41 protein-coding genes, 1 other RNA gene and 1 pseudogene (1 of these 43 running past the window's edge) are annotated in these 46583 nt (G+C 55.1%); 11 read left to right on the top strand and 32 right to left on the bottom strand.

Annotated features, from left to right (window positions below):
- Positions 1 to 329 precede the first annotated feature (329 nt).
- Entirely contained in the window at positions 330 to 1634 is a 1305-nt protein-coding gene (locus FS690_RS14925) for an MFS family transporter (protein WP_108570368.1), read from the top strand.
- On the opposite strand, the gene FS690_RS14920 is transcribed toward FS690_RS14925, so the two are convergent.
- The 5 genes from FS690_RS14920 to trxC form a co-directional block, all read right to left on the bottom strand.
- Positions 1635 to 1955: a YfiM family lipoprotein gene (locus FS690_RS14920; RefSeq protein ID WP_108570367.1), complete on the bottom strand. Its 321-nt coding sequence runs from the start codon at positions 1953 to 1955 to the stop codon at positions 1635 to 1637.
- Positions 1956 to 1959: 4 nt separating this feature from the next.
- Entirely contained in the window at positions 1960 to 3315 is a 1356-nt protein-coding gene (gene pssA / locus FS690_RS14915; RefSeq protein WP_145339848.1) for a CDP-diacylglycerol--serine O-phosphatidyltransferase, read from the bottom strand.
- Between the two features lie 75 nt (positions 3316 to 3390).
- Positions 3391 to 6093 carry a bifunctional acetate--CoA ligase family protein/GNAT family N-acetyltransferase gene (locus FS690_RS14910; protein WP_039379780.1) on the bottom strand — a complete coding sequence of 901 codons (2703 nt, stop codon included), beginning with the start codon at positions 6091 to 6093 and terminating at the stop codon, positions 3391 to 3393.
- Positions 6094 to 6179: 86 nt separating this feature from the next.
- On the bottom strand, positions 6180 to 6884 hold the full coding sequence (locus FS690_RS14905; RefSeq protein WP_104085322.1) for a tRNA-uridine aminocarboxypropyltransferase: 705 nt from the start codon (positions 6882 to 6884) through the stop codon (positions 6180 to 6182).
- A gap of 76 nt (positions 6885 to 6960) precedes the next feature.
- Positions 6961 to 7380 carry a thioredoxin TrxC gene (gene trxC, locus FS690_RS14900; RefSeq protein WP_039385620.1) on the bottom strand — a complete coding sequence of 140 codons (420 nt, stop codon included), beginning with the start codon at positions 7378 to 7380 and terminating at the stop codon, positions 6961 to 6963.
- A gap of 156 nt (positions 7381 to 7536) precedes the next feature.
- Between trxC and FS690_RS14895 the strand changes: the two genes are divergently transcribed.
- Positions 7537 to 8730, top strand: a complete 1194-nt coding sequence (locus FS690_RS14895) for a tRNA/rRNA methyltransferase (RefSeq protein WP_145339846.1) — start codon at positions 7537 to 7539, stop codon at positions 8728 to 8730.
- Positions 8731 to 8769: 39 nt separating this feature from the next.
- Here FS690_RS14895 and emrB read toward each other — a convergent pair whose 3' ends face one another.
- The 12 genes from emrB to FS690_RS14835 all read right to left on the bottom strand — a co-directional run bounded on the left by emrB (position 8770) and on the right by FS690_RS14835 (position 21907).
- Positions 8770 to 10305 carry a multidrug efflux MFS transporter permease subunit EmrB gene (gene emrB / locus FS690_RS14890; RefSeq protein ID WP_039379775.1) on the bottom strand — a complete coding sequence of 512 codons (1536 nt, stop codon included), beginning with the start codon at positions 10303 to 10305 and terminating at the stop codon, positions 8770 to 8772.
- Positions 10306 to 10321: 16 nt separating this feature from the next.
- Positions 10322 to 11494 carry a multidrug efflux MFS transporter periplasmic adaptor subunit EmrA gene (emrA, locus tag FS690_RS14885; RefSeq protein WP_094111738.1) on the bottom strand — a complete coding sequence of 391 codons (1173 nt, stop codon included), beginning with the start codon at positions 11492 to 11494 and terminating at the stop codon, positions 10322 to 10324.
- 148 nt (positions 11495 to 11642) lie between these two features.
- Positions 11643 to 12173 (bottom strand): transcriptional repressor MprA, encoded by a 531-nt coding sequence (mprA, locus tag FS690_RS14880; protein ID WP_039379772.1) that lies wholly within the window; start codon positions 12171 to 12173, stop codon positions 11643 to 11645.
- A 174-nt stretch (positions 12174 to 12347) separates the two neighbouring features.
- The gene (locus FS690_RS14875) at positions 12348 to 13526 is read right to left on the bottom strand and encodes an MFS transporter (protein WP_094111737.1); all 1179 of its coding nucleotides are present in this window, start codon (positions 13524 to 13526) and stop codon (positions 12348 to 12350) included.
- A 176-nt stretch (positions 13527 to 13702) separates the two neighbouring features.
- Positions 13703 to 14698, bottom strand: a complete 996-nt coding sequence (gene proX, locus FS690_RS14870) for a glycine betaine/L-proline ABC transporter substrate-binding protein ProX (protein WP_094111736.1) — start codon at positions 14696 to 14698, stop codon at positions 13703 to 13705.
- Positions 14699 to 14761: 63 nt separating this feature from the next.
- Positions 14762 to 15928 (bottom strand): glycine betaine/L-proline ABC transporter permease ProW, encoded by a 1167-nt coding sequence (gene proW / locus FS690_RS14865; RefSeq protein WP_108570364.1) that lies wholly within the window; start codon positions 15926 to 15928, stop codon positions 14762 to 14764.
- Positions 15925 to 17121 (bottom strand): glycine betaine/L-proline ABC transporter ATP-binding protein ProV, encoded by a 1197-nt coding sequence (proV, locus tag FS690_RS14860; RefSeq protein WP_094111735.1) that lies wholly within the window; start codon positions 17119 to 17121, stop codon positions 15925 to 15927. Before proV ends, proW begins: the two co-directional genes overlap by 4 nt.
- A gap of 473 nt (positions 17122 to 17594) precedes the next feature.
- Positions 17595 to 18554, bottom strand: a complete 960-nt coding sequence (nrdF, locus tag FS690_RS14855) for a class 1b ribonucleoside-diphosphate reductase subunit beta (RefSeq protein ID WP_370512310.1) — start codon at positions 18552 to 18554, stop codon at positions 17595 to 17597.
- Between the two features lie 7 nt (positions 18555 to 18561).
- The gene (gene nrdE, locus FS690_RS14850; protein WP_145339844.1) at positions 18562 to 20700 is read right to left on the bottom strand and encodes a class 1b ribonucleoside-diphosphate reductase subunit alpha; all 2139 of its coding nucleotides are present in this window, start codon (positions 20698 to 20700) and stop codon (positions 18562 to 18564) included.
- The gene (gene nrdI, locus FS690_RS14845) at positions 20679 to 21083 is read right to left on the bottom strand and encodes a class Ib ribonucleoside-diphosphate reductase assembly flavoprotein NrdI (RefSeq protein WP_039379768.1); all 405 of its coding nucleotides are present in this window, start codon (positions 21081 to 21083) and stop codon (positions 20679 to 20681) included. Before nrdI ends, nrdE begins: the two co-directional genes overlap by 22 nt.
- Positions 21084 to 21087: 4 nt before the next feature.
- Positions 21088 to 21330 (bottom strand): glutaredoxin-like protein NrdH, encoded by a 243-nt coding sequence (gene nrdH / locus FS690_RS14840; RefSeq protein WP_094111733.1) that lies wholly within the window; start codon positions 21328 to 21330, stop codon positions 21088 to 21090.
- 262 nt (positions 21331 to 21592) lie between these two features.
- Entirely contained in the window at positions 21593 to 21907 is a 315-nt protein-coding gene (locus FS690_RS14835) for a DUF883 family protein (protein ID WP_145339843.1), read from the bottom strand.
- Between the two features lie 148 nt (positions 21908 to 22055).
- Between FS690_RS14835 and FS690_RS14830 the strand changes: the two genes are divergently transcribed.
- The 4 genes from FS690_RS14830 to FS690_RS14815 all read left to right on the top strand — a co-directional run bounded on the left by FS690_RS14830 (position 22056) and on the right by FS690_RS14815 (position 25383).
- Positions 22056 to 22394 (top strand): DUF2002 family protein, encoded by a 339-nt coding sequence (locus FS690_RS14830; RefSeq protein WP_039379762.1) that lies wholly within the window; start codon positions 22056 to 22058, stop codon positions 22392 to 22394.
- Positions 22395 to 22526: 132 nt separating this feature from the next.
- Positions 22527 to 23939 carry an S-methylmethionine permease gene (gene mmuP / locus FS690_RS14825; RefSeq protein ID WP_039379760.1) on the top strand — a complete coding sequence of 471 codons (1413 nt, stop codon included), beginning with the start codon at positions 22527 to 22529 and terminating at the stop codon, positions 23937 to 23939.
- Positions 23929 to 24861 (top strand): homocysteine S-methyltransferase, encoded by a 933-nt coding sequence (gene mmuM, locus FS690_RS14820; RefSeq protein ID WP_104085319.1) that lies wholly within the window; start codon positions 23929 to 23931, stop codon positions 24859 to 24861. The genes mmuP and mmuM overlap by 11 nt, the downstream gene beginning before the upstream one ends.
- A 99-nt stretch (positions 24862 to 24960) precedes the next feature.
- Positions 24961 to 25383: a hypothetical protein gene (locus FS690_RS14815; protein ID WP_094111732.1), complete on the top strand. Its 423-nt coding sequence runs from the start codon at positions 24961 to 24963 to the stop codon at positions 25381 to 25383.
- Between the two features lie 205 nt (positions 25384 to 25588).
- On the opposite strand, the gene speG is transcribed toward FS690_RS14815, so the two are convergent.
- The 6 genes from speG to FS690_RS14785 form a co-directional block, all read right to left on the bottom strand.
- Entirely contained in the window at positions 25589 to 26134 is a 546-nt protein-coding gene (speG, locus tag FS690_RS14810) for a spermidine N1-acetyltransferase (RefSeq protein ID WP_039379754.1), read from the bottom strand.
- A 105-nt stretch (positions 26135 to 26239) separates the two neighbouring features.
- A complete protein-coding gene (locus tag FS690_RS14805) occupies positions 26240 to 26905 on the bottom strand; it encodes an ABC transporter ATP-binding protein (protein WP_039379752.1) in 666 nt (221 codons plus the stop codon).
- Positions 26898 to 27731, bottom strand: a complete 834-nt coding sequence (locus tag FS690_RS14800; protein WP_145339842.1) for an ABC transporter ATP-binding protein — start codon at positions 27729 to 27731, stop codon at positions 26898 to 26900. Before FS690_RS14800 ends, FS690_RS14805 begins: the two co-directional genes overlap by 8 nt.
- Positions 27721 to 28578 carry an ABC transporter permease gene (locus FS690_RS14795; RefSeq protein WP_145339841.1) on the bottom strand — a complete coding sequence of 286 codons (858 nt, stop codon included), beginning with the start codon at positions 28576 to 28578 and terminating at the stop codon, positions 27721 to 27723. Before FS690_RS14795 ends, FS690_RS14800 begins: the two co-directional genes overlap by 11 nt.
- Positions 28575 to 29627, bottom strand: coding sequence for an ABC transporter permease (locus FS690_RS14790; RefSeq protein ID WP_065648635.1), 1053 nt, complete (start codon positions 29625 to 29627; stop codon positions 28575 to 28577). Before FS690_RS14790 ends, FS690_RS14795 begins: the two co-directional genes overlap by 4 nt.
- Positions 29627 to 31195: an ABC transporter substrate-binding protein gene (locus tag FS690_RS14785; RefSeq protein ID WP_094111730.1), complete on the bottom strand. Its 1569-nt coding sequence runs from the start codon at positions 31193 to 31195 to the stop codon at positions 29627 to 29629. Before FS690_RS14785 ends, FS690_RS14790 begins: the two co-directional genes overlap by 1 nt.
- A 799-nt stretch (positions 31196 to 31994) precedes the next feature.
- On the opposite strand from FS690_RS14785, the gene mgtA reads away from it, so the two are divergent.
- Positions 31995 to 34706, top strand: a complete 2712-nt coding sequence (gene mgtA / locus FS690_RS14780; RefSeq protein ID WP_145339840.1) for a magnesium-translocating P-type ATPase — start codon at positions 31995 to 31997, stop codon at positions 34704 to 34706.
- 155 nt (positions 34707 to 34861) lie between these two features.
- The gene (locus tag FS690_RS14775) at positions 34862 to 35539 is read left to right on the top strand and encodes an SDR family oxidoreductase (protein WP_145339839.1); all 678 of its coding nucleotides are present in this window, start codon (positions 34862 to 34864) and stop codon (positions 35537 to 35539) included.
- Positions 35540 to 35553: 14 nt separating this feature from the next.
- Here the strand turns inward: FS690_RS14775 and FS690_RS14770 are convergent, their stop codons facing one another.
- The 3 genes from FS690_RS14770 to drt2 form a co-directional block, all read right to left on the bottom strand.
- Positions 35554 to 36213 (bottom strand): epoxyqueuosine reductase QueH, encoded by a 660-nt coding sequence (locus FS690_RS14770; RefSeq protein ID WP_065648639.1) that lies wholly within the window; start codon positions 36211 to 36213, stop codon positions 35554 to 35556.
- 121 nt (positions 36214 to 36334) lie between these two features.
- The gene (locus tag FS690_RS14765) at positions 36335 to 36691 is read right to left on the bottom strand and encodes a hypothetical protein (protein ID WP_039379739.1); all 357 of its coding nucleotides are present in this window, start codon (positions 36689 to 36691) and stop codon (positions 36335 to 36337) included.
- Between the two features lie 865 nt (positions 36692 to 37556).
- A complete protein-coding gene (gene drt2, locus FS690_RS14760; RefSeq protein WP_145339838.1) occupies positions 37557 to 38852 on the bottom strand; it encodes an antiviral reverse transcriptase Drt2 in 1296 nt (431 codons plus the stop codon).
- Positions 38853 to 39532: 680 nt separating this feature from the next.
- Between drt2 and FS690_RS14755 the strand changes: the two genes are divergently transcribed.
- Positions 39533 to 40591, top strand: coding sequence for a GTP pyrophosphokinase family protein (locus tag FS690_RS14755; protein WP_145339837.1), 1059 nt, complete (start codon positions 39533 to 39535; stop codon positions 40589 to 40591).
- Positions 40592 to 40754: 163 nt separating this feature from the next.
- Here the strand turns inward: FS690_RS14755 and FS690_RS14750 are convergent.
- From FS690_RS14750 to smpB, 3 genes and pseudogenes are all read right to left on the bottom strand, one after another.
- Positions 40755 to 41442 (bottom strand): annotated as a pseudogene (locus FS690_RS14750) (primase-like DNA-binding domain-containing protein); the annotation flags it as partial.
- Positions 41443 to 41697: 255 nt separating this feature from the next.
- Positions 41698 to 42060, bottom strand: a transfer-messenger RNA (tmRNA) gene (gene ssrA, locus FS690_RS14745).
- A gap of 43 nt (positions 42061 to 42103) precedes the next feature.
- Complete coding sequence (gene smpB, locus FS690_RS14740) at positions 42104 to 42586, bottom strand: SsrA-binding protein SmpB (protein ID WP_065648644.1); 483 nt, start codon at positions 42584 to 42586, stop codon at positions 42104 to 42106.
- Positions 42587 to 42746: 160 nt separating this feature from the next.
- Here smpB and FS690_RS14735 point away from each other — a divergent pair, with 160 nt between their 5' ends.
- Together FS690_RS14735 and FS690_RS14730 are read left to right on the top strand one after the other, a co-directional pair.
- Positions 42747 to 43181, top strand: a complete 435-nt coding sequence (locus FS690_RS14735; RefSeq protein WP_039379733.1) for a type II toxin-antitoxin system RatA family toxin — start codon at positions 42747 to 42749, stop codon at positions 43179 to 43181.
- Positions 43171 to 43464, top strand: a complete 294-nt coding sequence (locus tag FS690_RS14730) for an RnfH family protein (RefSeq protein WP_186368994.1) — start codon at positions 43171 to 43173, stop codon at positions 43462 to 43464. Before FS690_RS14735 ends, FS690_RS14730 begins: the two co-directional genes overlap by 11 nt.
- 54 nt (positions 43465 to 43518) lie before the next feature.
- Here the strand turns inward: FS690_RS14730 and bamE are convergent, their stop codons facing one another.
- The 3 genes from bamE to nadK all read right to left on the bottom strand — a co-directional run.
- Positions 43519 to 43869, bottom strand: a complete 351-nt coding sequence (gene bamE / locus FS690_RS14725) for an outer membrane protein assembly factor BamE (protein WP_094111713.1) — start codon at positions 43867 to 43869, stop codon at positions 43519 to 43521.
- A 185-nt stretch (positions 43870 to 44054) separates the two neighbouring features.
- On the bottom strand, positions 44055 to 45716 hold the full coding sequence (gene recN / locus FS690_RS14720; protein ID WP_108569430.1) for a DNA repair protein RecN: 1662 nt from the start codon (positions 45714 to 45716) through the stop codon (positions 44055 to 44057).
- Positions 45717 to 45801: 85 nt separating this feature from the next.
- Positions 45802 to 46583: the 3' portion of an NAD(+) kinase gene (gene nadK, locus FS690_RS14715; RefSeq protein ID WP_065648649.1), read on the bottom strand. It continues 97 nt past the right edge of the window; 782 of the gene's 879 nt are visible here — the last part of the coding sequence; its start codon lies off the right edge, out of view; the stop codon is at positions 45802 to 45804.

The following is a 46583-nucleotide window of genomic DNA, read 5'->3' as shown; positions in this document are numbered from 1 at the left end:
AAACGCCGTAGCGCCGATGGTAGTGTGGGGCCTCCCCATGCGAGAGTAGGGAACTGCCAGGCATCCATCAAGTAAAAAAGCCCTGAACAGACGTTCAGGGCTTTTTTACGTCTGCAGAAAACGCAGAAATGAGTAAAATTTAAGCTTTTTTCAGCCAGCTGGCGATAAAGTCAGCGATGCGGTCAGGCTGGTTGATATCCAGCAGCGGCACCTGTCCTCATTCTTTATTATCGCGTCTCATTCCGGAGCAGCGACAATTCCCTTACCGGGCAAACTAATGTTTTACTACCCGCTTCGCGTTCTTTCTTCGCAAGGAAATGAGGTAAAGCATGACCCATCTGGAACATCAAAACAGCCGACCGCCCGTATCAGCAGCCGAAACGCGGCAAAGGATCAGGGCAATTGTCGGTGCGTCATCCGGTAACCTGGTTGAGTGGTTTGACTTTTACGTTTACTCTTTTTTCTCCCTCTATTTTGCTCATGTCTTTTTTCCGGCAGGCGATACCACCACGCAGCTACTGCAAACAGCAGGGGTATTCGCTGCAGGTTTCCTGATGCGACCGATTGGCGGCTGGCTGTTTGGCTACATTGCCGATAAACATGGACGTAAAACCTCCATGCTGATCTCGGTCTGCATGATGTGCCTGGGCTCTCTGGTAATAGCGTGCCTGCCGGGCTATGGCGAAATTGGCATAGCAGCGCCGATCATTCTCCTGCTGGCACGTATGTTTCAGGGACTGTCAGTGGGTGGCGAGTATGGCACCAGTGCAACCTATATGAGTGAAGTCGCGCTGGAAGGGCGAAAAGGCTTTTATGCTTCTTTTCAGTATGTGACGCTGATTGGCGGTCAGCTAATGGCAGTATTAACCGTAGTCGTACTGCAACAGTTGCTGGATGATGAAGCGCTGCGCAGCTGGGGCTGGCGTATTCCGTTTTTCATCGGTGCCGGACTGGCCATCGTCGCACTCTGGCTGCGACGCTCTCTCAATGAAACCTCTGAGAAATCGCATCGTACGCATCGCGATGCGGGCAGCGTGATCGGGCTGTTGCGCAATCACTCACGCGCATTCTTTATGGTGCTGGGTTTTACCGCCGGCGGCTCGCTGAGCTTCTACACCTTTACCACCTATATGCAGAAGTATCTGGTCAATAGTGCCGGAATGGACGCGCGCAGTGCCAGCGGTCTGATGACGGGGGCGTTACTGGTCTTTATGGTGATCCAGCCTGTTGTCGGTGCGCTATCAGATAAAATCGGACGGCGTGCTTCCATGATGATATTTGGCGCGGGCGCCGCAACCTGTACCGTACCTGTTCTGCTGCTGCTGCAGCATACTGAGAGTCACTGGGTCGCATTCCTGCTGGTTATGCTGGCGCTGATTATCACCAGCTTCTATACCGCCATCAGCGGAATCCTTAAGGCTGAGATGTTTCCGCCAGAGGTGCGTGCGCTGGGCGTAGGACTCTCTTATGCGGTGGCCAACGCGATTTTTGGCGGCTCGGCTGAATATGTCGCTTTGCTGATGAAAAGAGAAGGTATCGAAACCAGCTTCTTCTGGTATGTCTCAGCCATGGGCGCGCTCTCTTTCCTGGTCTCACTTATGCTGCATCGCAAGGGAAAAGGAATTGCGCTGTAGTCAGTGACGGATATTCCAGAGCATGATGCCGCTGGCAGCGCCGGCGGCATCCCATGCCAGATCTTTCCAGCTCCAGCCGCTTCCTGCCGCACGGCTGTCATAGAGCTCTTTTGCCGCGCCAAAACTGAGTGAAAACATCAGGCCAAAACCCATATTTTGGGCGGTATCCTGCTGCTGGTGATGGGCAATTTCGCTGCCGGCGGCAGCAAGCAGCGCGGAGGCGACATAGTGCTGCGCTTTATCTTTACCGGTCCAGCTATCCTGCGCCTGATGCGCACATCCGCTACACAGCAACGCTATACAGAGGATGCACGCCCGCACGATTTTACAGCAACCTGCTGATCAGCCGGTCGATGCGGATACGTCGCAGACGACGGATAAGCTTGCGCACTTTGGCAGGGTAGTCAGAGATACTTTCCAGCTCGCGAAAGTGAGTCACCACCGTAGTATGTTCGCGGATTAGCGTCAGCTCTTTCTCGCGCTGTTCCGCCAGCTGATTAAGCGGATCGTGAATCAACACGGCATTTTCCAGATCCAGACGCCACGCGCGCGGATTAAGGTTGTTGCCGGTGATCATCATCCACTCATCATCAACCCATATGCCTTTCAGGTGATAGCTGTTTTCACCATCTTTCCACAGGCGTACCGTCAGCTGACCGTTATCAACATAGTACTGCAGGCGGCTGAGGAAGCGGCGCAGGTTGATCTCATAAAGGTAGGGCAGGGCGCCGATCACTTTGAAGGGCTCAGACGGCGGAATATAGAAATCGTTCGCCGTTTTATCACCGACAATAATCTCGACATCCTTGCCCTGACGCAGCAGATGGATCAGGTTACGCACCAGAATGGCAGGCAGATTAAAGTAAGGTGTGCAGAGCGTCAGCTTCTGCTCGGCGCAGGGCATCAGATGGAAAATAGTTTTATTAAGTAAGCTGCGCTTGCCCAGACCCACCAGCGGCGTCACCGCCAGCGTATCGTTACCGGCATCGCCGGTAAAATGATAATGAAAACTGCGCAGCTCGCTGCGAAACTGACGCGTCTCGTTTTTGATTTCCGGGCTGGAAGGACGCTCAGCCTGATCGAGGCGGTTGACCGCATCAGACTGTTTCAGGTTTTCATCGATCCACTCATACATCGCATTCGTTAACTGTGGATTATGAATCAGCTGATAGCGATCGTAGCGGTACCGTTCATGCTGATGCAGATAGACATCATTCAGGCTGGCTCCGCTGTAAAGCAGCGTATCGTCGATGATAAAACCTTTGAGATGCAGGACGCCCAGCGCTTCCCGCGTATTAACCGGAATACCATAAACCGGAATAGCAATATCCGGATGCCGGGTAGCCATCTCGCAGTACCAGTCAGCATTGGTCAGGCCACGCGCCGCACCGATACGTCCACGCTGCGCACGATGCCAGTCTACCAGAATGGCGATATCCAGTTCCGGACGAGCCTGACGCGCCGCATACAGCGCTTCCATAACACTGCGGCCGCCATCATCATTTTCCAGATAGAGCGCAGCAATACAGATGCGTTTTTCTGCCGCTGCAATTTTTGCCAGCAGCGTTTCGCGAAACTCAGCGGGCGAAAAAAGCGTGGTCACATCCGACACAGATTGTGACAGTTTAGGCAGCTGTGCGAGGTGTTGTTGGTGTTTATTGCGTTTAAATTTAGACAACATCACAGTGCACTTCTTCTCTGTTCATTTGTATGGCCTTTTGCCATCAAATCATGATCCTAACGTCAAATAATAACATTAACTCACCTGTTGAGGAGGATTTTTACCGTTCTCTACAGGCGGCGTTACGACGTCAATCAACGGTAAATTAAGCGTGACAATGCCATCATCAAGCTGAATATTCACGCGAAAGTTAAGTTTGCGCGCCAGCGTAATCATGCCGCTATTGTGCGGCATGGTTATACCGTTCAATTGTTGCAGACCGTGATCGCGGGTATAGCGAATCATCTTCTCCAGCAGCCGTCGCCCCATACCCAGCCCTTTGAGATCGGAACGAACCAGCACTGAAAACTCCGCATCGACATTATCAGCGTCAGATATCGCGCGGGTAACGCCGATAATCTCCTCTTCAGCGCCTTCCCGCTGGCGTACCGCCACAATCGCCATTTCGCGGTCGTAATCTATCTGCGTCATATTGGCTAAATCATCGTGGGTGAATTCGCTGATTTCACTGAAATAGCGGTAGTAGAGATCCTCTTTAGTCACCTGCGCAATAAAAGCGCGCAGCTGCGGCTCATCCTCAGGCAGGATTGGGCGAAACAGGCAGTGCTGGCCATCTTTCAACTCAACCTGCTCCTCCAGATGCTGTGGGTAAGGGCGGATAACCAGCCGCGCCTCGCTGTCGCCGCTAAAAGGGGCCAGCTGCAGCGTGACGTCAATAAGGGTAAAGGTTTCTGCCGATGCCAGCAGCGGATGAATATCAAGCCGCTGGATCTCCGGACAATCCACCACCAGGTTTGATACCTGCACCAGCAGCTGGCTCAGCCCGGCGATATCGAGCGGATGCAGCGCGCTGCGGCTGCGGATCTTGCCGCTTTTTATCGCCTGAATCACCAGATAGCGCGCCAGCGTCATATTCAGCGGCGGCAGCGCTACGGCGGCCTGCTTATCAGGCTGCCATTCAGCCCCCCCTTCGCCGAGCAGGATAATCGGGCCAAACAGCGGATCCTGGTCTACCACTACGCGCAGCTCCTGAGCGCCAGCCCGGCTGGCCATACTCTGTACCAGCAGGCCATCGACGCGCGCCTGTGGATGCGTGCTGCGCACGCGCTCAAAAATAGCCTGTGCGGCCTGTTTCACCTCGGCAGCGCTGCGCAGATAGAGCATCACACCCTGTACCTCAGATTTATGGGCGATATCGGGCGAGCGCAGTTTGAGGGCGACCGGATAGCCCGTCTGCTCAGCAATAGTGACCGCTTCCTGACTGTCGCTTGCGATCCAGCCGGGCAGCGTTGTCAGACCATAAGCCTGCATAACAGGCTGCACCTCATGGGTATCCAGCGTGGTCACACCGCGGTCAAGTGCCTGCTGCAGCAGCTGATGCGCTTTAGCGCTGTTTTGCTGCAGCCCCGGTGGCAGCGCCGGCGTTTCCCGCAGCTGCTTCTGGTTACGGCGATACTCGACCTGATGCATAAACGCGGTCACGGTGCCTTCCGGGGTGCGCCAGGTCGGAATGCCGGCCTGGGTAAAGGCGCGCCGCGCCGCCTGGGATGAGGATTCACCGCACCAGTTAGTCAGCAGCGTGATCTGCCTGCCGCGCGGATGACGCGCGAGTGCAGCAATAATCTGCTCCGCCGTCTCGGTCGCTGGCGCAACCGCGCTGGGGGAGTGAATAATCATCAGGGCGTCAAAATCATGACTGTCGAGCAGCAGTTCAATGCAGGCAACGTAGCGGGCAGGTGTGGCGTCATCTTTTAAATCCAGCGGGTTTCCCCGGCCAGCGCCCTCCGGCAGTAGTGAGGCTACTCTCTGTCGCATCGCCTCATCCAGCGAAGCCAGCTTACCGCTGCGCGCATAGAGCGCATCCAGCGCCAGAGCAGCCGGCGCAGCGCCGTTGCTGACGATCATCAGTCGCTCGCCGCGCAGCGGACGCATGTGGCTGAGTGATTCAACCGCAGAGAAAAGTTCATGCGTATCCTGCACGCGCAGCAGGCCGGCGCGTTGTATTGCGGCATCCCAGGCGGCATCCAGGCCGCTCAGGGTGCCAATCATCGCCTGCGCCTCCCGGCTGCGTCCGCTTTTGATGACCAGAATAGGCTTATTGCGTGAGGCGCTGCGCGAGGCGGAGACAAAACGCCGGGCATCGCTCAGGTGTTCCAGGTAGAGCAGGATAGCGCTGGTTTTCGGGTCGCGTGCCAGAAAATCGAGCACGTCATCGACATCGATATCGAGGCTGTCGCCCAGCGCGATAAACCAGGAGAAGCCGAGATTCCGCTGCTGCGCCCAGTCGAGGATGGTATTTGAGACCGCGGCAGACTGTGAAACAAAAGCAATACGCCCTTTAGCGATGGGCACCGGCGAGAAGCTGGCATTCAGCCCCTGCCACGGGGCCAGCAGTCCAAGACTGTTAGGGCCGAGCAGGCGAATCTGCCACTGGCTGGCGCAGGTTTTCAGCGTCTCAAGCTGGCTGGCGGGTGAGGAGAGAATAATGCAGGCTCTGCAGCCTTTTTCGCCCAGCTGCTGCAGCAGCTCTGGATTGCGCTTTGCATGGGTGCAGATAATGGCCAGATCGGGAGCAAAAGGCAGACTGGCGATATCGGGCCATGCCAGCACGCCCTGTACCGCCTTATATTTTGGCGTAACCGGCAGCACCGGGCCGCTAAAGCCGCCCGCCAGCAGGTTGCGCATCAGGAAATAGCCGGCACGCCCCGGCGTTACCGAGGCGCCAATTACCGCAATCGATTTAGGTCTTAACAGCGCTTCCAGTCCACGTTGACTCATCATCCACTCCTGCTGTCGGGATTGGCATGATTGTAAACGCTTTTACAGCGAAAACCGATTTGCTGCTGTCAGGCTGCGAGCCAGCTTCAGTTTTCGCTGCTGTTTATCGCCTGCTGTGTATGAACCGGATGGTGTGGTTTGCCCGCAAGGTAGGCGTGACGGAACTGTTCAAAGTGCTGCTGCAGGGCGCTGGCGGCCGCGCTGTCGCCCGCCTGAGCAAGCAGGGCCGCAGCGACCTCTGCCGTGCAGTGCTGCCCTTTGCCGTGCGCCTCCCGCAGGGTGTAGCGCGATGGGGTGCTCACGCTCAGTGACATCACCGGAAAATGGTCCAGCCACGGGCTTTTACGAAACATTTTGCGCGCCTCAGACCAGGTGCCATCCAGCATAATAAACAGTGGCGGTTTACCGCTGACCGGCGGCGCAGTCAGCACCTCACGTCCGGGATCGGCATAAGAGGCGGGGAACACCACCACCGGCTGATAGTCGCTGCTCTGCACTGCTGCCAGCAGCGCCGGGTCAGGCTCTGTTCGCGACCAGCCGAAGGCGAGGGTATCCGGCAGCACATCGGCAATCAGGCGTCCGGTATTGCTGGGCTTCATGGGTTCAGTATCGAACATCACCAGGCAGAAGCGGCTGCGCGACTGCTGCGGCTGCAGCGTGGCACACAGGCAGTGCCTGTGCGGCAACAGACAGCGCTGACAGCGCACAACGCGATTACCGCGCGCGAGAAAGGGCCGCGTAGCGCGGGCCAGACGTTGCGCCCGTAAGCGCAGAACAGCATTTTCAGACATAGACAGGCAGGGCAGGAAAAACGTCAGTGTAATAGAAGGGGGAAAGCAAGGCCAGCAATCTGCTGGCCTTCAGTGACTACAGGGTTTCGTCGAGCCACTCATTAAACGGCGTTTTCGGCATCGCGCCATTCAGCATATCGACCATTTCGCCCCGTTTAAAAATCATGATGGTCGGGATCGTGCGGATACGAAAACGCGTGCTGAGCGCCTGCTCAGCTTCCGTATTGACTTTAATAAAACGCACTTTGCCGCTGCGTTCGGCCGCAACTTCTTTAAATACGGGCGCAAAGTTCACGCAGGGGCCGCACCACGGCGCCCAGAAGTCGATCACGACCGGCAGGTCATCCTGCAGATATTTATCCAGCGTAGCGGCCGTGGCATTAACCACCTCGCCGTTGAAAAGCGCTTCGCCGCAGCGACCGCACTTTGCACCGTCGGCCAGACGCGCTTCGGGAACGCGGTTAACTGCCTGACAGCCGGCGCATACAGTATTCATTGTCATCTCAAACCGGTCCTGTAAATCTGATGATAGAGTCGTATTATGAAAAGGCTGGATGCTATGCTCAATCTGGATTACCCAATAGGTTCAATAGTTGATAGCTAAGCGCTGGCACATCAGGTAATCTTCGCGCTCTCAATGCTGGAGGAACAGATGAACGACGAATTTAAAGGCAAAAGCGGCAAGGTAAAAGTGATGTATGTACGTGAAGAGGAGGGCGGCAGTAAGCCAAATCCGCGTACCGGCAAAGGCGGCCGTTCTGCTGCGCGCCAGGAAGATAATCGTCGCTCTGCTCCCCGCAGCAATCGCAACAATGACGAAAGCGATCGCGCGCGCGCGCCACGCAGCGGTGACGATTCCGGTCGCTCACGCAGCCGTGACGACGCTGGCCGCTCACGCGCGCCGCGCAGCAGCGATGATGCCGGACGCGGCCGCCGCACGGATCGTAATGACCGTAGCGAGCGCAGCAGCCGCCCTGAGCGTAACGACCGCGACGATCGCGGCTTCAGTGATTCGCCGTGGCGCACCGTATCCCGCCCGCCAGTTGCCGCTGCTGGCAGCCCGGCGGATGACGCCGCTGACGCGAAGCCGGTAATCGATTCCGAGCAGATCCGCCGTCAGCGTCAGGAAGAGACGCGCGTCTATGGCGAAAACGCCTGTCAGGCGCTGTTCCTGAGCCGTCCGGAGAGCATCGTGCGCGCCTGGTTTGTCCAGAGCGTTACGCCGCGCTTCCGCGAAACACTGCGCTGGCTGGCCGCAAACCGCAAAGCGTATCACGTGGTTGAGGAGGCTGAGCTGGCGAAAGCGTCCGGTACTGAACATCACGGCGGCGTCTGCTTTATTATCAAAAAGCGCAGCGGCATGGCGGTATCAGAGTGGCTGAAAAAGGCAGAGCACAAAGATTGCGTGCTGGCGCTGGAAGATGTGAGCAACCCACATAACCTGGGCGGCATTATGCGCAGCTGCGCGCATTTTGGCGTGAAGGGGCTGCTGGTGAACGACGCGTCGCAGCTGGAGTCGGGCGCCGCCGTGCGTACTGCTGAAGGCGGCGCTGAGCACGTACAGGCGATCAACGGCGAAGATTTCGCTGCAAGCCTTGATGCGTTCCGCAAGGCGGGCTACACCATCGTGACCACGTCGAGCCACGAGGGCACGCCGCTGGCGCGCGCCGAACTGCCGGCGAAAATGGTACTGGTGCTGGGTCAGGAGCGGGAAGGGCTTTCAGACAGCACCTTCCGGCAGGGCGAACTCAACCTGTCGATTGGCGGAACCGGCAACGTCGAGAGCCTGAACGTCTCGGTAGCAACCGGTATTCTGCTGGCCGAATGGTGGCGTCAGAACGCATAAAAAAAACGGGCCATAGCGGCCCGTTTTGCATGGTGGCGGCTAGTGTGCGCCACCCCCTCCGCCGCCTGCACCAAATGGCGGACGGGCAAACCATACCAGCACCAGCAGAATCACAAACACCCCCGCAGACGCCCAGAAAATCTCATTGGCTGAAATAATCAGGCCCTGATTAGTGATCTCCCGCGCAATCCACGCAGACGCCTGCTGGTGGCTCATGCCCATGCCTTCCAGCTGCGCATACATCTCCTGCGAATTCTGGTTGTAAGGATTGACGGATTCGCTCAGATAGCTGTGATGCATCGACTCGCGGTTGGTCCACAGGGTCGTGGTAATAGAGGTTCCGATCGATCCTGCCAGCGTACGCACAAAGTTAGAGAGGCTGGAGGCTGCGGCGAGGCGCTCCGGCGGCAGTCCCGACAGCGTAATGGTGGTCAGCGGCATAAAGAAACAGGCCACGGCAAAGCCCTGAATAAACTGCGGCCAGGCGGATGCGCCGAAGTCCATGCCGGGTTCAAAGGTGTAGGCGCGCCAGTAGAAACAGACGGCGTACATAATAAAGCTAAAGGTCACCAGCCGGCGCATATCGAGCTTGTGGGCGAACCGGCCAATAATGGGTGAGAGGATCACCGGAATAATCCCGACCGGGGCAGATGCGAGTCCGGCCCAGGTAGCGGTATAGCCGTAGACCTCCTGCAGCAGCTGCGGCAACAGCACAATGGAGCCGAAGTAGAGCATGTAGGCCAGGCTTATCGACAGACAGCCAATGGTGAAGTTGCGCATTTTAAACAGCGACAGGTCAACGATCGGATGATCGTCCGTCAGCTCCCACACCAGCAGCACCGCCAGCGCCACCACGGCGACCACCGCCAGCACGATAATCTCTGTCGAGCTGAACCAGTCGAGCTCCTTACCACGATCCAGCATCACCTGCAGCGCGCCGATGCCCACCACCAGCAGCACCAGACCGACAATATCGATCGGGCGGATCTCGGTTTTGGTTTCACGACCGCGCAGCGTCTGCAGCGTCAGCATCACCACTACGATGCCAATCGGCACGTTGATAAAGAAGATCCAGCCCCAGTGATAGTTATCGCTGATCCAGCCGCCCAGGATCGGGCCGCAGATTGGCGCAACGATCACCGTCATCGCCCACAGCGACAGGGCAATACTGCGTTTAGCCGGAGGGTAGTTACTCAGCAGCAGGCTTTGCGACAGCGGGATCAGCGGACCGGCCACAATCCCCTGCAGAATACGGAAAAAGATCAGCATCTCCAGGCTTTCTGACATGCCACACGCCCAGGAGGCGAGCGCAAACAGAATGGTCGCCCAGGTAAAGAGCTTCACTTCACCGATGCGCTTCGCCAGCCAGCCGGTAATCGGAATCGAGATGGCGTTAGCCACCCCGAACGAGGTGATAACCCAGGTGCCCTGTGAATTCGACGCGCCCAGATTACCGGCAATGGTCGGGATCGCCACGTTGGCGATAGTTGAGTCGAGCACCTGCATAAATGTCGCCAGCGACAGGGCGATAGTCATCAGAACAAGTGGCGCGCCCTCAAGCGGTTTTTGTGCCATAACAGTCTCCGGCGGATCAGCCCGCGTTGGCACGAACGATAGCGGTAATCATCTGGTTGACCGGCGCAAGATCAATCGCCAGCGCGTTGCTCTCATAGGCGGCCTGCGGACGAACGGCGCCTGCCAGCACTGCACCCTCTTTGTTCTGCGTATCAACCTTCACCAGAGTCGAGAGTCCGATGCGCAGCGGATGCGCCGCCACTTCATCCGGGTTCAGTTCAATACGCACCGGCAGGCGCTGTACGACTTTGATCCAGTTGCCGGTAGCGTTTTGCGCGGGCAGCAGCGAGAAGGCGCTGCCGGTCCCCATATCGAGTCCCGCGACCTTGCCGTGATAGACCACATCATCGCCATAGATATCGCTGACCACGGTTGCAGACTGGCCGATGCGGACGCCGGCAAGCTGCGTCTCTTTAAAGTTGGCATCTACCCACAGATTGGTGGCGGGCACCACGGCCAGCAGCGGGGTGGTGGTGGAGATTTGCGAGCCTACCTGCACGCTGCGGCGTGAAACATAGCCATCAATCGGGCTGCGTATATCGGTACGCTGCAGATTAAGCCAGGCGTCGCGCAGGGCAGCGGCGCTCTGCTGCACCGCAGGCTGATTTTCCAGACTGGTATTCAGGATCATCGCCTGGTTAGCGTTATATTGCTGCACAGCGACGTCAAGCTGCGCTTTCGCGGTCGCCACGGCGTCACGCGCGTGCTGCAGCTCTTCACGGCCAATCAGATTTGAGGCGCCCAGCGGTTCGCGGCGCTTCAGGTCGGCTTCAGCCTGTTCCAGTGCCGTCTGCTGCAGCTTGATCGTGGCCTGATACTGCCTGCCGTTGATCATCAGCTGGTGCGTCTGGCGGACGCTGGTGGCCAGGGCGGTCTGCGCTTTTTCAAAGGCCTGCTGCGCATCGGTTTTATCCAGTGAGACCAGCACGTCGCCTTTTTTGACGCGATCGGTATCATCAAACCATACTTTGTTAACGCTGCCGGAAACCTGCGCCATCACCTGGACCTGATTGCCTGCTACATAGGCATCATCAGTCTCCTGAAAATGACGCAGTACCAGATACCAGTAAGTCAGATAGCCAATACCGGCCACAATAAACACGACAGCCAGCAGGATCAGCGCAATTTTACGCTTCTTCTTCTTGTTTGCAGGCTGTTGCGGGCTTTGAGCTTCCGCTGTCGCACTCATGTCGTTCTCCACGTTTGCCATAAGTCGGGGTGTGCTGATCCATCAACACGGTAACCCGAATCGAAAAAGCCAGCGCAAAAGGCGCTGGCCAGATAAAGGAAAATTAAAATAGCGATTTCGGCAGGGGGTTGTGTCGCACTTCTTGCTATTAGCGAGAGAGTGAGGCGATAACCTGATCTTCGTCCATTTTGTCCAGACGGTTAAGCAGCTTGCGCGTGATGGCTTCCAGCTGCTCCTGCTCGGTGGCGCTCAGTGACGACCAGAGATACTGCAGGCTCTGGTGCTGGGGCGGCAGCAGCTGACGCAGAAACTCGTTGCCTTTTTCCGTCAGATGCAGATGCAGGCAGCGGCGATCGTTGTCGCTTTCACGGCGTTCGATCCAGCCGCGCTTTTCCAGTTCATCCGCAATGCGCGTGGCGTTGGTGCGTGAAGAGCCCAGTGCCGCACTCAGTTCTGATGGCTGAATGCTCTGGTTTTCCTGCGCATCCAGCGTGATCAGCGCCATAAATAAGGTTTCGTTAATTCCCTGTGCCTTGAGCATCTTGTTGCGATTATCCAGCAGCTTGCCCTGCATATGCATACACAGGCGGGTCAGGATAATTTCCTGCAGCGGAAAATCTTTATGACGATTTGCCCGGACGTTCAGCATCTGCTCAATGGGAGTAAACGAACTTTCCATCTAAAAAAACCTCTTAATTGCAACGTAGAATTATCACATTCAGCGCGCTAACCGCTTCGCTGTGGAATAATTTCGAGAGTAAAAATAACTACAGTGAATAAGTACACTGCTAACGATATCAAACTCACCTGTTAATGGACAGCGCCGCTTACCGATTTACGCTGTTTTTCTTGCTCAGGCAGGCTCTGCGCTGGCGTTACGCCACCAGATTATCAGATTAAGTAGCGTCGCCAGGGCACCCGCCGCACAGACGCCATACCAGCCAAACAGATGAAAGGCGTTGGCCGAGATCACCGAGCCGAGCGCCCCACCGGTAAAATAGCTGGTCATATAGCCGGACGTCAGGCGATTACGCGCTTCGGGCATAGTGCGATAGATAACGCTTTGGTTGGTGATATGTACGCCCTGAACCGCCAGATCCAGCAGCACAATGCCGGCAATCAGCGCCAGCAGGCTGCTGCTGCCGAGTGCGGTAACGCCCCAGGAGATCAGCATGATCACCAGTCCGGCGCTGGTGGTGAGTTTTGCTTTGCCCCGGTCTGCCAGTCCGCCCGCCTGACGCGCCGCCAGCGCGCCTGCTGCCCCTGCCAGACCCAGCAGGCCGATCTCGCCCTCGCTGAAATTCCACGGCGGTGCAGCGAGTAAAAAGGCCATTGAAGTCCAGAGCATGCTGAAGTTTGCAAAACTCAGGCAGCCGGTCAGCGCCCGGGTACGTAACACCCGATCGGCGCTGAAAAGTGAGAAAATTGAGCGCAGCAGCTGCAGATAGTTAAGCGGCACGCGCTGCTGGTAGCGCGGCAGATAGCGCCATAGCGCCAGCGCCATCAGGATCATCAGCACGCTGGCGCACCAGTAAACGCTGCGCCATCCGGCAACCTGAGCCAGCGCGCCGGCAACGGTACGCGCCAGTAAAATGCCCAGCAGCAGGCCACTCATGACCGTGCCTACCACTTTGCCACGCTTTTCCGGAGCAGCCAGCGTGGCCGCCAGCGGCACCAGAAGCTGTGCCACCACTGAGAAGAGACCGGTTACCACCGTACCCAGCAGCATCAGCGTCAGCGAAGAGGAGAGGGCGGTCAGCATCATGCCGCCCGCCGCCAGCAGGCTCATTGAAACAATCAGAGCACGCCGTTCCAGCATATCGCCCAGCGGCACCAGCAGCAGCAATCCACAGGCGTAGCCAAGCTGCGCGGTGGTCACGATAAAGCCCGCTACGCTGACAGAGAGACCAAACTGATGCGCAATCGTATCGAGCAGCGGCTGCACGTAATAGTTACTGGCCACCGCCAGCCCTGTCGCGACTGACATCAGCGCCACTAATGGGGCACTGAGGCGTGCCGGAGATGAGCTCATGAGCGGATACACAGTGAAATAATCATATGGGGATAATAGTAACCGAAAAAATTATTTCATAGTTGTGATAATTAACAGGACGTACCAGTGCGTTATAGCGCACGCTGCGCTTATCGGCGACGGAAACAGTGCGGGCGACCCGAAGGCCGCCCGCTGACTACATAAAACGATGGCGTTTATTTCGCGGCGGCCAGAGCGTCATTGATCCACTTATCAAACTCCGCCTGATGGCCTTTAATCCAGCCATCCACATGATGGTTGATATCCGCTTCAGATGCCTGACCCGCATGCATGGCGGCATTCTCCGCGTTGATATCCTTAATCGGCAGCTTCATCTCCGCAAACAGCTTCGCGGCGGCCGGGTTTTTCTCTGCCCAGGCTCTGTTCGCCACGATATGCATGGTGTTCACCGGAAAGCCGTAATTCGCACCATTTGCCAGTTTGGTATCCACTTTGCTCTGTTCGCCAGGCAGGGAGGAGAACGGCACCTGCAGCCAGACTACGTCACGGCCCGGTTTCAGCACATCGCTCAACCAGTAAGGTGTCCAGGTGTAGTAGAGAATCGGTTTACCCTGTTTGAAGCGCGCCAGCGTATCGGCCACCATTGCCGAATAGTTACCCATATTGGCTGTAACGGTATCGGCCAGGCCAAACGCGCTGTTCTGGTGATTAATCACCGCTTCGCAGCCCCAGCCCGGCGTACAGCCGGTCATGTCCGCTTTACCATCCCCGTTACTGTCGAACAGTTTGGCAATTTTTGGATCTTTCAGCTGTTCAATATTGGTGATGTGATATTTTTCAGCGGTTTTTTTGTCAATTAAATAGCCCTGGGCAGCACCGCCAACGTAGGTGCCTTCGCGGTAAAACTTGCTGTCACCCCCAGCGGCTTTATACATATCGTCGTGCAGCGGCTGCCAGTTAGTAGCCACAAAGGTAGCGTCACCGGCAGCGATTGTGGTGTAAGCCACGTTGTAATCGACTTCGCCCGGTTTCTCCACGCTATAGCCGAGTTTCTCCAGCGCGCGGCTGACAATCAGCGTCTGGAAGGTTTCTTCAGCAATGGTGCTTTGCAGCGGTTTAACGGTAATGCCTTTACCCGGCAGGTCGGCGGCGGACACGTGCGTCGCGGCGAACGTCGTCAGGACGGCAGCGAACAGAGCTGTCTTGCGCATAGTCATTCCTTATTTTACGTGTGACGTCGGAGACGGGCGACCACGATGGACCGCCCAAAAAAATCAGGCTTTTTTACTGAACGGACGCAGTAGCAGGCCAACCGGACCGGTGCTGTACCAGTGACGACTACCCCGGCTGCGGCTATCGCGGCCAACCGACTGCGTGAGGCGATCGAGGATAATGGCGAGGATCACAATGCCGACGCCGCCAACGGTGGCCAGCCCCATATCGAGGCGGCCAATGCCGCGCAGCACCATCTGGCCCAGTCCGCCGACCGCGATCATGGAGGCGATAACCACCATTGATAGCGCCAGCATCAGCGTTTGGTTAACCCCGGCCATGATAGTTGGCATCGCCAGCGGCAGCTGGACCTTAAACAACATCTGACGCGGGCTGGCGCCGAAGGATTCGCTGGCTTCAATCAGGTCAGCAGGCACCTGTTTAATACCGAGAATTGTGAGGCGCACAATCGGCGGCAGTGCAAAGATGATGGTTACCACCACGCCTGGTACGTTGCCGATACCAAACAGCATCACAATCGGCACCAGATAAACAAAGGCGGGCGTGGTCTGCATCGCATCCAGCAGCGGACGGACGATACGCGCGGCACGCTCGCTGCGCGCCAGCCAGATACCCAGCGGCAGCCCAATGACAATACAGAACAGCAGGGCGGTGAGCACCAGCGCCAGCGTTACCATGGCCTGCGACCATGCGCCAATCGCGCCAATTACAATTAGTGAAACCAGCGTGGCAATGCCCATCGCCGGCGTCGCAATCTGCCAGGCAATCAGCGCGAACAGCACAATCGCCACCGGTGCCGGCATGCCCAGCAGCAGCTGCTGGAAGGCGCTCAGGATGTAATCCACCGGAACGCGGATACCCTGAAACAGCGGGCGGAAGTGGTTCACGACCCAGTCGATGCCCTCGGTCACCCAGCTGTCGAGCGGAATCCAGGTTTTATGGAACGGGTCCATGATAGTGAAATGTTCCGGCGCTGGTGCAGGTGCACTGTTGAGCCAGTCGCTGCCGCTGGCCGTGCCAGTGGCAGCGTCATGACCGCCGCTGGTGGCTGCGGGATCCCCCCACGCATCTGCGCCACCGGTGCTGCTCTCTGCAGGCGTGGCTGAAGCGGCACCTGACCAGGGATCGGCGGCGCTGGCATCAGGCGTGGTTGTTTGCGCTGCGCTCTGGCTGGCGCTATCCCATGGGTTGGCGGTGTGTTTACTCATGGCTGGGCTCCTTCACGGTCTAACGCACGCAATAACATGCTTTTGGAGATGATACCGACGTACTGATTATCTTCACCGACTACCGGTACGGCGCACGGCGCCTGCGCCACATGGGAAAGCAAATCATTCAGTGAGGTATCAGCAGGCACCGCCTGCGGGGCTTCCAGCAGCGCACTATCCAGCCCGGCACCGGCGGCCAGTGCCGCTTTCAGCGAATCACTGGAGACCACGCCAACAAACTTCTGTTTTTCCAGCACATAGCCAAACTCGCGGTCTTCATCCTGCAGCAGCTTAATGGCGGAGCGCGGACCGAAGCCGGGCGCTTTACGGATCAGCGCTCCGGCACTGCGGCGCGCAATATCTTTAGCGCTAAAGACATGACTAATATCCACACCGCGGAAAAAGGTGCGGACATAATCATTCGCGGGATTATTGAGGATCTCATCAGGCGTACCAACCTGAACTACTTCGCCGCCCTGCATAATGGCAATGCGATCGCCAATACGCATGGCTTCGTCAAGATCGTGAGAAATAAAGACAATGGTGCGCTGATGTTTTGCCTGCAGCTTTACCAGCTCATCCTGCATTTCGGTACGAATTAAGGGATCCAGAGCGGAGAACGCTTCATCCATCAGTAAAATATCGGGATTAATTGCCAGCGCGCGCGCTAATCCCACGCGCTGACGCATACCGCCGGAAAGTTCATCCGGATAAGCATTGGCATAATTTTCCAGCCCTACCTGACGCAATGCCTCAAGCGCTTTTTCCTGACGTTCATGAAGCGGCGTGCCAGCTAATTCCATTCCAAAGGCGGTATTATTCAGTACCGTCATATGTGGCATAAGCGCGAAGGATTGAAACACCATACTGATCTTATTTCTGCGTACTTCACGCAGTTCGCTATCTGATATTTTAGCAATATCGACACCATCGATAATCACCTGGCCCTGCGTGGGCTCTATCAGACGATTGAGAAGGCGAACCATGGTGGACTTTCCAGATCCTGACAGCCCCATGATGACGAAGATCTCGCCTTCTTCAATGGCCAGACTGGCATTTTGTACGCCTACTGAGAGACCGGTTTTCGCCAGAATTGTCTCTTTGCTTGCGCCTTGCGCAATGAGCTTAAATGCCTTTTCCGGATGATCGCCAAATACTTTATATAAATTTTTAACTTCGAGTTTAATTGCCATGCAATAATTACATTCCTGGTTAAATGTCTGACTATTTCTTGTTGTACCCTGATTAAATTTAAGCGCCCTATAACCTAACATAGTGAGAGTGTCTGACAACCCTTGCACAGAATATTTCCGGCAAATGCATCCTGACTATTGCCGCTAATTCCAGAGCCTACGAGGGATGAGCGCGGATCAATTTTTTCTGAATTTTTTGTGAAATTTGGCAGGTTTTAGTCAAATCGCTGCGTGAAATGCGGATAAATCGCGCTTTAACGGCACTGATATTAATTAAATAGCGGACGCTGAGTGTCGGAAATATTCCGGTGCGTTGATAGATAAGTAAGGCAGGATGAAACAGGAGATTGCGTTTGTCATAAGGACGTTCCGCAGGGCGCGTGAGGCCATTACGCGGAGTGGCGATCCGCAGAGCCGCCACTGCGTTGCATCAGGAGCGCCAGAGAGGACTACCCACCTGGCGCCAGAGCCGATTAGAAATCCCAGTCCTCATCTTCCGTTTCCACGGCTTTGCCCATGACATAGGAGGAGCCGGAGCCGGAGAAGAAGTCGTGGTTTTCATCTGCGTTCGGCGACAATGCCGCCAGTATTGCCGGGTTGACTGCTGCTATCTCCGCCGGAAACAGCGCTTCATAGCCCAGATTCATCAGCGCTTTATTAGCGTTGTAGTGCAGAAAGGCTTTTACCTCTTCCGCCCAGCCCGATTCCCCATACAGCGCATCGGTATAAGCCAGTTCGTTTTCATACATCTCCAGCAGCAGATCGATAGCGAACTGCTGCAGCGCTTCACGCCGCGCGGCATCGGCGTGCTGCAGCGCCTGCTGATATTTATAGCCAATATAGTAACCATGAACCGCCTCATCGCGGATGATCAGGCGGATCAGATCGGCGGTGTTAGTCAGCTTGCCCCGGCTGGACCAGTACATCGGCAACCAGAAGCCGGAATAAAACAGAAACGACTCCAGGAAAACGCTGGCGATCTTTTTCTTCAGCGGATCGTCCGCCTGATAGTGCGCCAGAATGATCTGCGCCTTTTTCTGCAGCGCGGCGTTCTCTTCGCTCCAGCGGTAGGCAGCGTCAACGTCTGCCGTGTTGCATAGCGTGGAGAAAACCGAGCTGTAGGAGCGGGCGTGTACCGCCTCCATAAAGCTGATATTTGACAGCACCGCTTCTTCGTGCGGCGTGGCGGCGTCCGGCATCAGGCCCGGTGCGCCCACGACATTCTGAATCGTATCGAGCAGCGTCAGGCCGGTAAATACGCGGATAGTCAGCTGCTGCTGCGCCGGTGCCAGCGCCTGCCACGCAGGCAGATCGTTGGAAAGCGGCACTTTTTCCGGCAGCCAGAAATTACTGGTGAGACGGTTCCAGACCTCAAGATCTTTATCATCCTGCAGGCGATTCCAGTTAATCGCCTGAATAGCATTAAGTTTCATCATAACTTTACAGGGCGCAGGAGACGCAGCCCTCAACCTCCGTGCCTTGTAGCGCCATCTGACGCAGGCGAATGTAATAGAGCGTTTTAATGCCCTTTTTCCAGGCGTAAATCTGCGCTTTGTTGATATCGCGCGTGGTAACGTCGTCGCGGAAAAACAGCGTCAGCGACAATCCCTGATCGACATGCCGGGTTGCTTCCGCATAGGTATCGATAATCGCCTCAGGGCCAATCTGGTAGGCATCCTGATAAAATGCCTGGTTTTCATTGGTCATAAACGGCGCCGGATAATAGACGCGTCCGGTTTTACCCTCTTTACGGATCTCAATGCGTGACACAATCGGATGAATACTTGAGGTGGCGTGGTTGATGTAGGAGATAGAACCGGTTGGCGGGATCGCCTGCAGGTTCTGGTTAAACAGCCCGTGCTGCATCACCGCCGACCGCAGCGCCTGCCAGTCAGCCTGCGTCGGCAGGACAAGACCGGCATCGTCAAATAGCTGCGCAATGCGCGCGGTGCGCGGCTGCCAGCTGCACGTAATATATTTATTGAAGTACTCTCCGCTGGCGTAGTGAGACTGCTCAAACCCGTCAAAGCTGCGCTGACGCTCCCGGGCCAGCTGGTTTGAGGTACGCAGTGCGTGAAACGTGACGCAGTAAAAGTAGAGGTTGGTGAAATCAAGCGCCTCTTCTGAACCGTAGGCGATACCTTCCCGCGCCAGATAGCCGTGCAGATTCATCTGCCCGAGGCCAATAGCGTGTGAACGGCGATTGCCTTCGGCGACGGACGGCACCGAAGCGATCTCACTCATCTCTGACACGGCGGTGAGCGCCCGCACGGCCACCGCCACGGTGCGGGGGAGGTCACGGGAATCCATCGCGTGTGCGATATTCAGCGAGCCGAGATTACAGGAGATATCTTTGCCCGTGCGCCGGTAGCTGAGATCCTCATTCAGTTCGCTGGCGCTGTTGACCTGCAAAATCTCTGAACAGAGGTTGCTCATATTAATGCGCCCGGCAATCGGATTACTGCGGTTAACGCTATCCTCATACATGATATAGGGGTAGCCCGACTCAAACTGGATCTCTGCCAGCGTCTGGAAAAAGTCGCGCGGGTTGATATAGGTTTTGCGGATGCGTTCGTCCGCCAGCATCGCGTCATAGTGCTCGCTGATGCTGATATCGCCGAACGCTTTGCCATAGATGCGCTCAACGTCATACGGCGAAAACAGCGCCATATCCCGGTTCTCTTTTGCCAGCTGAAAAGTGATATCCGGGATCGTTACGCCCAGCGAGAGCGTTTTAATGCGGATTTTTTCATCCGCGTTTTCACGTTTGGTATCGAGGAAGCGCAGAATATCGGGATGATGGGCGTTCAGCCAGACCGCACCGGCCCCCTGACGCGCGCCCAGCTGATTAGCGTAAGAGAACGCATCCTCCAGCATCTTCATGACCGGGATCACGCCGGATGACTGGTTTTCGATACGCTTGATCGGCGCTCCCGCTTCGCGCAGGTTAGAAAGCAGAAACGCCACGCCGCCGCCGCGTTTAGAGAGCTGCAGGGCAGAGTTCACCGCGCGGCCAATCGACTCCATATTATCTTCAATACGCAGCAGGAAGCAGGAGACCAGCTCACCGCGCTGCTGCTTGCCGCAGTTCAGAAACGTAGGTGTGGCGGGCTGGAAACGGCCGCTCAGGATCTCTGTCAGCAGCGCTCGCGCCTGCTGCTCATCGCCACGCGCCAGCGTCAGCGCCACCATGCAGGCGCGCTGGGTGAAGGTCTCCAGGTAATGTTTGCCATCAAAGGTTTTCAGCGTATAGCTGGTGTAAAACTTCCAGGCACCGAGGAAGGTGTGAAAGCGGTGATCCTGCGCATCCGCTTCATCATGCAGGGCGCAGAGAAAGCGAAAGTCATACTGATTCAGGACGCTGGCTTCGTAGTAGCCTTCCTCAACCAGATAGCGCAGCCGCTCAGCAGCGGAGCTGAAGGTCAGCGTATTGGGCTGAACGTGCTGCAGGAAAAACTGCCGCGCCGCTTCGCGATCTTTTTCAAACTGAATATGACCCGCTGTGTCATACAGATTCAGCATCGCGTTCAGCGCGTGGTAATCGAGCTGCGTGCTGTTCAGGGTGTCTGCTGTTGCCAAAATTGGGTTACTCCTGCTTTAACCTGCGCAATGTCTTCCGGCGTGCCCATCATTTCAAAGCGATAAAGGCAGGGCACCTGACATTTACGCGCAATGATGTCGCCTGCCAGGCAGAAACCGCTGCCGAAATTGCGGTTGCCGGCGGCAATGACGCCGCGGATGCCGCGACGATTTGCGCTGTCGTTAAGAAACTGAATCACCTGGCGCGGGACGGCACCCTGCACACCGCCGCCGCCATAGCTCGGCACCACCAGAATATAGGGGTGGTCAACCTGCAGCCGCTGGTTAGCCTCTGCAGGAATGCGGTGCGCCGGCAGCGCCAGGCGGGTAATAAACCTGTGGGTGTTTTCTGACCGGCTGGAAAAATAGACCAGCGGATACATGGCGCTATTCACTTACCGCAGCGGAGTGCCGCAGCGCAGCAATTTTATCCGGACGGAAACCGCTCCAGCTGTCATCCGGCGTCATAACAACCGGCACCTGGCGATATCCCAGCGCTTTAATTTCTTCGAGCGCTTCCGGCGCGGTATCAAGGTTGATGAGCTGATACGTCATGCCGCAGCGGTCCAGGGCATTTTTAGTGGTATCACACTGGACACAGTTACTCTTAGTGTAAATAATAATGCTCATGATTCGCATTTCCTTTTAGTGACAGGAAGATAGCTGCTGTTGCCAGGCGCAACCGGCCATAAATCAATATGTAGCGTCTTTTGTATAATTAGATACTAGATGTGGTATTTATGGCGGTCAACCCGATAACTGAAGGGGTATTGCTCTGACGGTACAACAACCCAGGCAGGCTGCGCTTTTTGCAATGGAAAAAATTTTTCTGGTCGCTGAAAGGCAAAAAAAAGCCCTGCATCAGCAGGGCTTTTTCAGAATCATGTGCCGGTTAGCGGCGGGCCACCAGCAGTGCACCCAGAACCAGGCCTACGGCGGCACCCAGTCCTACGCCATGCCACGGCTTATCGCGTACGTAGGCGTCAACCTGATAGCCTGCATCGCGCGCCGCCTGGGAAACTGAACTATTGCCGTTCATTTTCGCGCGGGTCTGCTTCAGCAATTTTTGCGCCTTGTCGCGCGCGCTGTCGACTTCATCTTTGGCGTCGCTGCCATAAGACTTAAGCAACGCTTCCAGCGAATCAGCCAGATCGTTTACATCCTGATTGATATCAATGTCATCGTTTTTAGTGGTTCGATTAAACATTTTTCGCTCCCTTTGATTTAAAACGTAATACTAAGTGTAGACGATACGTGATTAAACGCAGCGCTATGCCAGGCTTTAGGGAAAATCCGAATGTCTGTACCCCAGGTCTGTTGTAAGGTTGCGGGGCTGTGAGAAGAGAGGAGCAAGCATGTATTTACGTCCGGATGAGGTTGCGCGCGTACTGGAAAAAGCAGGATTCGAAATGGATGTTCTGACGCCAAAAACCTATGGTTACCGTCGTGGTGAAAACTACGTCTATGTTAACCGTGAGGCGCGTCTGGGACGCACGGCGCTGGTGATCCATCCTACGCTGAAAGAGAAAAGCCAGCACTTTGCTGAGCCCGCCTCAGAGATGAAAACCTGCGATCACTACACGCAATTCCCTCTCTACCTGATGGGTGATTCACAGGAGCATTACGGTATTCCCCACGGTTTCAGTTCCCGTGTTGCGCTGGAGCGCTATCTGCAGGGCGTGTTTGGCGCCTGATTTTTTGCCCCGTTAACGCGGGGCTCTCCTGGCCTGCACCATCCCCGGTTTCTGCCACGTTGCAAAACGCAGCGCGGATGCGTATAACTCTGTATCCATATAGAAGTTTAGACGTCCATATGGATTATCAGTATGCAAAGCGCGAATACCCCTCCGCAGGAAAGTTTCAAACGCACGATGAAAGTGCGGCACCTGGTGATGCTGTCGCTGGGTGGCGTCATCGGCACCGGCCTGTTTTTCAATACCGGCTATATCATCTCAACCACCGGTGCAGCGGGCACGCTGCTGGCCTATCTGATTGGCGCGCTGGTGGTCTGGCTGGTCATGGCCTGCCTGGGCGAGCTGGCGGTAGCGATGCCGGAAACCGGCGCGTTTCACGTCTATGCCGCACGTTATCTGAGCCCGGCCACGGGCTATACCGTCGCCTGGCTCTACTGGCTCACCTGGACCGTGGCGCTGGGGTCGAGCCTGACCGCGGCCGGTTTCTGTATGCAGTACTGGTTCCCGACGGTGCCGGTCTGGCTCTGGTGCCTGGTGTTCTGCCTGGCTATCTATCTGCTGAATATCATCTCGACGCGCTTTTTTGCCGAAGGTGAGTTCTGGTTCTCAGTCATTAAAGTGGTCACCATCATCGCCTTTATTGTGCTGGGCGGCGCCGCGATGTTTGGCTTTATCCCGCTGAAAGATGGCTCTGCCGCGCCTGGCCTGCATAACCTGACGGCGTCAGGCTGGCTACCGCACGGCACGCTGCCGATTCTGATGACCATGGTGGCGGTAAACTTTGCGTTTTCCGGTACTGAACTGATTGGGATTGCAGCAGGGGAGACCGAGGATCCGCAGAAAGCGCTGCCGCTGGCTATCCGTACTACCGTCGCGCGCCTGATTATCTTTTTTGTCGGCACGGTGTTTGTGCTGGCGGCACTTATCCCGATGGACCAGGCGGGCATCGTCAAAAGCCCGTTTGTTCTGGTGTTTGAAAAAATCGGTATTCCCTGGTCGGCTGACATCTTCAATTTTGTGATTCTCACGGCGATCCTCTCCGCCGCTAACTCCGGCCTCTATGCCTCCGGACGCATGCTCTGGTCGCTGGCGAATGAAAATACGCTGCCGCGCTGTTTTGCGCGCGTGAACCGGCGCGGTATTCCGGTGCTGGCGATCACCATCAGCATGCTGGGGGGCCTGCTGGCGCTCTTCTCCAGCGTGATCGCGCCGGATACGGTATTTGTGGCGCTGTCGGCGATCTCCGGTTTTGCCGTGGTGGCCGTCTGGCTCAGCATCTGCGCCTCGCACTACGTTTTCCGCCGGCGCTACGTGCGTGCCGGCAAAGATATCAGACAGCTCGCCTGGCGCGCGCCATTCTATCCGGTGGTGCCGGTGCTAGGGTTTGTGCTCTGCCTGCTGGCGTGCGTGGGCCTGGCCTTCGATCCGTCGCAGCGCATTGCGCTCTGGTGCGGTATTCCGTTTGTACTGCTCTGTTATGCTGCTTACTATGTTACCCGGCGACGTAAACCCCTTAAGACGCAGGAGAGCAACCATGCCGCGTAACCCGATTGCTGAAGCACTCACCCAGACCCGTCCGCTGATCCTTGATGGCGCACTGGCCACCGAGCTGGAGGCGCGCGGCTGCGATCTGGCAGATTCCCTCTGGTCAGCAAAGGTGCTGATGGAGCAGCCGGAACTGATTTATGCCGTGCACCGCGACTACTTTGCTGCCGGCGCGCAGGTAGCGATCACCGCCAGCTATCAGGCAACGCCGCGCGGTTTTGCCGCGCGCGGTCTGGAGAGCGGCAAGGCGGGCGAGCTGATTCGCCTGAGCGTGACGCTGGCGCAGCGTGCACGCGATGATTATCGCGCCGCTTCCGGCACCACGGCGCCGCTGCTGGTCGCCGGTTCAGTGGGGCCGTGGGGCGCCTATCTGGCAAACGGGGCCGAATATCGCGGCGATTACGCGCTGCCGCCGGAAGAGATGAAAGATTTCCACCGGCCGCGCGTGGCGGCGCTGCTGGAAGCGGGTGTCGACCTGCTGGCGTGTGAAACGCTGCCGTCGTTTGGTGAAGCGCAGGCGCTGATCGCGCTGCTGGCTGAATTTCCGCACAGCAGCGCGTGGTTTTCGTTTACGCTGCGTGATGCAGAGCATATCAGCGACGGCACGCCGCTTGAGAGCGTGATGAAGGTGATTAACGCGGCACCGCAGGTGGTGGCGGTGGGGATCAACTGTATCGCGCTGGAGAGCGTCACGCCGGCGCTGCGGACGCTGCAGGCGCTGACGCAGAAGCCGCTGCTGGTCTACCCTAACTCGGGCGAGCAGTATGATGCAGAGAGTAAAAGCTGGCACTCGGCACCCTCTGGCTGCACGCTGCAGGAGAAGTTTAGCGAATGGCAGCAGGCGGGTGCGCAGCTGATTGGCGGCTGCTGCCGGACGTCGCCTGAGGATATCCGGGCAATTGCTGCCTGTTGTCAACGCTGAATAAGCACAAAAAAAGCACACTGATAGCGCGATTGTCGTCAGTGAAAAGCCAGAGAGCACGGTTTACACTGTGCTCTCTGACTCTGATGCGGATCTGCTATGAACCTGCGACACACTCTTCCCGCCTGCGCGCTGCTGCTAAGCGGCTGCGCCACTATTGTCGGTACAGACACGCAGCCGGTAAAAATTGACTCCATTCCGCAAGGCGCCCGCTTTACGGTACAGGATGAGACCGGGCGCGCGGTGGCGCAGGGCTACACGCCCCAGACCGTAGACCTGGCAAAATCAAACGGCAGTTACTTCGGCAAAAAACATTATCAGGTCATGCTGGAAAGCCCGGGCTATGTCCCGCTGACGCTGCCCATTGAGGCGAGTGCCAATCTCTGGTACGTGCTGGGAAATATTCCGCTGCTCGGCTTCCCGGGCTGGCTGTTAGTCGATCCGTTCTATGGCGGGATGTATACCCTGAAGCCGGATCATCCGCAGCCGGTACTGAACGTAACAGGCGCGCGCGGCCGCTAGCCCCCGCGGGTTCGTGGGGGGCGCATTCATGCGCTCCTGGCAGATTCCCGGCAACGTCGGCCAGGGCGCCATTAATGGCGCCCCTACGAAGGGTTCAGGTGCCGTAGGGGGCGCATTAATGCGCCCCTGGCATAATGTTCAGGTGCCTCAGGATTACCGTAGGGGACGCATTCATGCGCCCCTGTAAACCTGTAAAATTCGCTGCTTACTGGGCGGTGGGCTTGACCATGGCGTTGCCGGGTTTATGCTGGGCGAGATACTGCTGCTGAAAAATACACATGCGGATGGTGTTACGGTATTCACCGTTGATAAAAAATTCATGCTTCAGCACGCCTTCGACTTCGAAGCCCAGCTTACTGTAGATATGAATCGCTTTCTCATTCTCCTGATCAACAATCAGATAGAGCTTGTAGAGATTCAGCACGGAAAAACCGTAATCCATTGCCAGCCGCGCCGCCTTGCTGGCTAAGCCTTTCCCCTGATGCCCCGGCGCGATGATGATCTGAAACTCAGCGCGGCGGTGTACATGGTTAATCTCCACCAGCTCGACCAGTCCCGCTTTTTCCTCTTCATACTCGACCACAAAGCGTCGTTCGGTCTGATCGTGAATATGCTTGTCATAGAGGTCGGAGAGCTCAACAAACGCCTCATAAGGCTCTTCAAACCAGTAGCGCATTACGCTGGCATTGTTATCCAGCTGATGAACAAAATGCAGATCTTCCCGCTCCAGAGGGCGTAATTTCACCGTCATAACAGTTCCTGAATGTTTAGTGGAGTGCGCCTGAATACGAGGTGCGCATAAATGCGCACCCTGCAGATGTGATGCAGGCATATGCGACCCGGGACCCGTGCGCCGTTATCCCACGATTCGTCCCTGCGCCATATGCGCCGCGCGGTCGCACATATGATCGATAACATCCGGATCGTGACTGACCAGCACCATGGTCAGCCCGTCGTTCTGTTTAAGATCGTTCAGCAGGTTAAGGATCTCCGCCTGAACTGACATATCCAGCGCCGATGTCGGTTCATCCAGCAGCAGGATTTTAGGTTCCAGCAGCAGCGCGCGCACAATCGCCACGCGCTGGCGCTGTCCGCCCGAGAGCTGATGCGGATAGCGGTTCGCCAGCGCCGGATCGAGACCCACGTGACGAAAGCCTGCGTCGATGCGGTCATCGATATTATCGCGCTTTAACAACTTCAGCGGCTCCGCCAGCGTGCGGCGCAGGCGATGGCGCGGATGCAGCGAGGCATACGGATCCTGAAACACCATCTGCACATCGCGTCGCAGCTGGCCGGTAAAGGCTTTGCCCGGCTGGACTGCCGTCTGCGCCAGCGTCATCTCGCCCTGCCAGTGCGGATTCAGACCGGCCAGCACCCACAGCAGCGACGATTTGCCGCAGCCGGATGGGCCAACCAGACCAAAACACTCACCGGCAGCGACCTGCAGGGAGACGTCGTGCACCACGGTACGCAGCTCATAGCCGTGCTTATGGGCAACGCTCAGGTTTGATAACTCAATCATTCTCTCTCTCCAGCGCGGCGCGATCCAGCACCGGCAGACGTTCGCCATGCGTCGCCTTACCGGGACGACAGGCCCACAGCGTGCGGGTATAGGGGTGGGTAGCATGAGAGAGCTGTGCGGCAGGCAGCGTATCAAGCAGCCGGCCCTTATACATCACCATCACCCGTTCGCAGTGCTCTGAGACCTGCTGCAGATCGTGACTGATCAGCAGCAGCCCCATATTACGCTGCTCCACCAGCCGGCGGATCAGCGCCAGCACCTGATCGCGCATGGCGTGATCGAGCGCGGAGGTTGGTTCATCAGCAATCAGCAGCTCCGGATCGGTGATCAGCGCAATCGCCAGCATCACGCGCTGACCCATGCCGCCGGAGAGCTGGTGCGGATAGCGCTTCATCAGCTGACGCGGTTCAGGCAGGCCAACGGCGGCCAGCATCTCACACACTTTCTCGCGTCGCTCAGCGCGGCTCAGCTTGCGATGCAAAATCAGCGGCTCTTCTACCTGCCAGCCGATGGTGCGCGTCGGGTTAAGCGCATATTTCGGGTCCTGCATCACCATCGCTACTTTTCCGCCGCGCAGCGTGATCCAGTCAAGCTCCTGCAGACGCTGAGCATCAGCACCGGCAATCTGCAGACGTTCAGCCTGCAGCTGCAGGGAAGGGGAGAGCAGGCCCATCAGCGAGCGTGCGGTAAGCGATTTGCCGGAGCCGGATTCACCGACCAGCGCCACGCGTTCGCGGCCAATCTGAAAGCTGATGTTATCCACCAGCAGCGCGTCGCCGCTGCGGATGCTCAGCCCGCGGGCATCAATCAATAACTCATTTGGCATGGCGGGTATCCAGTCGATCGCGCAGGCCGTCGCCTGTCAGGTTAAACGCCAGGCTGGCGAACAGAATCGCAGCGCCGGGCGCAGCCGCCACCCACCACTGATCGAAAATCACTTTACTCCCTTCGGCAACCATCGAGCCCCACTCGGCAGTAGGGGGCTGTACGCCCATACCGAGGAAGCCGAGACCGGCAGCGGAGAGAATAATACCGCCGAGGCTGAGCGCAGCACGCACAACGGCAGTTGGCAGGCAGAGCGGCAGAATATGGCCGAACATCAGCCGCAGGCCGGTGATACCCTGCATGCGCGCGGCGGCAAGATAGTCGCTGCGGCGCAGCGCCAGCGTCTCTGCACGCGCCTGGCGGGCAAACGGCGGCCAGCTGGTCAGCGCCAGCGCCAGCGCGCCGTTCATCAGGCCCGGACCGAGCATGGCGACCAGCGCCAGCGCAATCACCAGGTTCGGCAGCGACAGGAAAATATCGGTAATGCGCATCAGCACGCGCTCGGTCCAGCCGCCGACATAACCGGCGGTAATACCAATCAGTAATCCCACCGGGATCGTCAGCACCAGGATCAGCGACACCAGCAGCAGCGTCGGGCGCGCGCCGTAAATCACGCGCGACAGCAGATCGCGGCCAAAGCCGTCGGTGCCAAACCAGTGCAGCGCGGAGGGCGGCAGCAGGCGCTGGTTGATGGTCTGCACATTCGGATCAAACGGAGCCAGCCAGGGTGCCAGCAGCGCCATCGCAATCAGAATCGCCACCAGCGTCAGGCCGATGGAGAGGGAAGTCACGCGCGCCCGACGACGACGCGGACGCACGCTTTCCAGTTCGTGAAGTTGTTGAGTCATCGGGTTCTCGGATCGGTTAACCAGGTCAGGGCGTCAGCCACGGCGTTAAGCAGAATAAAGCAGCCGCCAATCAGCAGCGTGGCGCCAAGGATAGCCGGCACATCCGCTGAGAACAGAGCATTGGTCATATAGCGGCCCACGCCCGGCCATGCGAATACGGTCTCTGTCAGCACCGAGCCTTCCAGCAGCGTGGCATAGGAGAGCGCAATCACGGTGATCAGCGTACCGGTGACGTTGGGCAGAATATGACGCAGCAGGATGCGCGTGCGGCCCGCACCTTTTGCGCGTGCCAGTACCACATACTCTTTGCTGCTCTCTTCGAGCAGCGCCGCACGCAGCAGGCGGGTAATGCCCGCCATCGCCAGCAGACCGAGGATCACGACCGGCAGCCAGAGGTGCGCAATCGCGTTACGGAACATCTCCGGATCGCCGGAGAGCCAGCTGTCGATCAGCACAAAGCCGGTTTTGGGTTCCAGCGTATAGACCCAGATATCATCCAGCTGGCCCGGTCCGGCTGACCAGTGCAGCACCGCGTAGAACAGCAGCAGGCCCAGCAGCCCAAGCCAGAACACCGGCACCGAATAGCCCAGCAGCGAAATAAAACGCGCCACGTTGTCGATAACACTGCCCGGCTTCCACGCCGCCAGCAGCGCCAGCGCCACGCCAAACACGGCGGCAAAGATCATCGCGCAGGTGGCCAGCTCAATCGTGGCCGGGAAGGTACGCAGCAGGTCGGCGCTCACCGGCTGATTCGTCAGATGAGAGAGACCCAAATCGCCGCGCGCGAGGTGGCTGATATAGCGCCAGAACTGCACCAGCACCGGCTGGTCAAGTCCGAGATCGTGCCGCACCTGCGCGTAGGTCGCTTCGCTAGCGTGATCGCCGGCAATCTGCTGCACCGGATCGACCGGTGAGAGGTGCGACAGCATAAAGGTAAACGCCAGCAGCCCGAGCAGCGTCACCAGCAGCGAGAGCAGGCTGGTGACAAGGCGGCTGCCGCGCTGCCAGAGTGACCGGGCGAACCCGGTCTGTGAAGCAGATACGGACATTATTTAGAGACCTGCGCGTAATAGACCATATCGGGGTTAATACCCTGCACATAGCCTTTCAGATTGTCGCGCAGCGCAACCAGATTACGCGCCTGCAGGCCAATCACGTACGGGGAGTTTTTCAGCACTTCGCGCTGCATCGCCTGGTACAGCTCTGCGCGTTTGTTGCTGTCCGCTTCCGCTGTGGCAGCCAGCGTCTGCTTGCTCAGCTCCGGAATGTGCCAGTCAGAGCGGTAGGCGATGGTTTTGCTGCCATCTTCGGGGTTATAGGCAAATGAGGCGGCGTTGGTGTTGGGATCGAAGTAATCGGCACCCCAGGCGTTCAGCGTCGCTTCAAACTGATGCGCTTTAACGCGCGTTGAGACTTCAGAGCTGAGGCCCGGCTGCACCTCAACTTTTACGCCACCCTTCGCAAAGCTGCCCTGCAGCGCCTGAGCGATATCAAGATAAGGCGGCTGGTTGCTGGTGGAGAGCGTAAAGCTCACATTGGTCAGGCCCGCTTTCTTCAGAATCGCTTTGGCTTTTTCCGGATCGTAGCTGTATGGCGTTTCATTCAGCGCGCCTAAGAAGCCTTTCGGCAGGAAGGTCTGATGCACTTCAAACTGCCCTTTCAGCAGGTTATCGGCAATGCCTTTATAATCGAACAGGTAGCGTGCCGCTTCCCACAGCGCCGGGTTTTTCAGCACCGGATCTTTGCCGACGTTAAACTGAATGTAGTAGAGCGACGCCATCGGGATCGCGTCAGTTTTGACGCCCGCCTTGCCTTTTAGCGCGGCAATCTGGTCAGCGCCCAGGTTACGTGCGATATCCACATCACCCTGTTCCAGCAGCAGGCGGCGCGCCGCAGGCTCCGGTACGTTTTTGATCAGAATGTTCTTCAGCTTCGGCGCGCCGGCGGGAGAAGAGGGGTTTGCTGTCAGCAGAACCGCTTCATGCAGCACGACTTTGCGGATCTGATACGGGCCGCTGCCGGCAGAGTGAGTGCCCAGCCACGCATGACCGAAATCACCGTTTTTCGCATTAGCCTGCGCCGTTTTTTCATCGATGATAGAAGAGACCGGTGCCGAGAGCAGGCTCAGCACATAGGCCGGGCTGACGTTAGCGTTCCAGCTGATCTGTACGTGCTGGTCATCCACCTTTTTCAGGAAGCTATCAACGTTATCTTTATTCCAGCCGAGCTGCGTCAGGATAAAAGAGGGATCAAGATTGAGTTTAACCACGCGACCCAGCGAGAAGATCACATCTTCCGGGCGCAGCGGGTTGCCGCTGGCAAAGGTCGCATCTTTACGCAGCTCAAACGTCAGGCTGCGGTTATCGCTGCCCGGCTGCCATGAGGTCGCCAGGGTCGGTTTCAGGTCGGTCGGGTTTTGCGGATCGGACTGAACCAGGCGCTGATAGATATTAGTGAATGACTGTACCGTGGTGAGTTCAAAACCCTGCGCCGGATCGAAGCTGTCAGCATCATCGGTAGACTGTGCAATCACCAGCGTATCTTTGGGTGTGACAGCGTGCGCAGAGAAGGCGGCCACCAGCGACAGCGCCAGCAGTGAGGGAATAATTTTTTTCATGTTGTTTCCTTGCCTTAAAAAAGTAACGCGAGTTTACGAGAGCGTACCAGTGAAGAATAGTCTATTTATGGCTATGCATATGCTTTTAGGTTCTAAGCCCGGCGGTTCTGTTATAAGGGTTATGGCCGCTAATAACCAGCATAGTACGCATCAGATACGCTTTTTCAGAAATGTTTCAGCCCCGGCTTTTCTCCCGATGAATGGGGCGACTGTCGCAGATCGTTAATAGCCTGCTCAACCAAACGGCAACAAAATTTAGATAAAACGCTCATGCGCTATATTCATCTTTACTTCATTAACCGCGTAAATATAATAACGGCAATTAACTATCTGGAGGATCTCGTTGAACAGTCAACTTTATCGATGGCGATACAGGGCAAGCTGACGCACGGATCCTTTTCCTGCTGCTTGCCACTCTGGCGGGCGGCACGTTCTGTTTTCTGCAGAATGCTCCCGGACACTCAATGCTGATAACCAACACAGGTTCGCGGGAGTTATTATGTCTCTGATTTACAACGCGCTATTTCCACCGCCCCGATGCGCACGCTGATCCTCAGCGTGCACCTGTCTGCTGCGCGTTAAACCTGACTTCGCATTTTCAGTCAGACATTACGCCATACAAATTCACTGGCTCACTTTTATCTGGTGCGGGATCGTCACGCTTTTTATTAATTAAAAGCGCGTCATCTTTTTGCCCGATAATTGCGGGTTCAGCGTGCTGATTAATTATCAGGCTCTCTGTTTATTATGCGTCTGGCGCAGGATAGCGCTTGCCTGAATAACACCATCGGGGTGTCACATGAACAATATGAAATATAATCTGCAGCGGAATAACCGGAAAAAGGATCTGCAGTCGCCGCGTTACCGTATTGAACAGGAAGCAGGCTTTACTGCGGATGAAACGCTGGTACGGCTGTGCAGTCAGGCTACCGGCCTGACCGAAGAAGAAGCCGCTGCGCGCCTGCGCCGCTATGGCCCTAACGATGCCCTGCATATTGACGCGCCACCGGCGCTGCTGCAGCTGCTGCAGGCGTTCAGCAATCCATTTATCTATGTGCTGATGGCGCTGGCCGCGGTGAGTTTTTTTACTGACTACTGGATCCCGCGGCGGCAGGGCGGGGAGACCGACCTGACCGGGATCGCGATTATCATCACTATGGTAACGCTGAGCGGACTGCTGCGTTTCTGGCAGGAGTTTCGCACCAGTAAAGCAGCCCAGGCGCTGAAATCGATGGTGCGCACGACCGCAACGGTGATACGGCGTACGTCGCTGCAGGCGTCGCCGGTACGCAGGGAAGTGGATATCGCGGATCTGGTGCCGGGGGACATCATCTGCCTTTCCGCGGGCGATCTGGTGCCGGCCGATCTCCGCCTGCTGGAGTCGCGCGATCTGTTTATCAGTCAGGCGATCCTGACCGGCGAGTCGCTGCCGGTAGAAAAATATGACGTCACCGGCCATGTCACCAGTAAAGCGGCGGGCGGATGCGAACAGAGCGCGTCGCTGCTTGAGTCAGGCAGCATCTGCCTGATGGGCACCAGCGTGGCCAGCGGCTGCGCAAAAGGGGTGGTGGTCGCCACCGGCAGCGATACCTATTTCGGCAGTCTGGCAAAATCGCTTACCGGTAAACGCAGCCAGACGGCGTTCGATCGCGGGGTAAACAGCGTCAGCTGGCTGCTGATCCGCTTTATGCTGGTGATGGTGCCGGTGGTACTGCTGCTTAACGGCTTCACTAAAGGCGACTGGCTGGAAGCCTCTCTGTTTGCGCTGGCGGTCGCGGTGGGTCTGACGCCGGAGATGCTGCCGATGATTGTCAGCTCTAATCTGGCAAAAGGGGCTATCGCCATGTCGCGGCGCAAGGTGATTGTGAAACGCCTGAACGCGATTCAGAACCTGGGCGCGATGGATGTGCTGTGTACGGACAAAACCGGCACGCTGACGCAGGACAACATTACGCTGGCACAGCACGTCGACTGCGCCGGGGTGGAGAACAGCCGCGTGCTGATGCTGAGCTGGCTCAACAGCCTGTACCAGAGCAGCACCGCGAATCCGATCGATCGCGCCATTCTGCACTATGGCGGCGCGCGCCTGGGCAGTGCAGTCAGCGACGCGTGGAGCAAAATCGATGAGCTGCCGTTTGATTTTGTCCGGCGGCGCGTGTCGGTTGTGGTACACAACCGCCGGCTTAACCAGCAGCTGCTGATCTGCAAAGGTGCCGTTGAAGAGATGCTCAGCATCGCGGTGGCAGAGCGTGAAGGCAGGCTGATTCAGCCGCTGGATGAGGCCCGGCGCGCGGAGCTGCTGGCGCTGGCGCACGGGTATAATCAGCAGGGTTTTCGCGTGCTGCTGGTGGCAAGCCGCGTACTTAAAGAGCCGGGTCTGCAGCAGGCGCTGAACGTTGCGGATGAGCAGAACCTCATTATAGAAGGGCTGCTGACGTTTCTGGACCCGCCTAAAGCCAGCGCCGCGCCGGCGGTCAGCGCGCTGCGCGATAACGGCGTCGCGGTAAAAGTCCTGACCGGAGATAACCCGGTGGTGACCGCGCGCATTTGTGCAGAGGTGGGTATCGACAGCGGCGCTATCGTAACCGGTGAGCAGCTGGCGCAGATGAGCGACGAGCAGCTGGCGCAGGCTGTGCAGCAGAGTGCGGTGTTTGCCAGACTCACGCCGCTGCAGAAGGCGCGTATTGTGACGGCGCTGCAGCAGCAGGGGCATACCGTGGGCTTTCTGGGTGATGGCATCAATGACGCCCCGGCGCTGCGCGCGGCCGATGTCGGGATCTCCGTGGACAGCGCGGCGGATATCGCTAAAGAGTCCTCGGATATTATCCTGCTGGAGAAAGATCTGCGGGTGCTGGAGGAGGGGATCATCAAAGGACGTGAGACCTTTGGCAACATCATCAAGTACCTGAACATGACCGCCAGCTCTAACTTTGGCAACGTCTTTTCGGTGCTGGTCGCCAGCGCGTTTATTCCGTTTCTGCCGATGCTGGCGATTCATCTGCTGATTCAGAACCTGATGTATGACATCTCGCAGCTGGCGATGCCGTGGGACAAACTGGACAAAGAGTTTCTGCAGAAGCCGCGCAGGTGGGACGCGCGTAATATCAAACGGTTTATGCTGTGGATTGGGCCGACCTCCTCCCTGTTCGACATCACCACCTTTGCGCTGATGTGGTATGTGTTTGCTGCGAATACACCAGAGATGCAGTCGCTGTTTCAGTCGGGCTGGTTTGTCGAGGGGCTGCTGTCACAGACGCTGGTGGTGCATATGCTGCGCACCCGCAAAATCCCGTTTATTCAGAGCCGCGCCGCGCTGCCGGTGCTGCTGACCACCGCCTGCGTCATGGTCGCCGGGATCCTGCTGCCGTTCTCATCGCTGGGAGCCAGCATCGGCCTGACGCCGCTGCCGTGGTCCTACTTTCCGTGGCTGGTGGCAACCCTTTGTGGTTACTGCCTGGTGGCGCAGGGCATGAAAACCCTCTACATCAAACGTTTTGGTCAGTGGTTCTGATCTGCAGGAGGAGCGATGAAAAAGCCGGAACTGACAAAGGTGGTCTGCCACCTGGTGTTAATGATGACGGTGATTACCGTGCTAACGTTAGTGTTACGTTAGTTCATCGCGGGCAGCATACGCTGCCCGTTTCGCTATCTGTCCGGGAGAAAGGTATGAGCCAGTCACAACGCGCGTTGATTATCGGTGCTTCAAAAGGGATCGGGCTTGCGGTGGTACAGCAGTTTTTACAGGCGGGCTGGGACGTGACCGCCACCTTCCGCCGCACGGCGGTCTCATACCAGCACGAGCAGCTGCGCTGGCTGGCGCTGGATATCACCGACGGCGCGGCGCGTGCGGCGCTGCTGCAGCAGTTACAGGGTGAGCAGTTTGATGCGGTGCTGATCAACGCCGGCATTTTTGGCCCGGATGCGCAGCAGCTGCAGCAGGCAGAGGATGCGGAGCTGAGCGAGCTGTTTCTCACTAATGCGGTAGCCCCGGTGCGGCTGGCGGAGAGCCTGCTGCCGCTGCTGCGTGATAAGCAGAGCGTGATCGGGATCACCACGTCACAGCTGGCGAGCCTGAATGAAAACCGCGTCGCCGCGATGCCGCTCTATTCGGCCAGCAAGGCGGCACTCAATATGCTGAGCCGCGCGCTGGCAAAAGAGATGCGGCCGCAGGGAGCGACGCTGCTGTCGCTGCATCCGGGCTGGGTGAAAACCGATATGGGTGGCGAGAACGCCGATATCACAGCGGAAGAGAGCGCGGCAGGGCTGGTTACGCAGCTGCAGCGCTATCGCGGCAAGGGCGGTCATCACTACCTTGATTACAAAGGTGACGCGCTCGCCTGGTAATGTTTCGGGCCGGTTTACGCGTCGTCAGGCGCGTAATACTGCACCCCGATCTCAATGCGTTCGCGACCGCCGGCCACGCGGTGACGGTTAGTATCGCGCAGTGAATAGATGCAGCCGCAATACTCCTGCTGATAGAAGCGCTCGCGCTTGCTGATCTCAATCATGCGCGACGAGCCGCCGCCTTTACGCCAGTTAAACTCCCAGTAGAGCATATCCGGATAGTGCGCCGCCGCCCGCACGCCGCAGTCGTTAATCTGCTTCATATCTTTCCAGCGTGAAATCCCGAGCGAACTGGTGATCACCGGAAAGCCGTGCTCGTGCGCGTAAAGCGCGGTGCGCTCAAAGCGCATATCGAAACACATGGTGCAGCGTACGCCGCGTTCCGGCTCCCACTCCATGCCGCGCGCGCGCTCAAACCAGTTATCTTTGTCGTAATCAGCATCCACAAACGGCACGCCAAACTGCTCAGCAAAGCGGATATTCTCCTCTTTACGCAGCTCATACTCTTTCAGCGGATGAATATTCGGGTTGTAGAAGAAAATGGTGTAGTCGATGCCGGAGGCGAGCATCGCTTCCATCACTTCGCCGGAGCAGGGCGCACAGCAGGAGTGCAGCAGCACTTTATTGTGTCCGCCGGGCAGCGGCAGCGGCTGACGTGTGAAGGTTTCAGACATAAGTAACCGTTAAGCTTGCAGAGAGTGGGAATAGTGTAGGGAGTTACAGCGCCGGATGCAAAATGCGGCAGCGGAAAAACAAAAAGGCCGCAGGGCGGCCTTTTTATCACAGCTGTGCAGCTTACTCGCTGACTTTCTGTTTCAGATCGCTGGCACCTTCTTTGGTTTTGTTCCAGCCTTTCTGTGCGCCTTCTTTGGTCGCATCCCAGCCTTTCTCAGTCCCTTCTTTGGTCTTGTTCCAGGTTTTCTGGGTGCCTTCGCTGGCTTTGCTGGTCATGCTGTCGCGCTCGCCCTGTGCCGCGTGCTTCGCTTTAAGACGCTGCTCTTCGCCCTGATGCTGCGCCTGATGCAGTTTCTCTTTCGCGGTGTTAGCGCCAGCCTGAGCGTTAGCGACCGTATCGTCAGTTGCGTGTGTGGTAGCCGCAAACGCGGAAGAAGCCAGCAGGAAAGCAGATACAGCAATAATGGTCTTTTTCATCATAGTCCCTCATTTAACGTATTTGGTGATATGAGCGTAGTTAAGAGTGGCACACTGAGCAACGTTGCGCTCCAGGATAAAACTGTAAGTGAATGAAAACGCCGTGAGGGGTTAGGTCAGCTGTGAAAGTGGCTGCAGGGTATTACTACTCGGTGGCGGGTTTTGAAATGGCGAATGCAGGGTTTTGGGGGTGATTTATTGTTTGGATGGGTGGGGGGAGTCATATGGGGGGATAGGTAGGGAAGAAAATGAAAAGTGCTGTATGGTAAGCCTGGGTTGGTAAGCAGCAGGTGTAAAAGCCTGAAGGATTTAGTCGTGCAGGCTTTCTGGACTACTACAGGCTGGCGGAGTCTGAATAGAATGCACAACTTTATGAAATTAAGTGTTTTTCGCGAATTCAACTATGACTCGTGTACCTAAACGTGTACCAATTATTGGATCTCACACACGGAACGGTTACGCTGTGATAGCGAATACTCGGCGCTAAATCAAAAATAGAGTAATTTTAGATAAAAGTATTCACACTATTCACTTTTGATTTTTGTTCATTGAATTTATGGCTTTAGGTAGTGAATGGTTTGTGCCGGGATGTACACTGGTGTGAACTAAGGATGAACACTTTTACTGAGATGATGAATAGCCGGCCGAAGCCGGTAGGCTGGGATCTCAGGTACTACAGGTTACAATGATTAGTTTTGTGCTTAGAGCAAATGTTGCGGTTGCCACTTTGAGTTAATTGACACGAAGCACCTTATGCTGCTTATAAACAATGAAAACTTCTATATGTTCAACAAAGTTGAATTACAGTTACTTATTTTGTCCTCTAGCGACTTATTATTTTTATATGAATATAACTTGAAGGTAGTTATTTCTTGTTGCTTTTTATTTCTTTTTGTAATCTTTCCCATAAAGGTTTTAGCTGTTTCCTTATTGAGTTTGAATTCATAATGCGTGAAGCTCGATATCCATAAGTTAAAAAATTTCTTTTACCAACATGAGCGTAACGAGCATAGATTTTTTCTTTAAAAAGTTCTTTGCTTGGAAGGCCTTTGAGTTTTCTTATCTTATTCTTTCGCTTCATTGTTGCTTTTGCAAGTTTAACTCCACGTTTCATTCTATCGGAGTATCGTGAAAGAGATGAAGATCTTAGGAAAATACTTTCCCCATCAAAAATAAAGCCTAAGTATTGCAACGGCTTGTCACATATGGTTTTTTTTGATGTGACTTTGAATTCTCTAATCTCTGTTTTTTTAACATTCAAAGAAACTTTGAGTTGAATTAATCGCTTTTCTGCTTCGCCAGCTACGTTCTTTTTTTCGTTAGCAGGTACGATGAAAAGCATATCGTCGCAATAGCGAAAATATTCTCCACCCAAGGATGAGACATACTCGCTCATTTCTATATCAAAATTTAGCATGTAGATATTTGACAGGAGAGCGCTTATTGGAGAACCTTGCGGGATGCCAATGTTGGCTTTGTTAGGTATGATCAGCTCTGATTTTCTTACCTTATTCCTAAAATCTGCAAATGGACAAATTTGTTTTTTTGTTTTTTTAATGTGTTTTGCATTGTTCTTTGGAATGCCAATTAAATCATAAACCTTTTCTTTCTCTACTTTAGAGTACTTTGTAATAGCTTTAAAAACAGCGTAATGATCATTAGGTAACATGTCAGTAGAGAGCAATCGACACCAAGCATCTTTCAAAATAGCATGGTCAAGAGTGTCAAAGAATTTAGACAGGTCTAATGCAACTGCACTGCAATTACCTCTTTTCTTTATTTCTTGAAATGCCTCATTCGCAAAATCTATATTGCTTTTACTTAACGCTCTAAAAGCTAATACATTTTTGGATATTTTATGGATTTGCAATTGATTTTCATAAAGATAATTGAGGATCTCAGCATAGTAAGAATAAATATGACTATCGATATGTGAGGAATATGCAATAGGTCTTTCTTTGAGGGTTTTTTTTATAGAATTACTTCCTTTTTCTTTATAGGCTTTGGAAGTGGTAGACGTAAAAGTAATAAAAGGTAGAAATGAATGAGTGGCAACAGTATTAGGGTTAGTAACAATATCTAAAGCATGTTCAAGGGAGATGGGTTTGTCAAAGTGCAAATAGCCGCGCTTCCTAAACCAAGAATGTTCACGAGATTTCATTTCGTTAGTTCTCAGAATTGTGAAACCGGGGCAACTTCGAACTGCGGTCATCCAGAAAAACGTCGCCCCGGCTTAACAAAGTGGTCTTTATCCAACCTTCTCATACAATCTGATCCACAAGTGAACCAAGTATGCACTTCACCGCAAATGTTAGAAACACTGTATAATGTAATCAGCTTAATGGAGACCGTTATGAGCATCGTCCACCTGTTGGTCAGCCTCTGGTCGGTTTGCAACGAAGGTCGCTGGCCGGAAGTCGACAAACTGTACATCACCCCTAAGCCTACACTTAGGGCATGTGATTTATAACATTTACTTATGAATAATTTCAAGGTTTAAATTCTAAGTTACTGTTATTAGCTCAAAAAAAGATTTAAATGCTAAAAATTTTTTTTAAGTTATCTATTATATGGATTATAGCCATTAATAAAAAACTTAATGTTATTTTAAGTTGTTTTTTTTATGTTCAGTAAAATTGTAATAATTGCAAAGGTTGAGGGGGTATTGCAAATATCAGTACGTTAGTTGCTGAGGTGTAGGGAATCACTATCTAAGCTTTTAAAAAAGTTATTGAATTTTTCTCACATAAATGCTTTTTTAGTAATTCTTAAGAAAATAGATAAGTTTGTTAGATATTTTCGTAAAACTGTAATGAATAGGTTGAATTTCATCGGAGGAATATGAAAGATAATAATATTAACTCATGGATAGATGAGTCGTTGCCAAAATTCGAACTTTTGGGGAAGCATATAGCTTTTATTTTAGAGAATCTTCTTCAGCAAAATCAAGTTGAGTATCTTTCCGTTAGTTATAGAACCAAAACTAAGGATGGTGTATTGGAGAAAATTGGCCGGAAAAAATATAAAAATCCAACTGAAGAATTAACAGATATCTCAGGTGTTAGAGTGATATTATACTTGGATTCTGATATACCGAAAGTTAGTGATATTATCAAGTCTATCTTTAATGTTGATGCTAAAAATAGCATGGACAATGAAAAAAGATTATCCTCTGATAAAGTCGGGTACAGATCTGTGCATTATGTTTGCGATATTGGTGAGAAAAGAAATTCTTTGCAAGAATATGAATATATTTCCGGTTTGAACTGCGAAATTCAAGTCAGAACTATGTTGCAGCATGCTTGGGCAGAGTTAACTCACGATCGCAATTATAAACTTGGTGCAAACTTACCCTTGCAGATCCAAAGAAAAATAAACTTGTATTCTGGTATGCTTGAAATTGCAGATGAAGGTTTTTCCGAGATTGTTAACTCTATAGAAGAATATAAAGAATCTATTAAAGGCAATGAGTTGGAGGAGTTATTTTCCCAGGAAGTCAATTCAATAAATCTTGCTAAGTTTGTTCAGGAGCTAAGTGGTAAAATAGGTATGGCTTTAGCTCCGGTGAAAGATTGGGGTGGTTCAACAACTAGCGATGTTATAGATGAGTTGAAATTTATTGGGTTTGATGACTTTAAATTAATCGCGGATTCAATCCCCGATAATTATGTTGATGTATGTAAGGAGTACAATATAGAAAATAACATATATAGTTTTCTTCGTGATGTTATGCTGATTAATGGCTTTGATGAGTTGGCTAAGAAAAAACCTTTAAATTGGGCTTTAGTTGGTGACGAAAATGAGGAATATGCTGAGGTTATGAGAGAGTTTTATTCACACTTTATGACAAAAGAGAAAGCTTCAAAATTGGTTTATATTTTCGCTGCAAGTAATCAATAGGTTTTAATTCAAATTCCATTTGAATAATGTGGCTAAATGATCTTTGTGCCACTGATAAGTGGTTGGAGTGTTTTAAACCTATGCATCTCACTCACCTATAAAGGTATAAATAACTACTTGAAATATAAGACCGGCCTTAGCCGGTCAACGTAGAGTGGCGCTATCAGGTGCTGCATGCCGGCAACCAATCTGCTTCACTGTCCTCATGTAGCGTGAGGTTGGTTTGTATTCCGTTATTCGTCCGACGTTTCAGCAGCACACGTTCATACTCTTTCAAGGTCTGCGGGACAGCCTGGCCGAACGCCGTCAGACTAAGCGGGTGCTGATGCCCCCGCGATTCCATAAACGACAGGTAGGCATGATAGAGATAGCGCTTCGGATTCAGCGGGCGAATGTTGGCATTGCCAATAAACAGCCCGTTCGGCGTGCTCAGCGGCATCAGGTAGCCACAAAAATCGACCAGCGGATCAGCCTGTCGCTTTATCTCCAGCGCTTCGCCGGATGATTGCTGCGCCTGCAACATCTCACGCGCTTCGTTTGGTTATGAGAAACGCTACATCAGGTAACCAACAATCACGGCCAACTCGGCACTGATTTTATCCAGCAGCTGCGGGTCGCGCTCTTTCGCCGGTATTACTTCAGGGAACGTAAGGACTACCCGACGGCGCGACGCGCCGCCGCCGCTGAAACGTATGGAGGTTATTCACCGCCAGAATCACCGCCGGAATGTGCGTTGAATAGGCATCACGATATTTTGGGTCAATTGCCACCGCATCGCCACCGGTTATCGCCTTGATGCCCGCGCCATCGCCGCTCCATTTCTCCTGAGCGGGCAGAATAATCAGCGAGAACTTACGACGCGTTCCTGCCATTAGTCTGGTGTGGCGAGTATGGCGTTATCCCGGCTAGAGAGCAGGGGCGTCTCATCTGTTCTATGAGTGCGATCCGTCCACGCTTTTGACTCACACCCAGGCACGTAACTGTAATCACTCAATCCAGATACACTCAATCGGCAGATTAAAAACACAAAAAAGCCCGCAGGGCTTGCGCCGTGCGGGCTTTCAGGACTTCATCATGTGACTCTGGTAATCACCGATGGAGAATTTTGGTGGAGCTGGCGGGAGTTGAACCCGCGTCCGAAATTACTACACCGTCGGTACTACATGCTTAGTCGGTCTTTACATTCGCCTGGCAGCTGCGGACAGACACGCCACTGACAGACTAGCCTGATTAGTTTTAACGCTTCAACCCCAGGCAGGGCATCCACGCGATCTCTTTTGGGTTTGACCTCTCTTGATCCCCGTCCTAAGAGCGGAGGCTAGGGAGAGAGGGCTGCAAGCAGGTTATTAAGCTGCTACTGCGTATTCGTCGTTATTTGCGACTATTTTTTTGCGGCTTTTTACGAGGCAAACCGCCCCTCGGCATGCACCTTGGGTTTCGCGAATCCCGTCGAATCCAGAATCAGCCCCAAGTTCTAAAACTGTAGCGCAAATCTATAAAAGAATCCAGTGCTTAACGGCTGGCGCTCTTCATAATTCGTGCTTTATCCATCTTCCACTCGCGATCTTTGATATCAGAGCGCTTATCGTGCTCTTTCTTACCGCGTGCGACGCCGATTTTGAGCTTGGCCCAGGCGTTCTTCCAGTAGAGCGAAAGCGGTATGATGGTATAACCGTCGCGGTTAACGCTGCCAAACAGTGAAGCGAGCTCGCGCTCTTTCAGCAGCAGTTTGCGGGTGCGCGTAGGGTCGCATACCACGTGCGTTGAAGCACCGATCAGCGGCTGGAACGTGGCGCCGAACAGAAACGCTTCGCCGTCGCGCAGCATGATATAGCTTTCGCTGATATTGGCTTTACCGGCGCGCAGTGCTTTAACTTCCCATCCCTGTAACGACAGACCCGCTTCGAACTCCTCTTCGACGAAGTATTCGTGGCGCGCGCGTTTGTTGAGGGCAATGGTGGCTGAACCGGGTTTGTGAGCTTTTTTCTTTGTCATAGTGCGGCGTAGTCTACATTACTCAGTTTGTGGGCGCATCCCCATGTCCTGCGGGGCGGTAAAAAACATCCTATTTTAGCACAGCTGGCAAAAGCATGAATTTTTGTTTAATGGCCTAAAATGGTACAATTCAATGGTTTTGTGACCAACAGGAACCCTTATGGCTCAGATTAGCCGCTCAGCGCTGGTCCCCTATAGCGCTGCACAGATGTACCAGCTTGTGAATGACGTGGATGCCTATCCTGAATTTCTTCCTGGCTGCACCGGCAGTCGCGTGCTGGATAACAGCGGTCATCAGATGACCGCTGCGGTCGATGTCTCAAAAGCGGGCATCAGTAAAACCTTCACCACGCGCAATACGCTGACTGACAACCAGAGCATTCATATGCAGCTGGTTGACGGCCCGTTCCGTAAGCTCACCGGCGGCTGGAAATTTATCTCGCTGGGTGATGACGCCTGCAAGGTTGAGCTGAGCCTCGACTTTGAGTTCACCAATATGCTGGTTGAGATGGCATTCGGGCGCGTGTTTAAAGAGCTGGCAAACAGCATGGTGCAGGCGTTTACCCAGCGTGCCAAAGAGGTCTATCGTGACTAAGATCCGCGTGGAGGTGGTTTATGCGCTTCCGGATAAGCAGTATCTGTGTGAGGTTACGCTGGAGCAGGGCGCCACGGTAGAGCAGGCGATAGAGGCATCGGGCCTGCTGCAGCTGCGCCGCGATATCGATCTGGCAAAGAATAAAACCGGGATCTTCAGCCGGCCGGTTAAGCTTGGTGACACGGTTGAAGAGGGCGATCGGGTTGAGATCTACCGGCCGCTGATTGCCGATCCGAAAGAGCTGCGCCGCCAGCGTGCTGAGCGTGCTGCCACGAAAAAGTAGCTGACGTTGAGCATTAAAAAAGGCGCCCCGGGCGCCTTTTTTGCTGTCATCAGCTTAACTGTTTTTCTGACCCGCGAGCCGCGGCTTGTTATCAATATTCGTCAGGACACCGCTGCGATCAAACGTCAGCGTCAGCGTCTGCTGCTTCACGCGCTCGTGACCAGGCTCCTGGCGGAAAATGTAATACCAGACGTTACTGCCAAAGGGATCGTGCATCATCGGGGTGCCCAGCGTATAGGCCACCTGCTGCTGCGTCATGCCGGTGTGGATCTTGGCGACATCGTTAGCGGCCAGGTAATTCCCCTGATTGATATCCGGACGATAGACAACGCGCTCCAGCGTGGAGCATCCGGCGGTTGTCATCAACATTACCACTGCCGCAGCAGTCAGCGTCTTAAAGCGCATCTGTACATTCCTTTTTTCGGGCCAAACGCCTTTCAGCAGGCAGTTTTGTTGCCATTACATTCTGAACTCTGCACGCGGCAGGCTTTTATTATGGCGATATCACTGCCGATGATAATAGACCTTTTCCCGGTTGGGAACCTCTACAGAGCATGCATATGACCATCAGGCCGGAAAAAAGTGCGGTCTCAGGCTGCTAAAAGTTCTTTAGCGTTCGCCAGCGTATTACGCGTGACTTCACTGCCGCCCAGCAGACGTGCCAGCTCCTGCAGGCGTGACCGCTTATCCAGCGGCTGCATATGCGTTTCCGTCATCGCGCCGTCGGTCTCTTTGCTGACAAAGAAGTGCTGATGACCGCAGCCGGCAACCTGCGGCAGGTGCGTCACACACATAACCTGCGTCGACTCACCCAGCTGACGCAGCATCTTGCCGACAACAGCAGCAGTAGGCCCGCTGATACCGACATCCACTTCGTCGAAAATCATGGCCGGAGTTTCCATCTTCTGCGCGGTGATCACCTGAATAGCGAGCGCGATACGCGACAGCTCACCACCCGAGGCGACTTTACCGAGCGGCTGCAGCGGCTGGCCGGGGTTGGTTGTCACCCGGAAATCGATGCGGCTGGCACCTTCGGCCGTCAGCTGATCGGGATTAAACTCCAGCACAATCGCAAACTGCCCGTGCGGCATCGCCAGAGTACGCATACTTTGCGTAATGAGATCGCACAGCTCCTGAGCGGATTTTTCACGCTGATGATGCAGCGTTTCAGCGCAGGTAATAGCGGCTTTGTGATGCATCACCACATCGTGCTGCAGGCTCTCCTGATCGCTCTCCTGCTGCGACAGCAGCTCCGCCTCTTCCAGCAGCTGCTGATGCAGGGCCGGCAGCGCTTCAGGCGCAACGTGATGCTTGCGCGCCAGCGCAATCTGCCGCGACAGCCGCTGCTCTAGCTCGTAAAGGCGATTGGGATCAAGATCGAGACGTTCGCAGTAGTGACGCAGTTCGTCGCTGGCTTCGCTCAGCTGAATCGCCGCTTCTTCCAGCAGGTTAAATACGCCGCTGACTTTATCATCCAGCGAGACCAGCTCGCTGAGCATGTTGCGGGCGCTGTAGAGCAGGCTCTGCAGGTTGGTATCTTCACCGTCGGCTAGGATATGCAGCGCCTGCTGACTGGTAGAGAGCAGCTGTCCGCTGTTAGCGAGGCGCTTGTACTCTTCATCAATCTGCTCATATTCACCCGCCTGCGGAGCAAACTCGTTCAGCTCTTTCAGCTGATACTGCAGCAGCTCGCGGCGCGCTTCACGCTCCTGCGACTGCTGCTGATGCTGCGCCAGCACACGGCAGCTGTGATGCCAGCGCTGGTAGTGCTGACGCATCTCCGTCAGCAGCCCGTCATGCGCCGCGTAAGCATCGAGTAGATGCTTCTGATGATCGGTTTTCAGCAGCAGCTGATGCGCGTGCTGACCGTGGATCTGAATCAGCAGCTGGCCCAGCTCGCGCAGCTGTGAGAGCGGTACGGCCGTGCCGTTGATGAAGCCGCGCGAGCGACCATCCGCGCTGATAACGCGACGCAGCAGGCACTCATTACCGTCATCCAGCTGATTATCAACCAGCCAGCGCTGCGCTGACGGCGATAATTTCAGCTGAAAGCGGGCACAGATATCAGCCCGGCTTGCGCCCTGACGCACCATATCCGCTTCCGCCCGTCCGCCGAGGCAGAGGCCCAGCGCATCAATGGCAATAGATTTACCTGCGCCGGTCTCACCGGTGATCGCTGTCATACCGCGATGAAAGTCGATCTCAAGCTCACGAACGATTGCGAAGTTACTGATGGTCAGTTGTGCCAGCATACAATCACCTGTATGGAAAAACAGATATGGTTTTTCGTACAGTATAAACTGGTTTTTTAACCAGTAAAATAGCCAGCACTGATTTCTAGAACAATTTTTTTGACCAGCCGAGTTTTGAGCTTAATGTATTGAAGTAGTTATAGTTTTTAGGGTGAATGAGATTAAGGTGGCTGCTGCTGCGCCGGATCAGCACATCTTCACCCTCCTGAATTGGCAGGGCAATCTGGCTGTCGCAGCTGATCTCCAGATCGCTGCGCAGCGAGGAGAAACGCAGGCGAATGGTACTGTTGCTGTTGATGACCAGCGGGCGCGACGACAGCGTGTGCGGGAACATCGGCACCAGCACAATGGCATCAAGCGAAGGGGTAAGGATAGGGCCACCCGCGGAGAGTGAGTAGGCGGTGGAGCCGGTAGGGGTGGAGATAATCAGGCCATCTGAACGCTGAGAAAAGGCGAACACTTCGTCAATATAGACCTCAAACTCAATCATATGCGCCACTTTGCCAGGATGGAGCACCACTTCATTGATGGCGCTGCCAATGCGCGGCGAGCAGGTATCGCGGCAGACCTGCGCCTCAAGCAGAAAGCGACTCTCCACAAAGTAGTCGCCCTGAAGAACATCATCCAGCTGCTGCTGCGCGTTATCCGGATCGAGATCGGTCAGAAAGCCAAGATTGCCACGGTTAATGCCAATCACTTTAATGTCATAGCGTGCCAGCACCCTGGCCGCGCCCAGCATATTGCCATCGCCGCCAACCACCACGGCCAGATCGGCCTGCTGGCCTATTTCCGCCAGCGTGCCGGTCTTTACATCGGTTAAGCTCAGCTCGCGCGCAATCTGCTGTTCGACAATCACCTCATATCCCT

The organism is Pantoea sp. PSNIH1 (assembly GCF_007680655.1).
In the GTDB taxonomy this organism is placed as follows: domain Bacteria; phylum Pseudomonadota; class Gammaproteobacteria; order Enterobacterales; family Enterobacteriaceae; genus Pantoea; species Pantoea eucrina.
This window is presented reverse-complemented; position numbering and strand designations above follow the sequence as displayed.

Bases quoted from the DNA above. Each gene is read 5' to 3' on its own strand.
- FS690_RS14785 (WP_094111730.1), bottom strand. From the start codon at position 31,195: ATGAAAAAAATTATTCCCTCACTGCTGGCGCTGTCGCTGGTGGCCGCC.
- recN (WP_108569430.1), bottom strand. From the start codon at position 45,716: ATGCTGGCACAACTGACCATCAGTAACTTCGCAATCGTTCGTGAGCTT.
- FS690_RS14800 (WP_145339842.1), bottom strand. From the start codon at position 27,731: ATGCCAAATGAGTTATTGATTGATGCCCGCGGGCTGAGCATCCGCAGC.
- proX (WP_094111736.1), bottom strand. From the start codon at position 14,698: ATGCGCAAGACAGCTCTGTTCGCTGCCGTCCTGACGACGTTCGCCGCG.
- nrdH (WP_094111733.1), bottom strand. From the start codon at position 21,330: ATGAGCATTATTATTTACACTAAGAGTAACTGTGTCCAGTGTGATACC.
- proV (WP_094111735.1), bottom strand. From the start codon at position 17,121: ATGGCAATTAAACTCGAAGTTAAAAATTTATATAAAGTATTTGGCGAT.
- bamE (WP_094111713.1), bottom strand. From the start codon at position 43,869: ATGCGCTTTAAGACGCTGACTGCTGCGGCAGTGGTAATGTTGATGACA.
- FS690_RS14770 (WP_065648639.1), bottom strand. From the start codon at position 36,213: ATGTCTGAAACCTTCACACGTCAGCCGCTGCCGCTGCCCGGCGGACAC.
- FS690_RS14910 (WP_039379780.1), bottom strand. From the start codon at position 6,093: ATGAGTCAACGTGGACTGGAAGCGCTGTTAAGACCTAAATCGATTGCG.
- trxC (WP_039385620.1), bottom strand. From the start codon at position 7,380: ATGAATACTGTATGCGCCGGCTGTCAGGCAGTTAACCGCGTTCCCGAA.
- FS690_RS14830 (WP_039379762.1), top strand. From the start codon at position 22,056: ATGTATTTACGTCCGGATGAGGTTGCGCGCGTACTGGAAAAAGCAGGA.
- pssA (WP_145339848.1), bottom strand. From the start codon at position 3,315: ATGTTGTCTAAATTTAAACGCAATAAACACCAACAACACCTCGCACAG.
- emrB (WP_039379775.1), bottom strand. From the start codon at position 10,305: ATGGCACAAAAACCGCTTGAGGGCGCGCCACTTGTTCTGATGACTATC.
- mgtA (WP_145339840.1), top strand. From the start codon at position 31,995: ATGAACAATATGAAATATAATCTGCAGCGGAATAACCGGAAAAAGGAT.
- FS690_RS14765 (WP_039379739.1), bottom strand. From the start codon at position 36,691: ATGAAAAAGACCATTATTGCTGTATCTGCTTTCCTGCTGGCTTCTTCC.
- FS690_RS14755 (WP_145339837.1), top strand. From the start codon at position 39,533: ATGAAAGATAATAATATTAACTCATGGATAGATGAGTCGTTGCCAAAA.
- emrA (WP_094111738.1), bottom strand. From the start codon at position 11,494: ATGAGTGCGACAGCGGAAGCTCAAAGCCCGCAACAGCCTGCAAACAAG.
- FS690_RS14815 (WP_094111732.1), top strand. From the start codon at position 24,961: ATGAACCTGCGACACACTCTTCCCGCCTGCGCGCTGCTGCTAAGCGGC.
- FS690_RS14875 (WP_094111737.1), bottom strand. From the start codon at position 13,526: ATGAGCTCATCTCCGGCACGCCTCAGTGCCCCATTAGTGGCGCTGATG.
- FS690_RS14905 (WP_104085322.1), bottom strand. From the start codon at position 6,884: ATGTCTGAAAATGCTGTTCTGCGCTTACGGGCGCAACGTCTGGCCCGC.
- mmuP (WP_039379760.1), top strand. From the start codon at position 22,527: ATGCAAAGCGCGAATACCCCTCCGCAGGAAAGTTTCAAACGCACGATG.
- FS690_RS14895 (WP_145339846.1), top strand. From the start codon at position 7,537: ATGAACGACGAATTTAAAGGCAAAAGCGGCAAGGTAAAAGTGATGTAT.
- mprA (WP_039379772.1), bottom strand. From the start codon at position 12,173: ATGGAAAGTTCGTTTACTCCCATTGAGCAGATGCTGAACGTCCGGGCA.
- FS690_RS14835 (WP_145339843.1), bottom strand. From the start codon at position 21,907: ATGTTTAATCGAACCACTAAAAACGATGACATTGATATCAATCAGGAT.
- FS690_RS14795 (WP_145339841.1), bottom strand. From the start codon at position 28,578: ATGACTCAACAACTTCACGAACTGGAAAGCGTGCGTCCGCGTCGTCGT.
- speG (WP_039379754.1), bottom strand. From the start codon at position 26,134: ATGACGGTGAAATTACGCCCTCTGGAGCGGGAAGATCTGCATTTTGTT.
- proW (WP_108570364.1), bottom strand. From the start codon at position 15,928: ATGAGTAAACACACCGCCAACCCATGGGATAGCGCCAGCCAGAGCGCA.
- FS690_RS14805 (WP_039379752.1), bottom strand. From the start codon at position 26,905: ATGATTGAGTTATCAAACCTGAGCGTTGCCCATAAGCACGGCTATGAG.
- mmuM (WP_104085319.1), top strand. From the start codon at position 23,929: ATGCCGCGTAACCCGATTGCTGAAGCACTCACCCAGACCCGTCCGCTG.
- smpB (WP_065648644.1), bottom strand. From the start codon at position 42,586: ATGACAAAGAAAAAAGCTCACAAACCCGGTTCAGCCACCATTGCCCTC.
- FS690_RS14735 (WP_039379733.1), top strand. From the start codon at position 42,747: ATGGCTCAGATTAGCCGCTCAGCGCTGGTCCCCTATAGCGCTGCACAG.
- drt2 (WP_145339838.1), bottom strand. From the start codon at position 38,852: ATGAAATCTCGTGAACATTCTTGGTTTAGGAAGCGCGGCTATTTGCAC.
- nrdI (WP_039379768.1), bottom strand. From the start codon at position 21,083: ATGTATCCGCTGGTCTATTTTTCCAGCCGGTCAGAAAACACCCACAGG.
- FS690_RS14790 (WP_065648635.1), bottom strand. From the start codon at position 29,627: ATGTCCGTATCTGCTTCACAGACCGGGTTCGCCCGGTCACTCTGGCAG.
- FS690_RS14775 (WP_145339839.1), top strand. From the start codon at position 34,862: ATGAGCCAGTCACAACGCGCGTTGATTATCGGTGCTTCAAAAGGGATC.
- nrdF (WP_370512310.1), bottom strand. From the start codon at position 18,554: ATGAAACTTAATGCTATTCAGGCGATTAACTGGAATCGCCTGCAGGAT.
- FS690_RS14925 (WP_108570368.1), top strand. From the start codon at position 330: ATGACCCATCTGGAACATCAAAACAGCCGACCGCCCGTATCAGCAGCC.